We start from the raw sequence: 44,600 nt of genomic DNA, 5'->3' as shown, positions 1-44,600 counted from the left end.
ACTAATCTCTATTTCAGAAACTTATTCATTAGTACATTAATTCCTATTGAACCGCCGTGTACCGAACGGTACGCACGGTGGTGTGAGAGGTCGCTGAATAAAATAATTATTCAGCTCCTACTCGATTAATTGTAAAGGTGGAATTTAGTAGTACCTTTATTGTATGTTGTTAAAATATAAAAAATAGTATATACTGGTGTATATACATCAAATTGTAGTATAAAAATATTGGTATGGTATAAAAATATTAATATATTATCAAATAAAAATATTATTTTAGAGGTGTAATATGGATAAAACATTTTTAATAAATGAAATAAATAGGTTGAAAAAAGAAAAAAATGCTTGCATATTAGCGCATAATTATCAACTGCCAGAAGTTCAAGATATAGCAGATATTGTAGGGGATTCTTTTGCACTAAGTAGAGCTGCTGCTAAAATGGATAATGAAGTTATAGTATTTTGTGGGGTTAAATTTATGGCAGAAAGTGCAAAAATACTATCACCAAATAAAAGAGTTTTACTTCCTTCAAAATATGCAGGATGTCCTTTAGCAGAGTGTATAGACGAAGAACAACTTATGGAGGAAAAAGAAAAGCATCCAGAGGCAGCTGTAGTGTGTTATATAAACTCTTCTACTGAGGTTAAGGCTATAAGTGATATATGTTGTACTTCTTCTAATGCAGTTAAAGTTATAGAGAGCATAGATAAGGATGAGATATTATTTGTACCAGATGAAAATCTTGCCAGTTATGTAGCCGAAAAAGTTACAGATAAAAAGATTATACCTTGGTCAGGTGGTCACTGCATAACTCATGCTAGAATAACTATAGAAGATGTTAAAAAAATAAAAGAAGAGCATCCTGGAGCTGAAATGTTAGTACATCCTGAAGTTTCAAAAGAAATAAGGGATAGTGCTGAGTTTGTTGGAAGTACGTCACAGATAATTGACTATGCAAAGAAATCACCAAACAAGGAATTCATAATAGGTACTGAAATAGGGGTGCTTCATAAAATGAAAAATGATAATCCTGAGAAAAAATTCTATTTATTAAGTCCAAGACTTGTATGCCAAAATATGAAAATGACTACACTAAAAGATGTTCACAATTCTCTTTTAAATATGGAACATGAAATATTTATTCCTGAATCAATGAGAATAAAGGCATTAGGTTCCCTTGAGAAAATGTTACGTATTGAATAAATTCTATATAGGCTGGTGATGTAAAGTGGAAAGAAGATATTTAGCAAACTATAACATGAATTCCTGTGAAAGCAAGAGTTTTGATGCAGTTATAATTGGAGCAGGAATAGCAGGACTTTATACTGCTTTAATGCTTTCTAAAAATTTAAGAGTAGCGGTTTTGAGCAAAAAGGATTTATATGATTGTGATTCGTACCTGGCTCAGGGAGGAATTGCGGCAAGTATACAAAATGATGACAGACAGCTTCATATAAAGGATACTATAAATGCAGGATGCTATGTTAATGATTTGGAAGCTGTAAATGTACTTGTAAATGAATCTGAGAAAGCTATAAATGATTTGGTTCGTCTTGGAGTTGAATTTGATAAAAACTCCCAAGGTAACTTTTATAGGTCTTTTGAAGGAAATCATTCTATTCCAAGGATACTTCATGTAAATGGAGATTCTACAGGAAAAGCTATAATGGAGGTTCTTGTAAACCAGGCTAAAAATGCTTCCAATATAGAAATAATACCTAATATCTTCGCTCTGGATATTGTTGATAACAAAAACAAATGTTGTGGTATAATGACATTTTACAAAAATAAATTTGTTTATTTAAAGTCAAAGTGTTGTGTAATAGCCTCTGGTGGAATTGGACAGTTATTTTCTAAAACTACAAATGTAGATGTACTTACAGGAGATGGAATTGCCATGGCAATAAGGGCAAAGGTAACCTTAGAAGATATGGAATACATTCAATTTCATCCTACAGCTTTATACTCTAAAAATAATGAGGAAAAAATGTTTTTAATATCTGAAGCTGTAAGAGGGGAAGGTGCAGTACTTAAAAATAAATGTGGGAACAGGTTTATGAAAGAATATGATTCAAGGATGGAACTTGCTCCTAGGGACATTGTAGCTAGGGCAATTAGTGATCAAATGCAAAAAACTGATTCTAAATATGTCTATTTGGATGCTACTATGTACGAAAAAAATTTTTTGAAAAATAGATTTAATAAAATTTATAGTGAATGCGAAGACAATGGTATAGAAATATATAAGGATTACATACCTGTAACTCCAGCTGAACATTATTTTATGGGTGGTATTAAGGTGGATTTGTTTGGAAGAGCTAGTATGGAAAACCTTTATGCAGTTGGAGAATGCGCTTGTACTGGGGTTCATGGGGCAAATAGGCTTGCCAGTAATTCTTTAATGGAAGCTCTGGTTTTTGGGAAAAGGGCTGCAGAGGATATCTTAAATAAAGTGAAAGTTATAGATGAAGATAATTTTGAAGACAGTGTATTTATTCCTCAATGTAAAGAAAATCACATGGACTTTTCAAAACTTAAAGAAAATCTGAAGATATTAATGGAAAATAATTTGGGAATAGTTAGAAAAATTGATAACATTAAAAGTGCATTAAAGGTTGTAGATGAAGTTCTCCTTAAAATTCAATATATAAATTTTAAAAGTATTGAACAAGTAGAAGTTTATAATATGTATGAAGTTGCTAGAAGTATAATTATGGCTACTTTGGAAAGCAAGACTTCCATAGGAAGTAATTATATTGAAGATTATTCTAAAGATAACGTAGTTTTGAGGTGATTGAATTTGAATTACTTAATAGTTGATAAATTAATAAAAAATGCTCTTATAGAAGATATAAATTATGGTGATGTTACTACAGATAATTTGCTTTTGGAAAGTGAAGTTTCAAAAGGAAGATTTATTGCAAAGGAGTCAGGTGTTATTGCTGGAATTGATGTGGCTAAAAGAGTATTTGAAATTGTGGACAGCAGTATAAGATTCAACATCAAGGCAAAAGATAGTTCCAAAGTGGAGAAAGATGATGTTATTGTAGAATTAGAAGGAAATTCTAAATCTATATTAAAAGGAGAAAGGGTTGCCCTTAATATACTTCAAAGAATGTGTGGAATTGCAACTAAAACTAATAACATGGTTGATTTAGTAAAGGATTATGATGTGAAAATAGTAGATACAAGAAAAACTCTTCCTGGATTTAGAATTTTGGATAAATATTCTGTTACAGCAGGAGGAGGATACAATCATAGGCTGAATTTGTCTGATTTTGTAATGATTAAAGATAATCACATAAGGGCAGTAGGTTCTATAACGGAAGCTGTTAAAAGAATAAAAAATAAAATTCCATTTACAGCTAAAGTAGAAGTAGAAGTAGAAAATCTGGATCAGCTGAAAGAAGCAGTTAATACTGAAGTTGATGTAATTATGTTGGATAATATGGATGTAGATACTATGAGAAAGGCTGTGAAATTTGTAAATAAAAAGTTTATTTTAGAAGCTTCGGGAAATGTCACCGAAAATACTATAGTGGATATTGCTTCTACAGGTGTTGATATAATATCTATAGGTTCTCTTACACATTCTGTAAAAGCGATGGATATAAGTTTAAGATTTATATAGAGTTCCTAATTTTAAAGTCATGAATAGTATATTAAGAGGAACAAATGAGGTGATGACATTGGCTATAGAAAACTTGAAAGAGTTAAAAAGTCAATTGGAACTGGATGCAACTAGATTAAGAGAAAGTATATGTATAAAAGACAGTCTTTGTATAAAAGATAAGATATGGGATACTGATGAAATGTTTCAAGATATAAAACAAAGGGTTATACTTGAGTATATTGAAAAACTGCTGGATAAAATTGATGCAGAATAAATTTAAAGTGGGGCTGTTACACTAAGCTTGAATACTACAGTATGTTGTTCCAACATATTGTATGTAAATTACTTAGTGCAACAACCCCATAAATACTATAATGATAAAATCTTACATATGTAAAGTAAAAAAATAAAATAAAAATTAAAAATAATACTTGATAATATTTAAATTACGTAGTATCATAAATTTAAATTAAATCTTAGTAAATAACTATGAATTGCGATGATAAGAAGAGTAGGTTATAATTTGACTATTACAGAGAGGATTTCCCTTGGATGAAAGGAGATCTTAGTTGATGATAATTGAAGTGCATCTTGGAGCTCTGAATTGAAGTTTAGTAGACTTCAGCGTATATGCCCGTTAAAGCATTGAGGTATGATTGTACCAAAAATTAAGTTGTCCCATTATATGTATTTTTTATAGGATAAACAGAGTGGAACCGCGGAAGTAATCCTTCTGCCTCTGAATTGAGGCAGAAGGTTTTTTTGTTTTTGAGAATCCGGAACTCAAAAATATAACATTTGAAAATAATTGAAAATTTTTTATATTGAAATTATTTATAGGGAATCAAGAAAGGAGAATAAACAGATGAATATAGAATCATTATTAATACACGGTGGGGTTGATGGGGATAAAACTACAGGAGCAGTTAGTGTTCCAATATATCAGACGTCAACCTATAAGCAAAGTGGACTTGGAGAAAACAAAGGATATGAATATTCAAGAACGGGAAATCCAACTAGAGAGGCACTTGAAAAACTTATAGCACAACTTGAAGAAGGTAAAAATGGATTTGCATTTGCCTCAGGAATGGCAGCGATAACTGCCGTGCTGACACTTTTCAAAAGTGGAGACAAAATAATAATATCAGACAACGTATATGGTGGAACCTATAGGGTACTTGATAAAGTATTTAAAAATTTTGATTTAAACTACGAATTGATTGATACAAGTGACCTGGAAAAAGTTGAAAGTAGCATTACAAAAGAAGTAAAGGCAATATATATTGAATCCCCAACTAATCCACTTATGGATATAACAGATATAAAAAAGATATCTGAAATTGCAAAGAAAAATAACCTTTTGACTATTGTAGACAACACTTTTATGACACCTTATCTTCAAAATCCAATAGAACTCGGAGCAGATATAGTACTTCACAGTGCAACCAAGTATTTGGGGGGACACAGCGACTTAGTTGCAGGACTTGTTGTTGTAAATGATGAAAAGTTAGCTGAAAGACTGTATTTTATACAAAATTCAACAGGTGGAGTATTAGGACCTTTTGACAGTTGGCTCTTGATAAGGGGAATAAAAACATTGTCAGTTAGAATGGATAGACACCTTGAAAATGCAGCCTATATAGCTCAGTTTTTAAATGAAAGTCCTTTTGTAGAAAAAGTTTATTATCCGGGACTTGATAGCCATAAAGGCTATGAAATTCAGAAAAAACAGGCTAGAGGTTATGGAGCTATAATTTCCTTTGTACTGAAAAAGGATATAGATATAAAAAAATTTTTTAAGAATTTAAAACTTATAACTTTTGGAGAAAGTCTTGGTGGAGTGGAATCTTTAATGTGCCATCCTGCTACTATGACCCATGCAGCTATACCTTATGAAATAAGACAAAAAGTTGGAATTGTAGACAATTTGGCAAGACTTTCTGTTGGAATAGAAAATAAAGAAGATTTGGTAAAAGACTTAAAAAAGGCAATTGAGCTTTCAAAATAGAGTTTGATAAATAATTTGATTGGAGGATTTTTAAATGGAAGTTTTTGATGATATAAAGGAAATGATAGGAAAGACTCCTATATTAAAGATAAATGAATTTGATTTAAAAGATGGTGTGAATATATATGCTAAACTTGAGAATTTCAATCCAGGAGGAAGTGTAAAAGACAGAATTGGGGATTATATGATAAAGCAGGCAGAGAAAAGAGGAAAGTTAAAAAAAGGATATACTATAGTAGAAGCTACAGCAGGAAATACTGGACTTGGAATTGCACTTGGAGCACTCAATAGGGGATATAGAGTAGTATTTGCGGTCCCAGAGAAATTTTCCATAGAAAAGCAAGTGCTTATGAGGGCACTTGGTGCAGAAATAGTGCATACTCCTGAAAAAGACGGTATGCGAGGAGCTATAGAAAAGTCAAAAGAACTTTTAAGCAAAATTCCCAATTCTATATCATTTGGTCAATTTGAAAATGAAGACAATCCACAGACTCATTACCTTACAACAGGTCCTGAAATATATGAGCAGTTAAACGGTAAGATAGATTACTTTGTAGCTGGAGCTGGAAGTGGGGGAACTTTTACAGGAATAGCAAGATATTTGAAAGAAAAAGATAGTAATGTAAAAGCTGTATTAGCTGATCCGGAAGGATCTACTCTTGGCGGCGGCACTGAAGAACACGGTTATGCCATTGAAGGTATAGGAAATGACTTCCTGCCAGACACTATGGATTTGAAATTAGTGGATAAAGTCATAAAGATAAATGATGAGGAGGCCTTTTCACTAGTTAAAGAACTGGCTAAACGTGAGGGATTGATAGTGGGTTCATCTTCTGGAGCAGCAATTGCAGCTGCATTAAAGCTAGCTAAAATTATAGATAAAGGTAATATAGTTACAGTATTTCCGGATAGAGGAGACAGATATTTTAGCAAAAACTTATATGAATAAATTGCGAAGGTTTTAGATTAAAACAAGAGAGAAAACCATCAGCTAAACTAAGCTGATGGTTTTTTTTCATCTTCATTATACTCAAAGTTACATTCTTTGAGAGGTACTATCTTTGTCTTCTTAATAATCTTGTATCCAAGATACAAAGATATAAATATAGGAATGCACATATAATTTGTTACAAAATCAAACCAGCTAAATGTTTTAGCTTGAAATACCCATATGTTAGAGCCAAATATAACAATTATACAAAGTATTATAGATATAATGGGGGCAAATGGATATAACTTAGCTCTATATTTCAAATCCTTCAAATTTTTACCTTGTGCAGTGTATGCTTTCCTAAATCTATAATGGCAAATAGCTATACCTAACCATGCAAAGAAGGCTGTGATACCAGAAGCATTATAGAGTATGTAATATATTTTTCCATCTCCAATCAAAGAGGCGAAAAAAGCAAAACAAGCAATAACAGTTGTGGCGTATAAAGCAGTTGTAGGAACACCATGTTTGTTTACTTTTGATAAAAATTTAGGTGCTTTTCCTTCTTTGGATAGGGAATAAAGCATACGTGAAGCTACGTAAAGGCCTGAATTACCACATGATAGGACTGATGTCAAAATTACTGCATTCATAATACTTGCTGCAATTGCAAGACCAGATCTTTTAAATACCATGGTAAAAGGACTGTATGAAATATTATCTGCACCACTTTTTAATAAGTTTGGATCGGTGAAAGGAACTAAAAAACCAATTACTATAATTGCCCCCATATAAAATAGTAAAATACGCCAGAAAACATTTTTTATAGCTTTAGGAACATTTTCTTCAGGATTTTCCGATTCACCTGCGGCAAGGCCAACTATTTCTGTCCCGGAGAAAGAAAATCCTGCAACTAAAAATACATTAATAATAGCAGGTATTCCGCCAACAAAAGGCCCTTTCTTTCCAGAAGCATCTGATAGTACCCAATTACTTAATCCAGGTGATTTTCCACCTAAAATGCCAAATATCATGAGAACACCTACTATGAGGAATACTATAATCGTGACAACTTTAATACTTGCAAACCAATATTCACTTTCACCGTAAATTCTTGCTGAAAGAATATTTAAAATAAAAATTATTACTAAAAATAGCATACTCCATAAAGTAGTATTGGTATTCGGAAGCCAGAATTTAACAATCATTGAGCCTGCAACCAATTCAGCTGCAACGCATATTGCCCAGCAAAACCAGTAATTCCATCCAAGGGTAAAACCTAGTGCAGGGTCAATGAATCTTGTAGCATAAGTTTCAAAAGATCCTGATATAGGCAGCAGTGTTGCCATTTCACCGAGGGATGTCATTAAAAAATAAACTAAGATTCCCATAATTACATAAGCTAAAACAGCACCGCCAGGTCCAGCTGTGCTAACTGCACTTCCGCTAGCAAAAAATAAACCAGTTCCAATTGATCCTCCTATGGCAATCATGTTCATATGTCTGGCTTTTAGAGTCCTTTTAAGTTGACCTTGTTCATTTGATTTTGAATTTGTGTCCATTTTAAACTTCCTCCTTTTGTTTAGCAATAAAATATATAGTTATTTACCTATGGGACACGCATATTCACATATTCTACAATATTTTATAATATTAACGGGTTCTTCTGTGGAAACTTCAGGTATATTCATAGGCTTAATACTAGCTACATCTTCTTCCATTTGTATATTACACAAGGTCCTATCAAAATTTCCTACTCTTCCAGGCAGTTCACTTCTACCTAATTCTGAAGAAAAATATATTTCCTTAGCAAATGCACCTTTTTGACATTTTTGCCAGCACTTAATTTCGCAGCTTTTACATGGATCGTATCCAGAAGGTCCGGTTGATTGTAAATCTAAATTTAAACCAAGTGCTCGTAATCTTATGTGTGGACCATACTCAGGTGTCACCAATAAGTTATTTCTTCCTATACATCCTAATCCAGCCACTACTGCTGAATCTTTTAGGAATATTCCACCCTTTTCCACATGATAATTAAAAGAATAGGTTTCTATACCTTCATTTTCCAATATGCTTTTAACACTTTTGGTAATACTAATTAATTTTTTGTTGCCTATAGTATTGTGATCTTCAATCCAATAATCCACAGCAGGATTGTCTACAGGATGATGATAAGCTAAAATAAGTACACTTTTTATTCCCTGGGGCCATAGAACTTCTGTTAGAAATTTATCTTTTTCTCCACGCATATAAGTTCCAACACCGTTGTATTTAGGCATCTTAGGTACTACAGTGAAGGCAGGGGCTTTTTTTAGGTCCTCAACATTTGCAATGCCTGCTAGAGAAGCTCCAGTTTTTAGTCCAAGTTTTATAATTTCTTTTGATGTAAGTTTGTCCATAATTTGTACTAATGTATTTTAATATATAAAAATACATTATTCACTTCCTCTCTTTAAGTAATATATTTTAAATTCACAAATTTTTTACTGAAAAATAAAAAATCCTCTTCCCAAAAAGAAGAGGATAAATAGCATAGGTTATTACGAGAGTTTATTAAAAAAAACATCTCTCCCTCATCTTTCAGAATTATTATGATCTGCTGGAATTAGCACCTTTACATGTTTAAGCATGGGCAAAACATGAGGTTGCTGAAACTTCATAGGGCCAGTCCCTAAGTTTCTCTTGATAAGGATTTATTTAATTTTAATTTTTTGTAAAATTCTTATTAACTAATATGTATTATATATGTTATGTTTTTCAATGTCAATAAAAATCTAATTATGTCAGGACATGTTATCTGTTGATCAAAAATAATATATTAAATCAAAATGTTCGTACTATTTCAGTAATTTTGATAAGATACTTAAAGAAGTAGATCCTTATGGTGGTCGTAGATATAAAAGGAAATAAAATTATATTTATTTCCTTTTACTTTTAAATATGTAATTGACTCCAATTTTTAATTATTGTAATAATAAATATTACAATAATGATTAATAACCAAAACAAACGACTTTTTAATATTACTTTTATTTTATTTGTTTTTTCATTCATACTGTAATCTCCTCGTGAAATAAGTTTATAGCCAGTTAAATAATGGTTATATACTTATTTATTTTCATAGACATATTACCAAATTGCTTTATTTTTAAAATATATATTTATAATGTATCCTCAAATTAAATTTGTCAATAATTAATTATGAATAAAGTATCTCCGGGGAAACTCTAATTACAGTCCATTAGCCCAGTAGACTATTAGCAAGGTAAGTTGACAAAATTACAAGGGATGACTATAATTTAATAGTATAATTAACCGCTGATTCATTGCAAATAGATTTCTAAAAAAGGATGGTTTTAATGCAGGAAATAGTTCAATCTGTGGACAGATCTCTTTCTATTATAGAAGTTCTTTCTGACTATGAAAATGGATTAGGAATTACCGAAATTAGTGAAAAAGTAAACTTACACAAAAGTACAGTGTACAGACTATTAGCTACTTTAATATATAAAGGATATGTAAAGCAGAATCAAAATAATAGTAAATATAGTTTGACGTTGAAACTTTTTGAATTAGGTAATAAGAAAGTAGAAAATATGAGTTTAACAACAGTAGCTTTGCCATATTTACGAAATCTAATGGAAAAGACTAATGAAGTTGTGCATTTAGTAGTAAGAGATGGAATAGAAATGGTATATGTTTTTAAAGCAGAACCTCAAAAGACTATAAGAATGTATTCGAGTATAGGAAAGAGGATACCTATGTATTGTACTTCAGTAGGGAAAGCCATGATGTCTCAAATGACAGAAAAAGAAGTTGATATGATTTGGCAACAAAGTAATATTAAAAAATTGACAGACAAAACAATAACAGACATAGGTGATATGAAAAAAAATTTAAAAGAAATTAGAAGAAAAGGATATGCCATTGATGAACAAGAAAATGAGATTGGAATAAGGTGTATTGGGACTGTTATAAAAGATTATAAAGGTGAGTTGTGTGGTGCAATAAGTATATCAGGTTCCATACTTACTTTTACAACTAATAAAGTAAATGATTTTTCTAATTGGATTTTAGAATGTGCAAATACAATATCAAAAGAGCTTGGTTACAGAGATTAATAGTATCTAAGCTCTTTTTATTTGAGGATATAGATAAATTTTATAAAATAAATTTGATTTAGTTTTGTATAGTTGGAAATTTAAATTTTCAACTATATTTTTATGTGTGCCCAGCCCAAGGTGCGTACTAATGGGTGAAAGCTATGGGGGATGATAGCACTAAATATTTCTACTTTTTTAACACTTATCAATATAATTATATATATTTTTGGGAGATGCGGATGCATCTCCATTATTTTTGCTTATTTTTTCTGAAGCTAAATTAATGACAAATTACTTGAGATTATTTAATCGTTACTTTTTTTAAGAATTTTAAAGAATAATCTATTTAATACAAGCTTATTTAAAAAAATAGAGAAATATAAGTTTTGAATTATGAAATCACATTTCGTATAATGAAATATATAATATATTAATAAGTATATAGAAAGAGGGGAAGAAAATGATTTCTAAATTTGAAATATTAAAAGAAATTATAGATGTTGGTATTGTAGCTGTTGTTAGAGCTAAAGATGAAGATGAAGCACAAAAAATTTCACAAGCTTGTATTAATGGAGGAGTGAATGCTGTAGAAATTACATTTACTGTACCAAACGCAGATAAGGTCATTACGTTATTAAGAAAAAAATTTAATGTTAATGAATTGATGGTAGGAGCTGGCACTGTACTAGATAGTGAAACTGCTAGAATAGCAATTTTGGCTGGAGCTCAATTTATTGTAAGTCCGTCATTTGATATTGACACTTCAAAACTATGTAATAGATATCAAATCCCTTATATAGCAGGTTGTATGACTATGACAGAAATTGTTAAGGCATTGGAAGCTGGGGTAGATATAATAAAATTGTTTCCGGGAAGTGCTTTTGGGCCATCAATCATAAAGGAAATAAAAGGACCATTTCCATATGTACCACTAATGCCTACTGGGGGCATTAGTCTAGATAATGTTAAAGAATGGATTAAAAATGGATGTGTTGCTGTTGGTGTAGGTGGAAAATTAACAGGTGCAGCTAAAGATGGTAACTATGAAAAAATAACTGTAATAGCTAGGGAATTTGTAAAAAAGATAAGGGAAGCAAAAAATGAAATATAATTTTGGGGGTGAAATTTAGTGAGTAAAAAAGTTGTTACTTTAGGAGAATTATTATTGAGGTTATCTACTCAAGGATGCAAAAGATTTTGTCAAGCAAATACTTTTGATGCTATTTACGGAGGCTCAGAAGCAAATGTATCAGTTTCATTAGCAAATTTTGGAGTGAATTCATATTTTGTAAGTAAATTACCGAATAATCCTATAGGAAGATCAGCAGAGGCTTTTTTAAAGGAATATGGAGTAAATACAGATTACATAAAATTGGGTAAGGGTCGAATGGGGATATATTTTTATGAAAAAGGAACTTCTGTTAGATCTTCGAAAGTAGTTTATGATAGGGATAATTCAGCTATTACAAAGGCATCTGTAGATGAATTTGAATTTGATGAGATACTTAAAGATGCAGATTGGTTTCATGTTTCAGGTATAACACTAGCACTTGGTGAAAATTGTATTGAAATATGTAAAAAAGCTTTAAAGTCTGCTAAAAAATATAATATCCCAGTGAGTGTAGATTTAAATTATAGAAAACAATTGTGGCCATTTGACAAATTTGAGAATACAATGTCAGAAATTTTAAAAGATGCAGATTTATGTATAGGATGGTTAGATAGTAATAAGAATAAAGATTTTAGGTATAATACAGCCAATTTTGCACAAAAAGATTTTGATGAATCTAAATATATTAAAATTTTTAAAAATATGTGTAAAAGTTACAACTTAAAGTATGTAGTTACAACACTAAGAGAAAGCTATTTGGCTGATAATAATGGATTATCTGCTGTTGCTTATGATGGAAATGAACTATATCATTCAAAAAAGTATAATTTTAATATATTGGATAGAGTAGGAGCAGGTGATGCTTTTGCAGCGGGGCTTATTTATAAATTAGTAAGTGGTTCTAATTATAAAGACGCTTTAGAGTTTGCAGTTGCTGCTTCAGTTTTAAAGCATAGTATAGAAGGGGATTTTAATTTAGTTTCAGAAGAAGAAGTAAAGAATTTGCTATCTGGAAATATCTATGGTTCTTTGCAAAGATAAAATAAATCTATACTTGAATAATGAAATAATGTTTTGTATAATAAAACTGTGCAAATTATTATGAAACATTATTTCACAATACGAAATTTAATAAATGCAAAAATATATAGAAAGAAGAAGTGCAATTTTAGAATATAAATTAAAGAGGAGGGTTATTTCATGAAAATCATGAAAACGGTTCAAAAAGTTCCAGGAGGAATGATGGTTGTTCCTTTACTTATTGGTGCAATAATAAATACAGTTGCACCTCATGCGCTAAAAATAGGATCATTTACTACAGCAGTTTTTTCAAGTGCAGGTGTAGCAAGCTTTGTAGGATTACAGACGTTTTTTGTAGGTACAAATCTTAAATTTAAAGAAGCACCTGAAGCATTAAGAAGAGGTAGTGTGTTACTTGTAGCAAAGTATCTAGCCGGTCTTATTTTAGCAATAATTACAAATAAAATATTTGGACTATCAGGTTTCTTGGGAATATCTGTACTAGCAATTATATGTTCAGTTACCGGATCTAACGGAAGTTTGTATCTTTCTTTAATGGGAACGTATGGTGATAGTAAGGATACAGCAGCACAAGGTATTTTAAATATTCATGATGGACCATTTTTAGCACTTATAACTTTAGGAGCATCAGGACTTGCCAGTATTCCTTTATTGTCATTACTTGCAGCTATAGTACCATTATTAGTAGGATGCATTTTAGGCAATGCAGATAAGGATTTAAGAGATTTCTTTTCACCTGGAGCTAGTATTGTAATACCATTTGTAGGATTTACAATAGGTGCAGGCATAAATTTCAGCCTCATAATAAAAGCAGGACTTAGCGGAATATTGGTGGGATTATTAGTATTCTTTGTTGGTGGTGGATTGTCAATACTTGCTGATAGATATATTAATAAAAGACCTGGTTATGCAGGAGCAGCAATAGCAAGTGCAGCTGGAAATACAATAGCTAGCCCGGCAGCAATTGCGATTATAGACCCAAAGTATAAACCTTTTGTTGCATCAGCTACAACACAAATTGCAGCAGCAGTTGTTTTAACAGTTATAATAGTACCGCCCCTAGTAGCATGGATGGCAAAGAGATATGGTTGTCCTAAATTTGATGAACAAAAAGCAAAAAATGCTTCTTTGCAAGAATCATAAATATGGAATAATTTATTTATAGAAAGAGAGTGAACTATATGAAAAGATTTTTAAAAATAAGTGAAAATGATAATGTAGTTGTAGCTTTATCAGATATTGCAAAAGGTGAAATTATTTTAGTTGATGATAAGGAAATAACAATAAACAAAGATATTAAAAAGGGTCATAAAATAGCAATACATAAAATACAAGAAAATAACAATGTTATTAAATATGGATTTACTATTGGTAGAGCATTAAAAAATATTGAACCAGGAGACTGGGTTCATACTCATAATACTAAAACCAATTTATCAGGATTAAAAGAGTATACTTTTAATCAGAACCTAAATAGAAATCTATTTAGCAATAGAAATCTTACGTTTAATGGATATAGAAGAGAAGATGGGAAATCAGGAATACGTAATGAACTTTGGATAATTCCTACAGTTGGATGTGTAAATGGTATAGGAGATAAAATAATAGAAAGATTTAAGCAGAAATCTGGAACAATATGTGCAGATTCAGTGAATATATTTAAACATAATTATGGTTGTTCACAATTAGGGGATGATCATACAAATACCAAGACAATATTAGGAGATATAGTAAGACATCCTAATGCAGGAGGAGTACTTGTGCTCGGACTTGGATGTGAAAATAATGTTCTTGAGGATTTTAAAAAGTCTTTAGGAAAGTTTAACGAAAAAAGGGTAAGATTTTTAGTTGCACAGAAAGTACAGGATGAAGTTGAAGAGGGAGCAAAATTATTGTTTGAACTTCATGAAAATATGAAGAAAGATAAAAGGGAACCTATTAGTTTATCTGAACTTAAAATAGGACTTAAATGTGGTGGATCTGATGGCTTATCAGGAATCACAGCAAATCCACTTGTTGGGAGATTTTCTGATTTTCTTATAGCACAAGGAGGAACCACTGTACTAACAGAAGTTCCTGAGATGTTTGGAGCAGAGCATCTACTTATGAATAGGGCAAGGAATGAAGAAATTTTTGATAAATCAGTAAGTTTAATAAATGATTTTAAAAAGTATTTTATAAGTTATAATCAGCCTATATACGATAATCCTTCTCCAGGAAATAAAGCTGGTGGTATTACTACACTTGAAGAGAAATCATTAGGATGTGTACAAAAAGCTGGTATTGAAACAGTTATTGATGTTATAAAGTATGGAGAAATTTTAAAAAATAACGGTTTAAATCTTTTGAGTGCTCCTGGAAATGATTTAGTATCATCTACCGCTTTAGGTGCATCAGGATGTCAATTAGTTCTATTTACTACAGGAAGAGGAACGCCTTTTGGAAACTTTGTACCGACAATAAAAATATCTACAAATACAGAATTATATAAATTAAAGCCTAATTGGATTGATTTTAATGCAGGAGGATTAGTAAATGATAGTACAATGAATGATCTATTGGAGAAGTTTATAAAATATATAATTGACATAGCTAATGGACAGTTGGTAAACAATGAGAAAAACAATATTAGAGAAATATCTATATTTAAAAATGGTGTAACACTTTAATTAAAAGGTAAACTGTACCCTGTAAGATAGACACAGAAAAGAGGCTGTGATATATCTTATAGGGTACTTTTTATATTTATGATTAGATATAATTTAGATAATAGGAAGTGCATAAATGGGCAAAGCAAGAAATCGTAATTTTTCACAAGTTCAAATAAATATCCTATTTAAAAATAAAAATGTTTATTCAAAACAGAAGCTTGAAATTAGTTGGCTTAAATACTATAGAATTTTGTTAGATTGATATCACCTTAGTGAAAAATGTAAGATGGAGTTAAGTCTAGCATTATATGCAAATATTTTATGTATAAATTACAATAATATGCGATTACCATTGAACTTTGTAAAATTTTAGTGTAATATATTTTATATTACTACATTGATAATAGCACATTTATCGAAAGATAAAGTCGCAAAGCTATGGACCTAAAGGAGATTATTTCCTATGGCTGCCAGGTTACCAAATTATAGTTTTAATAATCAATATTTATACTCATATTCTGGTACCTATTTATATATTAATAGGTACATTTTTAATTTGTAAAAATTTTCAAATCTGTATTAGAAAAAGCAAATTTGAAATGAAGTGATATAGATGTATTAGTCTATCCTTCTATATTATCAAAATATGTATCACCAGCAGCATCAATTTTATCCGATGGCTACCAGCCGTAATACCCCCATCGCACACAGCGAAAGCGACTATCACCGAATCAAAGATTTGAGATATCTGATTTTCTTATAAAGTGGGGGATAACGGCTGATACGCCCCTGAATAACGATTTCTAAGTTTCAGATGGAGAAAAAACTCCACCTGAAACCAAGAACTCTGTTTATTGCATAGACAATTAAATTAATGATATTAGTATGTTTTGTTTATTTCAACTTGCACTTAAAAATATAAAAAAATTAATATATTTAGGGGGACATAAAATGAACACTAAAGAAGAGAGCTTTCAAATAACTTTTAATAAAAAATCACTTAAAGTTGTGCTAATAATTTATATGGTATGCTGTGTTCTATCATTCTTATTTTATTCTTCAATAAAATTACTTGGACTTAATGACAATATAAGTGTAATTTCTTTAATTATACTTGGAATATTTGTTCTAATGTATGGTATTATATTTTATAAATGTTATAAATGTACCATTACTCAAAATGGCTTTAATATAAAAGCATTTAATATAACAAAAATGCTGCTTTTAATAATAACTTATTTTCAGTATTTATATTTGAACTTTACAATGCACTTAAATTCCATATGGCTTATAGTTTTCTTTTTTGTTATTCTTGGAGCCTTGTTTTTTGATATAAAAATGATTATAGAGTCAATAGCTTTAAGCCTTTTATGTCAAATCATAGTATTTGTAAATAATCCTTCAATTTTTCAGGATAAACAATTGATTATTGCAGAAGCGACTATGAAAATCATCACTATTTTTATAACTTTGGCATTAATTTTCATAATTGTATACTTTGCATCTAATCTATTAAAGTCAATTGGTGATAAGGAAGTTGAGTTAAAAAAAGAAAAGCAAAAATTGTTGGATTTATTTGGAAATATAGCTCAAATTTCTGATACTGTTTTATCATCAAGTGAAAACTTAAGTGCAGCTATTGAAGAACAAACAAGTTCACTTTTGGAAGTTTCAGAAACAAGCCAATCTGTATCAAAAAGTTCTGGTGAAATGCTTGATAAATCAAATAAAAATAAAGAGATATTAAATACTTTATTAAATGCTAATGAAGTTGTTGCTAAAAAAACTAAGGATAGTGAAGGTAAAATAAATTACTTTATCAATGTTACAGATAAAAATCAGAAATCTTTAAATGATACTCTTTCAATTATTATGGATATAAAAAATAGTATAGAGGATACGTTTAAGTCTACAAAAGATTTGGAACAAAAATCAAGACAAGTAGATGAGATATTAAATATTATAGGAGATATATCGGAACAAACTAATCTTCTTGCTTTAAATGCATCAATTGAATCGGCAAGAGCAGGTGAACAGGGTAAAGGGTTTGCAGTAGTAGCAGATGAAATAAGAAAATTAGCTGAAGGAACAAAACAGTCACTTAATCAAGCAAGTACAATAGTGGATGAACTAAAAAATAAAATTAATGTAGTTCAAAAACAAATGACGTATAATAGCGAAAAGTCTCAGACAGGTAATAGTATTATTAATGAAACAGTCAGAGGAATAAATGATATGACTTCCAATTTGAAATTATTTAGTAATAATGTTCTGGATACAAATAATGCTTCTACTACGTTATTTACAAAAACTAAAAATGTAGTTAAATTTAATGAAGAAGTATCTAATATGACAAAAGATACAATATCAAAATATGAAATGATAACAGAAACAATATCTCAAAGTGCTGCTACAAGTGAAGAAATAGAAGCTAACATTAATGAACTTAGAAATATTGCTGAAGATATGAATAAACTTATTAAATAGATTTTGGTTATTTCGAATCTATTTATGAAATTAAAGTATCCTAGCAACTAAGTATGCTCCAAGTATTGAAATTAGTGGGATAGTTTTGGCGTAAATTAAATTTGCTCTAATGAAACGACATTGTTGACAAGTAACCCAAAAAAATATATACTAGGTACAATATTCAAAATAATAATATGTTATTAGAAACTATAAAATTTAAAATTAATTGTTTAATTTCTTATCTAGAGTGGCTAAGGGACTGGCCCTATGATGCCCGGCAACCTGAACGTTTATGTTCAACGGTGCTAATTCCAGCAGGTTATACCTGAAAGATGAGAAACATGAAGATAAAATCTTCTTGTAACTTGTCTTACAAGAAGATTTTTTTATTTATGATGTAAAGGTGATCGATTGTTAAGGAGGTACAAAGATTTGGAAGAAGATCGTTTAAAGAAAAATTTGAAGAACAGGCATATTCAGATGATTGCCATTGGAGGAGCTATTGGAGTAGGATTATTTTATGGATCGGCAGATGCCATAAAAATAGGTGGTCCATCAATTATTTTAGCATATTTACTGGGAGGTTTTTTTGTTTTCCTCATTATGAGAGCTCTTGGTGAACTTGCAGTTGACAACCCTAATTCAGGTTCTTTTAGTGCATATGCAACACATTATCTTGGACGTTTTGCAGGATTCTTTTCTGGTTGGACTTATTGGTTTCAATGTATATTAACTGTTATGGCAGAACTTACAGCAGTGGGAGTATATGTTCAATTTTGGTTTCCTGGGTTTCCTAAATGGATTACTGCTTTAGTATTTTTATCTATGCTAATAATAATTAATTTAATTGGAGTTAAGACTTATGGAGAATTTGAATTTTGGTTTGCACTTGTTAAGGTTGTAGCCATTATATGTATGATTGTATTTGGACTATTGATTATTGTATTTGGATTTTTTAATGAAGGACATGCTGTTGGGTTATCCAACCTTTGGACTAATGGAGGTTTTTTCGCCAATGGAATCAGTGGATTTTTGATGGCATTTACATATGTAACATTTGCCTTTGGTGGTGTGGAATTTATAGGCATAACTGCAGGAGAAGCGGAAAATCCTAAAAAATCTATACCTGAAGCAATTAACAATGTATTTTGGCGTATACTCATTTTTTATGTAGGGTCTATTTTTGTTATGCTGGCACTTTATCCTTGGAATAAGATAGGCGTAAATGGAAGTCCTTTTGTACTAGTATTTTCTAAAGTAGGAATTTCACAGGCGGCAGCAGTTATCAATTTTGTAATTTTAACAGCAGCACTTTCAGGTATGAATAGTGCACTATATGTAGATGGAAGGATGCTCTACAGTTTATCCTTAGATAATAATGCACCGAAAATATTCGCAAAAGTTAGTAAATCTGGTGTGCCTTATGTAGGAATACTATTTAGCAGTGTAGTGGCAGCAATTGCAGTAATTTTGAATTATTTTGTACCAGGTAAAGTTTTTACTTATATTTCATCGGTGACAACAATAGCTATATTGACTGCCTGGGGAACTATTTTACTTGTCCAGTTGAAATTTAGAAAAGAAAAACTTCAGTCTGGAGGAAAAATAGATTTTAAGATGCCATTTTATCCAGTGTCATCATACATTGCTATTATATATTTAGTGTTAATAGTTATCTCTTTGGGATTTTTGTCAGCTACCCGAGTAGCACTTTATGTAGCACCTGTATGGGTATTGTGTCTTATAGTTATGTATAGATTTCTTATAAGAGAAGAAGCAAAATCAAATTAATATTAATTTATGTTAATTATAATGTATAATAAAAAAGAAATGGAAATGATACTATTTTATTAAAAGGTCATTTCCATTTTTCTATGCTATTGAAGACTATCCAAATTATAAGGTGTTTCTTGATATACATAGTAATTCAGCCAGTTTAAAAATAAAAGGTTGGCATGACTTTTCCAGGTTGCCATAGGCTGTTTGGTTGTATCATTACCAGGAAAATAATTTCTTGGAATTTCTATGGGCAGATTAGCTGCTGTATCTCTATCATATTCTGATTTTAATGTTAAGGTATCATATTCAGGATGCCCTGTTACAAAAATTTGGCGGCCGCCTTTTGTTGACATTATATAGACTCCGGCATCTTTTGATTCTGAAAGTATTTCTAATTCAGGTACTTTTTCAATATCTTCTTTTTTTACACAGGTATGTCTTGAATGAGGTGCGTAAAATATATCGTCAAATCCTCTAAGTAACTGTGTATTTTTTTCATTTATTATATGTGGGAAAACACCAAACATTTTTTTATCTAAAATATATTTTGAAATACCAAAATGGTGGTAAAGTCCGGCCTGAGAACCCCAACATATGTGTAAAGTTGAATATACATTTTTTTTACTCCAGTCCATTATTTCAGTTAATTCATCCCAATAGTCAACATCTTCAAATTTCAGTTTTTCAACAGGTGCTCCTGTTATTATCATGCCATCAAATTTTCTGCCCTTTATTTCATCAAAAGTTTCATAATACTTGAGAAGATATTGTTCTGAAGTATTTTTTGATCTGTGAGATTTAGGATACATTAATGTTATATCAACTTGAATAGGGGAATTACTAAGTAACCTTAAAAGTTGCACTTCCGTAACGGTTTTAACTGGCATTAGATTCAATATTACTATATTAAGAGGTCTTATATCTTGCTTTAATGCGCGTTTTTCATTCATTACAAATATGTTTTCAGCCTTCAGTGTTTTAGAGGCTGGAAGATCGTTAGGTATATTTATTGGCATAAAAAATCCTCCTTTATATATAGGTAGCTTAGGCATTTTCAAAGAAATAACTAGTCAGTATGCTAGGATATTTTTTATCAAATGCCTTAATCAAATAAAAATCTTATTTTGGATATTTGAGTAGTGAATAACTATACAAAGGAATAGGTTAATTTAAATAATTTGTATAATAAAAAAGCTGTTTTCATAAGAAAAACAACTTTTAATACTAATTATAGAAACTATTTTCCTTATCTTTCAGAAATAATCTGCTGGAATTAACACCATACATTCAAATGAAAAATGTTGGTTGTCGGGTTTCATAGGGCCAGTCCCTCCGCCGCTCTTGATAAGATTTAAACTGATTTTATTTAGCTTATTATATAATATACTAAAATTAAATTTTTGTCAAATACAAGTGTCTCAATATCAATAAATAATTTGAAAATTCATAACAATGAAGAAAAAGAAGTGTTGGTAAATGCTTAATTCTGTGGTACAATAAAAATTAATATTTTATGCTGTTTGTAGTGTTTAGATAGCATGATGTATAAAAGCAATATTCATTACAATATTAATAAATCAAAGAGGGGGATATTTGATTATGGAATCAAAGTTAGAAAAAAGGTATGGCCTTATTACGGCTATAGCTATGGTTATTGGTATTGTTATAGGTAGTGGTGTCTTTTTTAAGGCAGAAAAAGTTTTAACTGCAACAGGTGGAAATCTTACACTTGGTATACTGGCTTGGGTTATAGGTGGTATTATTATGATTTCTTGTGCCTATACTTTTGCTGTAATGGCAACTAAGTATCAATATGTAAACGGTGTAGTAGATTATGCGGAAGCTACTTTGGGCAAAAAGTATGCATATTATGTTGGGTGGTTTATGGCACTCATTTACTATCCGACATTGACGTCAGTGTTAGCATGGGTTTCGGCTAGATATACTTGTGTATTACTTGGATTCTCAATTACAGGCGGAGAGTGTATGACTATTGCAGGCCTATATTTGATAGCAAGTTTTGCGTTAAATTCACTGTCACCAATTTTAGCAGGTAAATTTCAAGTTAGTACAACTATTATAAAACTTATTCCACTAGCTTTAATGGCTGTAATTGGAACAGTTGTAGGTGTGGGTAATGGTATGATTGCATATAATTTTACAACAGTGGTAAAAGAAGTTAATACTTCTAATGCGTTATTTACAGCTGTTGTTGCTACAGCTTTTGCTTATGAAGGATGGATCATTGCTACAAGTATTAATGCTGAGTTAAAAGATGCAAAGAAAAATCTTCCACTGGCGCTTGTTGGAGGAACTTTTGTAATTATGATTATTTACATACTCTACTATGTAGGACTAGCTGGAGCAGTAACAAATAAGGTTATGATGGCTGGCGGTGAAGCAGGAGCTAAATTAGCTTTTCAGACAGTTTTTTCATCAGTAGGTGGTTCACTGCTGTTTGTATTTGTTATCATTTCCTGCCTTGGAACTTTAAATGGATTAATGCTGGGATGTACTCGAGGTATTTATTCTTTAGCAGCAAGGAACATTGGACCAAAACCAGATGTATTTAAGCAAGTTGATAATGTAACAAATATGCCTACTAATTCATCTGTATTTGGACTGCTTCTTTGTGGTATATGGTTATTATACTTCTATGGTGCTAACTTAACAAAGCCTTGGTTTGGATTTTTCTCTTTTGATTCTTCCGAATTACCTATAGTTACTATTTATGCATTGTATATTCCTATTTTTATTATGATGATGAAAAAAGAAAAAGATTTAAATTCATTTAAGAGATTTATAGCACCTATTATTTCTCTAGCTGGATGTATTTTTATGATAATTGCTGCTTGCTTTTCTCATAAAATGGAAGTCGTTGCATACTTAATTGTCTTTGCAGTTGTAATGATTTTTGGGGCTATGTTTTCTAAAGAAAAGATTGCGGAATAAGGATAATAATAGAATTGAATGCATAAAGAAAAAATATCAATGAATCTTACTTAGTGGGAAAAGCAGAGAACTTAAATCTTTGATTTAAAGTGAATCGCTTTCTCTTTAGAGTTTTGCTTCTCCCACTAAGTTTAGATGAATTATATAGGGGCGTAGCTACTGTTATCTCCCACTTTGATAGAAGTAGGAGTGTTACAGTAGGTAGCCATCAGATAAAAACAAAGGGTTAAAGTATTTAGCCCTTTGTTTTTATATTTTTTGATATCTATATTAAAAAAGTATTGACATAAGGACACGTTAGTAATATTATGTTAATAACAAATAGTTAATAACAAATTTTAAATATGTAGGTGATAATATGGATAAAAAGCAATTTCAAAATGAAAAAGATTTTCTAAAAAAAGATGAAGGCCATAGATCATCTAAATTCTATAAATTTAATAATATTTTTTAGGAGGAGTAAAATTATGTTTGGATTTAAATTTATAAAATTTCAACCAAGTGAGTATGTGTTAAAGTATAGGAACGGTAAAATTGTAAGGGAAGGTGCTGGAATATCATTTTATTATTATGTTCCAACCACTTCAATTGTTCTTGTTCCTGTTGGAAGTGTGGATTCACCTTTTATTTTTGAAGAAGTTACTTCAGATTTTCAGACGGTTACAGTTCAAGGACAGGTTACTTTCAGAATTGTTGATCAAAAGAAAATTGCAGGAGTTTTAAATTATACATTTGATATGAAGAAAGGAAAGGGCTATGTTTCCGATGATCCTCAAAAACTTCCGCAAAGGGTAATAAATATTGTAAGGGTGCTAACTAAAAAGACAATCGAGAATTTGGAGCTCAAAGATGCTATTAAATCAAGTGAAGTACTTGCAAGTGAGATATTGAGTAAGATTAAAAAAAGTGAGGAGATAGAACTTCTTGGAATTGAGATACTTGGACTTTCAATATTAAATATCGTTCCAAATAAAGAAACCGCAAGGGCATTAGAAGCCCAGACAAGGGAGCAAATCTTGAAAAAAGCAGATGAAGCTATTTATGAGAGAAGAAATGCTTCAATTGAACAGGAAAGACGTGTAAAGGAAAATGAATATAATACGGAGATAGCAGTTGAAAATAAGAAAAAACAAGTTAGAGAAACCCAACTTGAAGCAGAGAGAACTTTCCAGCAAAAGCAAAATGAACTCAAACAAGAAAAGATGAATTTTGAAACTGCACTTGAAGAAAAAAAGAAATCACTTGTTGACATTTCTGTAAAAAATTCAAAAGTTAGAGCTGATGCAAAAGCTTATGAATTGTCAGCTGTTATGAAGTCGCTAGAAGGAATAGATTCTAATGTAATACAATCTCTTGCAAGCATTGGAATGCAGCCAAATAAATTAGCAGCACTTGCCCTTCAAGAACTAGCAGAGAATGCAGGAAAAATTGGACAGCTTAATATATCACCCGATCTTTTTCAAGAAATGCTTAAAGGGAGAAATTAGTTATGGTAAGATTAACTGAAAATAAGATAGTTATAATAAAGAGAAAGACAGGACTTGAAGAATTAATTGCAAGATATAATACAATTGAACAAGCAAAGTTTTATATCGAACATCTTGGAAGTGACTTTTCAGATTATATCACTGAAGATAAAATTTATAAACAAGCTGTATCTAAAGCTCAAAGTCAACTTGAAGAATTAGGTAGAACTCAAATTGTGGATAGGGATTTTGTACCTAACTTTATATTTGGGGGTAATGATTTAGTGGTAGTTATAGGACAAGATGGTCTTGTGGCAAATACTTTAAAGTATCTTTCAAATCAGCTTTTAATTGGTGTAAATCCTGATCCTTCAAGGTGGGATGGAGTGCTTCTTCCATTTAAAGTTGATGATCTTAAATTGGTTGTTAAAGATGTCTTTAATGTAAAAAGACAAGTTAAAGAAGTTTCCATGGCAAAAGCAGCTTTAAATGATGGACAGAGTATTTATGCTGTAAATGACTTGTTCATAGGACAAAAAAGTCATGTATCTGCTAGGTACAATATAAAGTTGGGAAAAGATGAAGAACATCAATCTTCAAGTGGAGTTATTGTATCTACTGGTCTTGGTTCAACAGGGTGGCTCAAAAGTATACTCACAGGTGCTACAAATATTATAAATAACACGTCCAATTTAGATCTTAAAATCAAGCAAAAAAATAATCCAGCTTGGGACATTGACTATTTGTACTTTTCTGTACGTGAGCCTTTCCCAAGTAGAACTACAAAAGCAGATATAGTTTTTGGAAAAGTTAAGAAAGGATCTCAACTAAAGATCTCATCTCAAATGCCTGAAAATGGAGTTATATTTAGTGATGGCATTGAAAGTGACTATCTCAAATTTAACTCTGGTATAGAAGCCACAATCACACTTGCTGAAAAAAAGGGCCATCTAGTTATATGATTTTATGAAACTCTAAGTAAAAATGATTTATTAACTTCCGGAAGTTTAATTTAGTCTTTAAAATTAAAGAGCATATTCTTTAGGTGGATTACCTGAAAAATCCGCTATTACAGCTTTTGCATCTTTAAGATAAAAAATTTCGAAAATTGGGTTTTCTGCTGACTTATAAAGTGATTTTACTAGACTACTGCTCTCTATAATAGCTTTTTTAGTTTCCATATCATTTGAAAACACAACTTTACCATTTAATCTTATCCATGCAAATTTTGGACTTGATGTTGAAATTTCAACATAGGGACATTTTTGAAGTTGGGCAAAAACGTCTTTTTTATTGTTTGTGCAGAAATATAGATTCCCATCTTTCTCAAGCATAAATTGGAAAGGACGTACTTTGGGTTTACCGTCTAATCCTACAGTTGCAAAATATTGCACTGGATTTTCTTTTAAAAATTTTACTACTTCGTTCATGTTAATGAACCTCCTTTAAAATTGAACTTGCAATTTGCTACTTACAAATTTATAATAATATTCATAATATCAAATGTAAAGTAAGCACTTAAAAGTACTGTAGTTACCTAAAGTATACTATTGTGTGTTTATAATACTTTTAAAGGAGAAACTTTTATGGATAAAAAAGATTTACCTGCATGTCCAGTTGAAACTACACTCTCACTCATAGGTGATAAGTGGAAAGTTTTAATCATTAGAGATTTGCTTACAGGTACCAAAAGATTTGGAGAATTAAAAAAGTCGGTTGGAAGTATTTCGCAAAAAGTTTTAACTCAAAATTTAAGACGAATGGAGCAAGATGGTCTTGTAAATAGAAAAGTATATGCCGAGGTTCCACCTAGAGTTGAGTATTCACTGACAAGCCTTGGATTCAGTTTAAAGCCAATACTAGATGTCATGTGGAGTTGGGGAGAAGAATATAAGAAATGCAGTGTAGGTAATCACTTATGCTAATTGAAAATATTATTTTACTTATGCTTATTTTGCTTTTATATATAATAGTATGGTATTACGTTGGAAGAAAAGTAAAAGGGGTATTTTTAAAGAAAAATAAAAATTTAAAAAAGAGACTGTACTGGATTGGATTTTGGTTCATAGCTTTTTCTTATATTATAAGTTCTATATTTAAAAGTGTTGTATCAGTAAACAACATATTAGCTTCACTATTAACACTAATAGGAGCAGTATCTCTAGGCATTTTGTATTACTTACTTATATTATTTCTGCTCACGGATGTGGTAAAATTTATTTTAAAAAAGGTAGGGTTTAAGGGGAAAATTAGAAATTGTATAAGTGTCATATATGATGATGGAATTTCAATTTTTATAATAGTTTTAATTATTTTTTCCTTTGGCATGTGGAATGCCCTTCATCCAGTCATAACAAATTATAGTATAGATATAAATAAAAGTGCAGGTAAAATAAATTCACTAAACGTGGTAATGGTGTCAGATGTACACATGGGTATAATGATTAAGGAAAAAGGCATAGATAAAATGGTGAATTCCATAAATAAATTAAAACCTGACATAGTTTTCTTTTGTGGAGATATGGTTGATGAAAGTACAACTACAAAGTTAAAGAAATATTATGGACAAGCTTTTAAAAAGATAAACTCAAAGTATGGTGTATATTACATTACAGGAAATCATGAATATGGAGAAAATTTATCTGAAACAATTAGTTATATGAATGAAGCAAAGGTTAAAGTACTGCAAGATAAAGCAGTTAAAATAGACAATAGTTTTTATGTGGTAGGTAGAAAGGATGCTGATAGCGGCGAAAAGATAAAACCGCTAAAGGAAATTTTGAAAAATACAGACAAATCCCTACCTATTATAGAATTAAATCATAGACCGGTGGGTCTTGAGGAGGCTCATAAGGAAGATGTGGATTTACAGCTTTCGGGACATACTCACAGGGGGCAAGTTTTCCCTAATAATCTTATGACAAAGCTTATTTATGAAGATGACTATGGATATCTTAAAAAGGACAATTTTAATTTAATAGTTACTTCTGGTTATGGGACCTGGGGACCTCCCATAAGAATTGGAACAAAAGGTGAAATAGTAAATATTAAAATTAAGTTTAAGCACTAGGCAATGAAATATGAATAAGAAAAATGAGGCGAGTGAAACATATATTTTACTTGCCTCATTTTTCTTTAGGGGATGATTAAACTAATTATGTGTAATCTATTGTGAACTTAAGGTAGAATGGCAAATGAACGAACAGGGAAACCGGGTGCTTTTTGAGCTTTGGGAACTATGCTGAAGATTATTGCTCCAGTTGGAGGTACTTTGTCCAAATTGGTCATAACTTCAATTTGATAATGGTCTTCTTTTAATACATAATATTCTCCCTGAAATCCAGTTGCTTTTTGTTCTATTGGTGCATCTGTATCAAAGGTTTCATGTCCATTTGCTGCTATTTTGCGAGTCTCATATAAGAATTTGAGTGCATCAAATGACCATCCAGGATAGTGTTCATCACCTTTTTCATCAAGGTTTAAAAATTTGTCTTGATCAGGCCATCTTTTACTCCAGTCGGACCTAAATGCTACAAAAGCACCTTCTGGTATTTTACCATATTTCTTTTCCCATTCTAAAATATCATCTACTGTAAGTACGTAATCATTATTTTCTTTTACTTTTTCTGAAAGATCTATAACTACAAGAGGTAAAACAAGTTCTTGAAGTTCTAATTCATCAATGTATCTTCCGCCTTCTGCAAAATGTATTGGAGGATCAAGATGAGTTCCGTATTGTCCTGCAAATGTATATTGTTTTACAAAGAACCCATCTTTGTGAGTGAAAATAGTCTCAAATTTTGCAGGATTAAAGCTTGCAAATCTTGGGGTGTCCGGTCCAAATTCATGGGTAAGATCTACCCATTGGTGTTTTTTTAAATCACCTAAAGTATTCCATAAACTATTAGTCATAATATATAATCTCCTTCCAAATTAAATAGTATATTAATTAGCAACCTTCTCTTTAGAAGCTGCAGGTAAAACTGATCTTTTTTTATAAATAGAGGTAATACTAAAACCTACTATTATCCATGCCAAAACTATATAAGGAAATATATTATTAGGAAAGGCTGGTATAGGATAAATATTTGAATAAAAGGTAAATGCTAAAACAAGTAGAGCTACAACTGGTATAATAAGCTGCCATGTCCATATTTTTTTCTTTCCAAAGTATATAAGTGAACCCAAGCTTGTTATGAAGTAAGCAATAAGTAATGCAAGTGCACCTATTGTTCCTATATATCCAAATACTTCTACTCCATCATGCCTAAAAAGTGCTAAAACTGGAACTATTATTATTGCAAGTATGATGTTTAAAGCTACATAAGGAGTATGGTGTTTAGAGTGTACGCCAGAAAAAATTTGTGGAACATTACCATCTTTACTCATTGAATATAAAAGCCTTGAACCTGCAGTCATAGATCCTAAAGCAGTTGAAAAAGCGGAAATGCTGATAGCCAGCGTAATTAATATAGTAAATACACTTCCTATATAATTTTTAGAAAGGTCTACTATAGTAGATGGTGACTTTGTTAGAGCACCTATTCCTGAAGGCGATACTCCAAATCCTATAACCTCAGCATAACTTACGAATACGAATATAAGTCCGGTTACAACAACTGTACTTGCAATTGCAAGAGGTATTGATTTCTTAGGATTTTTACTTTCTTCACCAAGACTTGATGCCCCCTCAAAACCGCCAAAGCATAGTATTGCATATACGATTCCAGCACCATAATTTGAAAATTTATTTCCATTTCCTTTAAAAGGAACTAAACTTAATCCTTTTGTTGAACCAACTTTTACAAGAATGACCACTGAAAGCAATATTACGAGGAGGATTGATACAGCTTCTATGACAAGCATAATGTTTGTACTTAATTTTACATCACTATAAGATACAAACCATATAAATACCTCACAAATTAGTGCAAATATAATCCAGGATATGCTTATTCCAGTTAATTCTTTAATAAAGCTAGAAAAAAGAGATCCAAAAGCAGAAGAACATCCAGCAGAAAATCCTATATAGGTAAGAAGAAGAGCCCATCCTGATATTGAAGCAGCTTTTTTACCCAAAGATCTTTCTGTAAATGTATAAACCGAACCTGCAGATGGAAAATATTCATTGAATTTTATAAAAGATACGGCTACAAAGCCCATTAGTATAGTTGATATAACAAATACTGCACTTACAGAGTAAGATACTGTTGATGCCATAAGTCCTACATTCATTGACATAGCAAAAGTAGGTGCTATTATTGCAACTGAAAGTGCAATAACTTCTACAAAATTAAGTTGATTTTTTTTAAGGGCATTAATGCCTTTAGAGTTTTCTTTGCTCATATTGTTCACTCCTTAGCGAATAGGTTTTTACTTATATTTTTATTAATTAAATGGAAATCTTATCGGAATATTTGATTTGCGCAAATCGAATGGTTTATCTTATAGAAAAATAAGGTCATTTTTCTATAAGATAAGAAAAATGACCTTTTAATATCATGATATTAAAAATCAATTATCTCATCTATCAGAAATAATCTGCAGGAATTAACACCAATACATTTAAATGAAAATGCTGGTTGTTGGGTTTCATAGGGCCAGTCCCTCAACCTCTCTTGATAAGATTTTATTTAATTTAGTTAGTAGTATACTACCAAGATTGTCCTGTTGTCAATAACTTTTTTTGAAAGATTAAAGTTGTAATTTATATAATTGAACTATAAATAAGTTCCTAAATTTCTTTATAAATATACAATTTAAATGCTAAATTTGTCACAAGAAAGCACTACTTGTTTTTTAATGTCTGCTATGATAAAATTTAAGTTAAATTTAGATGCAGGAGGGAAATTATGACACATTTACTTGAGCCACTAAACAGTGGTAAATTAGTTTTAAAAAATAGATTAATTATGCCGCCTATGGCTACAGAGAAATCTGAAGATGATGGAAAAGTAAGTAGTAAGCTCTTAGAACATTATGATGAAATATCTAGAGGAGGATATTTATCACTCATTATAGTTGAACACAGCTTTATTGAACAAGAAGGAAAAGCTAGTAAAAATCAGCTTTCTGTTGCAGATGACAGTACAATAGAAGGTTTAAGAAAAGTAGCTGATACTATTCATAAAAACGGTTGCAAGGCAGTTATGCAGCTTAATCATGCTGGGAGTGCAACCACGGTGGCAGTTACAGGAAGTGTTTTAGTTGCACCTTCAGCTGTGGAAAATCCTTTTATGAAATCGGGTATTCCAAGAGAGCTTACTTATGATGAAATTCAAGATATAGTTAAAAGCTTTAAGGATGCTGCTGTGCGTGTAAAGGCGGCGGGTTTTGATGGAGTAGAAATTCACTCTGCCCATGGATATCTCTTAAATCAATTCTATTCTCCCCTTACAAACAAGAGAACTGATGAATATGGTGGAGATGATGTAAAGAATAGAATTAAAATTCACCTTCAAGTTATAAAGGCTGTACGTGAAGCTGTAGGAAATGAATTTCCAATTTTTATGAGATTGGGAGCTTCTGATTACATGGAAGGTGGAACTACACTTGAAGATAGTAAAGCTGCAGTTTGTGAATTTGAAAAAGCGGGTCTGGATGTTTTAGATATTTCAGGAGGATTTTGCAGATTTACTGTACCGGGAAATAACTCTCAAGGATATTTCTCAGAACTCAGTGGAAGCTTGAAACAGTTTGTATCAATCCCTGTTATATTAACTGGAGGCATTACAAAAGCTGAAGCTGCAGAGGAACTGCTTGTAGATGTAAAAGCTGATCTCATAGGTGTAGGAAGAGCTATGTATAAAGATTCTAGTTGGGCCAAAAGAGCCGTTGAAAGTTTTGAACATAGTAAATGCTAGTATGTTTTATATATAAGTGACTCAACTTTTGCACATAAGAAATTAACTTAATATAAGAACTTTGCGAAGCAATTTTTTTAAAGAACAAATAACAAAGTTTAAATATCAAATAAGGATAATTTTCTTCCTAACGTCAGAAAATATTAAAATTGTAGATTTGCTGAGGTACGAGGAAAATCACCTTTATCTGTTCTTTGTTCTTTAAACTTTGTTATTTTCAAAAGCTTTGCTTCGCAATATTTTAACTCCTGTTTTTATTATTCTAAAATTGTATTTTTGCTAGAGAAAGTATTTTTGAGGCAGTGGCGTCATCGGTAATAAGTGTGTTTATATACTTCCCACGCAGGGCTCCTAAGATTGCCTTGGCTTTAAATTTCCCTGCAGCAATACCTATTACATGGTTTACCCGGCGAATAGATGAAGTATCTATACCTATCACTTTTTGATTTATATCAATATCAATTTCTTCCCCTAGCTCATTGTAAACACGGCCATAAATACATCCTACAGCTTTAAGATCATCTAAACTGTATTGTTTGACTCTTTCCAAATAATTTGCCCAAAGTGAGGAAGAGAACATGGCATCTGTTGTACCTATTCCTGTGAGAATTATGTCCGATTTATTTGCAAGAAATAGAGTATCACTTAATACAGGTTCCCGCATAAGTGCCTTTCTAGCATAATCATTATCTATATAAAGAGGTGCATACAAGTATTTGCATTTACCTCCATATGTATTTGCTAAATTTCTCATAAGTTCCTGAGAATCCACAATAGTTACATCCTTAGCCGCCGCCCCCACTATCTGGACAGCAGTTATAGGAAGTTTCTTTTTTGGCTTTAGATTTTTTATTAAATTTAAAAGAGTTTTTCCCCAAAGTACACCTATAATAGAATTTTCACTAATTAAATTGTCTACATATTGAGCACCCAATTTTCCCAGTGTATTTAAAGTTTCTTCATAAGCAAACACCTTATTGTCCAGTACCAGTGCATCTTTTAAGTCAAAGTTTTCTTTTAAAACATTTTCTAATTTAGGAACTCTACTGTGAGGTTTGCTTATAGTAATTTCCACTACATGTTTGTCACGCGCCTCTTGAAGCAGTTTAGAAACTTTAAATCTAGTAGTAGATAACTTGGCTGCTATTTCACTTTGAGTCATATTTAATTCATAATACATATCAGATATTTCAGCAAGAAAATTTAATCTTTCAGTTTCATTTATTTTTTCAAATTCATCTATCATGTCTACCCTCTCAAATAATTTTATATTTAACGTACTAATTTAAAGTGATTTAGAAATAGCATTGAAGGAAGCTAATAACCCAATTATACAAAATAATTATAATGTAACTCATTTGTTTTTTCAATATAATAAGCAGTAATTTACAGTTTTATGCAAATACTAATGATACATAAATTTAAAAATGTAACGATAAATCTTATATAGCATTTATTTTATAAGATAATTTAAAAACATTTGTGCAAAATATTAACTAATGTTGACTTTGAAAAATGAATTTGCTATCATTAAATCATATTTACGATGATTAGAAAATTAGGATATCCATAAGCTAGTAAGGAGGAAGTTATGATTAAATTACATGGTGAAGGTGCATATTTATTACATGGAGACGAATTATACTTTGATAATAAAGAATCTAATGAAGAACTTAAGGCAAAATTAGGAAAAGAGCATATTGACAAGGAAGAAGCTAAAAAACAAACTATAGCTTATTCTATTTTGCAGAATCATAATAAATCAAAAGATAGTGAAAACTTAAACATTAAATTTGATGCTCTTGCTTCTCATGATATTACTTTTGTAGGAATTATACAGACAGCTCGTGCCAGCGGACTAACAAAATTCCCAATACCCTATGTGCTTACTAATTGCCACAATAGTCTTTGTGCTGTTGGTGGAACAATTAATGAGGATGACCATTTATTTGGATTGTCTGCAGCAAAGAAGTATGGAGGAATATATGTTCCACCTCATTTAGCAGTTATCCATCAGTATATGCGTGAAATGATGGCAGGCTGTGGAAAGATGATTTTAGGATCAGACAGTCATACCCGTTACGGAGCACTTGGTACAATGGCAATAGGTGAAGGTGGCGGAGAACTTGTTAAACAGCTGCTATCACAGACATATGATATATCTTACCCTGGGGTTATAGGAATTTATTTAACTGGAAAACCACAAAAGGGCATAGGACCGCAGGATGTTGCCTTAGCTATAATTGGTGAAGTGTTTAAAAATGGCTTTGTTAAAAACAAGGTAATGGAATTTGTTGGACCTGGAATAGAAAACTTATCTGTAGAATACAGAACTGGCATTGATGTAATGACCACTGAAACTACATGCTTGACTTCCATATGGAAGACTGACAGCAAAGTTTGTGACTATCTTGAATTACATGGAAGAAAAGATGACTATAAAGAATTAAATCCTGGGAGTGTTGCATATTATGATGGAATTGTATATGTGGATCTGTCAAAAATAAAATCTATGATAGCAATGCCTTTTCACCCAAGTAATGTATATACTATTGAAGAACTTAACACAAACCTTTATGATATATTGGATAAAGTAGAAAGAGATGCACAAAAGAGAATGTCTAACAAAAATCTTAACTTCTCCTTAAAAGATAAGATTAGAGATAATAGATTATATGTAGAACAAGGATGCATAGCTGGATGTGCTGGAGGTAACTATGAAAATATTTGTGAGGCTTCCAGTATATTAAAAGGAAAATCTATTGGAAATGATGAATTTACGTTAAATGTCTATCCTTCCAGTCAGCCTGTTTATTACAGCTTAGCTCAAAATGGAATTGCTGGAGAACTGATGCAGACAGGAGCAATAGTCAAGACAGCTTTCTGTGGACCATGTTTTGGAGGAGGAGATACGCCTGCAAACAATTCACTCAGCATAAGGCATACAACTAGAAACTTCCCTAATCGTGAAGGTTCAAAACCTAATGATGATCAGCTTTCTTATGTAGCACTTATGGATGCACGTTCAATAGCAGCAACAGCTGCTAACAAAGGATTTGTTACAGCAGCTACAGATTTAGATGTAAACTACAATATACCTAAATATTATTTTAACAAGACAATTTATGATAACCGTGTTTATAGTGCCTTTGACAAAGGAAATAGTGATGAAGAATTGAGATTTGGACCTAATATAAAGAACTGGCCGGATATGCCTGAGCTTGCAGACAATTTAATATTAAAAGTATGTTCTTTAATTAAAGATCCTGTAACTACAACAGATGAACTTATACCTTCAGGAGATGCATCTTCTTATAGATCTAATCCATTAAAGCTTTCAGAGTTTACGCTGTCACGTAAAGATCCTGAATATGTTGGAAGATCAAAACAAATTCAAAAATCGGAAAAAGATAGACTTGTAGGAAAATCTCCTTTTGATGCAAATAGGGATCTAGAAAAAGTATTCAATGTAGTAAAAGAAGAGTTTGGCAGCATAAATACAAGTAATACAGGTATAGGAAGCATGATATATGCGGTAAAGCCTGGAGATGGTTCTGCTAGAGAACAGGCAGCCAGCTGTCAAAAAGTTTTAGGTGGATATGCTAATATTGCAAGAGAATATGCTACTAAAAGATATCGTTCAAATTTGATTAATTGGGGTGTACTTCCTTTTGTTATGGAAGATGAACCACAGTTTGAATGTGATGACTATATATTTATACCTAATGTAAGGAAGGCTGTTACTGAAAGACCAGCTGAAATAGATGCTTATGTAGTAAAGGGTAGTCTCAAAAAGTTCAGTGTAAAAATTGACAAACTTACTGAGAAGGAAGTAAATATCTTGTTAGACGGATGTTTGATAAATTATAATAAAACAGATAAATGATCTAGTGTAATAAATTTAATTAATAGTAAAAATTTTAGCAGAAATAGTGTTTGTGAATGCTAAATGTATGGTTAATATTTAGAACATCATTGAAAAGCTGCATTAGATGGAGGATTAACTTCAAGCTAATGCAGCTTTTTATTTAAAATACAACAAATTATTATTCTATGATTAAATTATTTTACGTAAGTACTGTTACTAATTATTTTTAAACAATTTTACAAAAGTCAGGAAGAAAACAGGAGCGTTCGTTGTATATGATAATTATTATAAATCTTATGAAATCTTAAGCATTTTTAAGATGGATTAAGAGATACAGAAGATAATTAACATAGATACAGATAATAAATATTGAGAATTTACATTATATATGATTATATATATGTAATATAAATATTAGTACATCATATTGATGAAAATAGTACAGATGGTAAATAAAACATTATAAAGTTTATTTACACAAGGGAGGAAAAAGGATTGGATAAAGTTGTTTTTGGTGAAGCTAATAGATGTCTCGGATGCAAAGTACCTCAATGTAAAAAAGGATGCCCTGTAAATACCCCTATAAATGAAGTAATAAAATTTTTTAAAGAGAATAAAATAAAGGAAGCTGGGAAACTTCTTTTTGAAAATAACCCCATGTCAGCTATTTGTTCACAAGTTTGTCCGCATGAAAAGTTTTGTGAAGGCCATTGTGTGCTTGGCAAAAAAGGAACTTCTATAAAGTTTGGACTTATCGAAAAATATATATCGGACTTTTACCTTAATTTTATAACGTCAGCTGATATAAAAAAGTTGAATAAAAAAATTGCAGTAGTAGGATCAGGTCCAGCAGGATTGAGTATTGCTTTTATAATGGCAAGAAAGGGATATGATGTAACTATATTTGAATCCCACGAAGATATAGGAGGAGTTTTGAGATACGGCATACCTGCATTTAGACTGCCTAAAGATATTTTGGACAGGCTTAAGGATAAACTTTTCCATATGGGAGTTAAGATAAGGCCTAATACCCTTATAGGACCTGTGATAACTGTTGAAGATTTGTTTAGAGATGGATACAGGGCAGTTTATATAGGAACAGGAGTATGGAGCCCGAGGAGCTTGGGACTTAAAGGAGAAACTTATGGTAATGTGAATTATGCCATAGATTATCTTAAAAACCCTGAGTCTTATAATTTGGGAGATAAAGTTGCAATTATAGGCGCAGGAAATGTTGCTATGGATGCTGCAAGGACCATAATTAGAAATGGATCAAATGACGTAACTATCATTGCAAGGAGTGATGAAGAACATGCAGGAGCAGATAACATAGAAATTGATTATGCCAAACTTGATGGAGTGAAATTTCTCTATAAAATGGCACCAGTTGAAATAACAGATGATGGAATAAAGATAGTTCCAACTGAGGTATCTTTTGATGAAAATACCGGAAAAAAGAAAGTAATGCTAAAGGATGAGGAAGCAAAGCTTTTTAATGCAGATTCTATAATAATTGCTGTAGGCCAGGGACCTAAGGCAAATATAGTAAACAATTCTGAAGGAATAGAAGTGAATTTCAGAGGACTTATACAGACAGATGATTCAGGAAGAACTACAAGGTCTGGAGTTTTTGCATCAGGTGATGTGGTGACAGGTGCCAAAACTGTTGTTGAAGCAGTAGAGGTTTCAAAACACCTTGTAAATGCTATGGAAGAATATATAAAGAGTATGGATAAGAAATATGAAGATTCAGATAAAAATTAAAAAATATTTTATAATCCAGATATAACTGTGTATTTTCTTGATAGACAGCCTAACCAATGGATTTAATATTTAAAACATCATTGAAAAGCTGCATTAGATGGAGGATTAACTTCAAGCTAATGTAGCTTTTTATTTAAAATACAACAAATTGTTATTTGGCACCTGACTCAATATTACTAGCTGTAGATTTTGACATAACCCCTGTCCCTCCTAAAATAAACCCCTTAGTCTTCCTATTTTGGCTTATGTGGCTATAAGGGATGACTGCGGAGTTATTAGTATTGGATAGCCCTTATATGCTGCAATTGAGGATATAGACAGAGCATCTGGGAAATTCTTTTCGGATGCTATTATAACTGGAGTACCTTAAGGTGCTTGGACGGCAGTGGATATCTGGCTTGCTGTTCCCTCTCTAGTCTGTCCCCAATATCTAGCAATGTTGTTTGTATTGAATCCTTGCAAATAAACCAGTCTTTAAGGGTGTGTGAAACTGCCACATTGCCATCTAAAATGTAGATATGTCCATCTTTGTCTAAATTGGATGCTATATAGTTTAAGGTATCTGATCTGTCATCCAGATTATCAACTAAAAGAATCTGGTAGTTTAACTTTTGTGCCAAGGTGGAACCTGCAAGAGCATCTGCAAATCCTTCACCAGAGGATATGATTACATTCTTCATAGTTGCACCATTATTATACTGCTTGGCATGATAAATTTTACCGTTCAAGTTTAGCTTAGCTGGGTGGAGTCTAGGATTTCCTCCTATATTTTGAAACAAATCTGGGTTACTTTCTGGAGTAACTGTCACAGTATGCCTACCGTTCACTAAATTGTCATAGGACATATTAGCGAGCAAATAGTTTTGTTCAATCATCGTTGAACATACAAATCCTGTTGGTGTTAATAGTGTGCCTTTATAATCATAAATTTGATTTAGTTCTGCTGTCTTTACAGTATTATAAGAAGTATGTGTACCAAAAGCTGGTGCAACCAATAAACCACAAACTATGCCAAAAGCTAGTAAATTTTTTATAATTATATATCAAAAAGGATTTTTTACATATATTTTCATAATAATAAAGTATTTTAATATAATGTAAATAAAAAGAGGAATTTTTAAGTTTTTGTAGAATGCTTAAAAATGAATTTTTTATTAAATATATCAGCTCTAGTTTTTTATAATGAAGGAAGGTAATTAATGTGATAGATGGAATTAAACATTTATCTACTAAAACAATTTTAATTATAATTTTAGTTGTAATTGTTGCAGGGTGTTCTGGATTTTATTATTTCAACAAGGTTAAGCCATATAATGATCTTTTGACGGCTGCAAATAAAGCTGTAACTACAGAAGATTACGATAATGCAATAAAGTTTTATACAGAAGCAGAGACTTATAAGAAAACTTCTGATGTTGATAAAAAGATACAACTTATGAGCGTTTTAAAGAAGTCAAAAGAAAATTATGAAGGTGCTGTGCAAAAAATGAAGAGCAAGGATTACCTAAGTGCAATTAATATTTTCAAGAAGGTAGATAAACAAGACCCTAAAAGATATAGTGATTCTCAAAATAAAATCAATGAGTGTAAAAAACTATATGTATCTGATAATTTAGCTAAGGCCAAAGATGATACAAAAAATAATAAGTTTGATGAAGCAAGTATTTGTTTAAATAACATATTTAAGCTTGATGCTAATAATTCTGATGCGAAAAAACTTGAGGGTGATATTGCGGATGGTCAAAAAAAGAAAGATCAAACTGAAGCAGCTGAAGCTTCTACAGGAGTTCCTTCAGCAAGTGGATCAGTAACCTTTGATCAGGCATTGTCTATGGTCTTGAAAGCTGAATTTCCTGATGGCAAATACGCAGTAATTAAGAATGATGATGGAACGAATTTGTATGCAAGTCTTGATTCTACTGCAGTAATTAAAAATGAGGTTAAGTGTATGGCAGATTATCGCGGTAAAACAATTTCTTATGATAGTAAAGAATCTAAACCTATAGAAGCATATTTTAATAGTAATTCATCTACTACAAAGAATGGCTATGAATTTTATCTTACTTTAGGAGGTCATACGAGAGATGGATATTATGTTGAGGCTTCTACAGGCAAACTATATAAACATGATATGGGAAATGTACACAGTATCAACTAGAACTTTTAGATATAGGTGAGTATAATTTAACTACCACCTGATTGAATCAGGTGGGGAAAAGTCAGTTAGTAATAGTGTTATTAAAGATATAGAAAACAAGTTTAACAAATAGACAGACGTTAATACAGATAAAGTTAGTTTATTTGTTGCATTTGCTAGGTCAGCTTTACATTGTAAATTGATCAACTTTGTTATTTAAATAACAAAAGATATTTTTATTGAAATTCCATATTCTAAGGTGTATATTAATAATGTAGTAAAAAGTATATAAATTGGATGAATATAGTGCGAGATAACATCTAGTTGTTAACCGAAGAAGCAATGATATACCGCCACGGCTATATCAAAAACTCTCAGGTAGAAGGAGCGCTGTAGGACAAAACTCTGAAAAATCTGCTATAAAAGCAGTACCAAAGGTGAAAGATATTTAATATCGAAACTCTCAGGTAAAAAAACAGAGGATATGTGGACTATTAGGTAAATAGTCTCCATATCCTTTTTTAATGCATAAAAATATGAAGGAGGTCTTATGTTATGGAAGAATTAAAGAAAACTCCGCTGTTTGATTCTTATGAGAAATACGGTGCAAAAATAATAGATTTTGCAGGATGGGATATGCCAGTACAATTTGAAGGCATAACAGCTGAGCACCAAGCAGTACGTAAAAAAGCAGGATTGTTTGATGTCTCACATATGGGAGAAGCAGATATAACAGGAAAAGATGCACTAGAATTTGTTCAAAATTTAATAACAAATGATGCATCTAAGATTAAAGAAAACCAAATATTATATACACCTATGTGCTATCCAGAAGGTGGAATAGTGGATGATATACTTGTTTATAAATTTACAAATGAGCACTTTTTTCTCGTAATAAATGCTGCAAATACGGATAAAGATATTGATTGGATGATGAAAAATAAGGGAAATTTTCAGGTAGATATAAAAAATATATCTCCTTCAATTATACAGCTTGCAATTCAGGGGCCAAATGCGCAAAAAGTACTTCAAAAATTAACGGATACAGACTTAGATAACATCAAGTTCTATTTCTTCAAAAAAGATGTACTAGTTGCAGGAAAAAAATGCTTGGTTTCAAGAACAGGATATACAGGAGAAGATGGATTTGAAATTTATTCAGGAACTGAAAATGCAGAGTATCTGTGGGATAAAATACTTGAAACAGGTAAGGAAGATGGCATAAAACCAGTAGGACTTGGTGCAAGGGACACTTTGAGATTTGAAGTTAGCTTGCCCCTTTATGGAAATGAATTGTCTAAATCAATTACACCTCTTGAAGCAGGTATAGGAATTTTTGTCAAATTAGATAAAGACAATTTCATAGGTAAGGATGCTCTTGTAAAGCAGAAAAAAGAAGGACTAAAGAGAAAAATAGTGGGTTTTGAAATGAAGGAAAGAGGAATTTCAAGGCACGGATACGAAGTTTTTGCAGAGGATAAGAAAATAGGAGAAGTAACCACTGGATATCGCTCGCCTTCTTTAAATAAAAATATAGGTTTTGCTTTAATTGATTCTAAATATGCATCCATTGGAACTTCTATTTCTATAAAGGTGAGAAATAAGTTTTTAAAGGCGGAAGTAGTTAGTAAAAAATTTTATAATAAAAATTATAACAAATAGCGGGGAGGATTTATAAATGAAAACTTTAAAGGAGTTATTGTATTCAGAAGATCATGAATGGATAAAAGTTGATGGGGACAAAGCCTGTGTAGGTATTACAGATTTTGCCCAGGATTCTTTGGGAGAAATTGTTTTTGTTGAACTTCCTGAAGTGGATTCAGAATTCTCAAAAGGTGATGTATTTGGAACAGTTGAATCTGTAAAAGCAGCCTCAGATTTGTGTATACCAGTTTCAGGTAAGGTGTTAGAGGTAAATGAGGAACTTGTAGATAGCCCTGAAGGTCTAAATGAAGATCCTTACAAAAATTGGATAATTTCAATTCAAGTATCAGATGAAGCTGAATTGAAAGACTTACTTGATGCAGCAAACTATGAAAAAATATGTGATAAGGAGTGATTTATATGCATCCTTATTTACCGCTTACAGAAGAAGACAAGAAAATTATGCTGGAGAAAATAGGAGTAAGCAGCATAGATGATCTGTTTTCCGATATACCAGAAAGCGTTCGTTTAAATAGAAAATTGAATATAAATGATGGAATGTCTGAGCTTGAAGTGGAGTCTTACATTAAGGACATTGCAAAATCAAATAAAAGCTGTGATGATCTAACATGCTTTTTAGGTGCAGGAGTTTATGACCACTATATACCTTCTGTGATAAAACACATAACGTCAAGGTCTGAGTTTTATACCGCCTATACTCCTTATCAAGCTGAAATAAGCCAGGGTACACTTCAGACTATATTTGAGTACCAGACGGTTATGGCTAATTTAACAGGTATGGAAGTTTCAAATGCTTCAATGTATGATGGAGCTACAGCTTGTGTGGAAGCAGCACAAATGGCTGCAAATGTAACAAGACGTAAAAATATAGTTGTCTCAAAAACTTTAAATCCTGAAGTTAGAAAGGTACTTAAAACCTATTTGAGATTTAAAGATTTAAATCTAATAGAAATAGATGAAGCAGGTGGAGTTACTGATATAGACAAACTTAAAGGTGAGATTAATAAGGATACAGCAGCAGTTATAGTTCAAACACCAAATTTTTTAGGACTAATAGAAGAGCTGCAGGATGTGGAGAAGTATGTTCATGATAATAAATCCCTTTTAATAGTATTTTGTGATCCTATTTCCCTTGGAATATTAAAGAGTCCTGGAGAATATGGAGCAGATGTAGTTGTAGGTGAAGGACAATCTCTTGGAAACAGCATGAATTATGGTGGTCCTTATCTTGGATTTTTAACTACTACTAAAAAGTATTTAAGAAAGATTCCAGGAAGAATTGTAGGAGAAACTACGGATTCAGAAGGCAAGAGAGGCTATGTGCTAACACTTCAGGCAAGAGAGCAACATATAAGACGTGAAAAGGCTTCTTCAAATATATGCTCAAATGAAGCACTAAATGCACTGACAGCACTTATATATTTAACTACCTTAGGTAAAAAGGGAATTAGAGAAGTGGCTTATCAGAATGTTCAAAAATCTCATTATGCATTTAAAAAGCTTACTGAAAGCAGAAAATACAAAGCTGTATTTGACAAGCCATTTTTCAATGAATTTGTAGTTGCTTCCCAAAATTCAGTAGGAGATATAAATAAGAAACTACTTGAAAATAAAATATTAGGTGGATATGATCTGGAAAAACAATATCCTTCTTATAAAAATTCCATGCTTTTATGTGTCACTGAAAAGAGGACAAAGAATGAAATTGATAAATTAACTTCTGTATTGGAGGGAATTGAGTAATGAAAGAGCATAACAAACTTATTTTTGAACTTTCCAAAGAAGGCAGAAAGGCCTACTCCCTTCCTAAATGTGACGTACCAGAAGAAGGTATTGAAAAATTGCTGCCTGAAGAATTTATAGGCAAAGAGGAGCCTGAGCTTCCAGAAGTAAGTGAAATAGATGTAATAAGACATTTTACACTGCTTTCCAATAAAAACTTTGGTGTGGATACAGGATTTTATCCTCTTGGTTCTTGTACTATGAAGTATAATCCTAAAATAAATGAGGATATGGCAGATTTTAAGGAGTTTACGCAGCTTCATCCTTATCAGCCAGAAGAGACTAGCCAGGGAGCTTTAAGACTTATGTATGAATTAGGTCAAAAACTTGCTGAAATAACAGGCTTTGAAACTGTATCCCTCCAGCCAGCAGCAGGAGCTCATGGAGAACTTTCAGGACTTATGATTATAAAAGCTTACCATGAAAAAAAGGGAGATTTTAAGAGAAAAAAGATTATAGTTCCTGATTCAGCTCACGGTACAAATCCGGCTTCAGCTTCTTGCACAGGGTTTGAAATAATAGAAGTGAAATCGGATGAAGATGGAACAGTGGACATTGAATCTCTGAAATCTATATTGAGTGATGAAGTAGCAGGACTTATGCTTACAAATCCTAATACACTTGGACTTTTTGAAAAAAATATTATGGAAATAGCCAAACTTGTTCATGAAGCAGGGGGACTTCTTTACTATGATGGTGCTAACATGAATGCCAATATGGGAAAGACAAGGCCTGGAGATATGGGATTTGATGTATGTCATATGAACCTTCACAAGACTTTTTCAACACCTCACGGCGGCGGCGGCCCAGGAAGCGGGCCTATAGGAGTCAAAGAAGAACTTATGGAATTTTTACCTGTTCCTGTAGTTTCTAAAGATAAAGACAAATATTATTTAGACTATGACAGGCCTTATTCTATAGGAAAAGTAAGAAGTTTTTATGGAAACTTTGGAGTTATGGTAAAGGCATTTTCCTATATCTTGAGTATGGGAGCAGATGGCTTAAGGGAAGTTAGTGAAGATGCAGTCTTAAATGCCAATTATATAAAGGAAAGACTTAAGGATTATTATAATATACCTATAGATACAGTTTGTAAACATGAATGTGTACTTGGCGGCTTGAAAGAAGATGAAAACGGAGTTACAACTTTGGATGTGGCAAAAAGACTTTTGGATTATGGATACCATCCTCCAACTATATATTTTCCATTAATCGTAAAAGAAGCAATGATGATAGAACCTACGGAAAATGAAAAGTTAGAAACACTAGATGAATTCATAGATGATATGATAAGTATTGCAAAAGAGGCTAAGGAAAATCCTGATATAGTAAAATCAGCACCAAATACGACAATAATTAAAAGATTAGACGAAGTAAAGGCAGCAAGAAAGCCTGTAGTTAAGTGGAATAAAGGCAAGTAGAGTTTCTAAACTAAAAATAAACTTATACTCCGAATATTTTTTACAATCACAAGCACTGTTAAATATTTTGATAAATCTAAGCAGAAAATTCATAAAAACCTAAGGATTTTTGAAAACTCGTACCTCAGACAATTCAAAAAACCTAAGCTTTTTCATGAATTTTCAACTAAGATTTATATGCAAAATATTTAAATGTGATTGTTTATTGTAAAAATATTTCTACGTATAAGTTTATTTTTTTAGTTAGAAAACTTGTATATTTAGTTCCATATAGAGTGGAGATGAAGATTGTAAAAATATCTGGAGAATAATTCAATTTCTAGCTTAGAAGTCTTTTATTAATTCCATTGATTTTTCCCTGAGCTATAAGCAAATATCCTAAAAATGGAGCTCCTATAAAAGAAGTTATAATGCTAATGGGTAGTTTAATATCCTTTAAATTTTGAGCAACATTAATGCGAAATAAATGACAATATTTAAAATATGTTCAAAAAACGAACTGTAGTCAAAAAACGAACACCGTTTTTTTAATTGATTTGATCAAAAAAAGAACATACATAATAAAAAATATAAAGAAACTACCTAATTTGGACATTTTAAACAATGGCATATATATTGCTTATAAATAAATAATGACTCTAAATTTAAATATCTAACTATTATTAAGGTGTTTAGTTTTTGCGGTAATTATATATAATGTTAATGAACTTTACTATAATAATGCAAAGTTAAATTAGAAATTGTTATTATGACGGGGGGATTATAATGAATGCAGCTATTTGCAAATTGGACAATGCAGTTGTATCTAAGCCGTATATAGAACTTTCACATATAAGATGTAAAAGGTTCAGTATTGATTCACACCAGGTCTTTAGTAAAAAAATAATACACGATGCTGAATTACAGAAAAGATTTGCAGCTAACAGAAATTTAATATTGACTGCAGCACCTTATATGGAGCAGCTAATTAAT

The 44,600-nt window shown here is 31.4% G+C and carries 35 protein-coding genes, 1 pseudogene and 6 riboswitches; of the genes and pseudogenes, 27 read left to right on the top strand and 9 right to left on the bottom strand.

Annotated features, from left to right (window positions below):
• The first annotated feature begins 289 nt into the window (after nucleotides 1-289).
• The 6 genes from nadA to CLRAG_RS12410 all read left to right on the top strand — a co-directional run bounded on the left by nadA (nucleotide 290) and on the right by CLRAG_RS12410 (nucleotide 6,571).
• Nucleotides 290-1,204 (top strand): quinolinate synthase NadA, encoded by a 915-nt coding sequence (gene nadA, locus CLRAG_RS12435; RefSeq protein ID WP_065078726.1) that lies wholly within the window; start codon nucleotides 290-292, stop codon nucleotides 1,202-1,204.
• A gap of 25 nt (nucleotides 1,205-1,229) precedes the next feature.
• Nucleotides 1,230-2,795: an L-aspartate oxidase gene (locus CLRAG_RS12430; RefSeq protein ID WP_242872142.1), complete on the top strand. Its 1,566-nt coding sequence runs from the start codon at nucleotides 1,230-1,232 to the stop codon at nucleotides 2,793-2,795.
• A gap of 6 nt (nucleotides 2,796-2,801) precedes the next feature.
• On the top strand, nucleotides 2,802-3,632 hold the full coding sequence (gene nadC, locus CLRAG_RS12425; protein WP_065078725.1) for a carboxylating nicotinate-nucleotide diphosphorylase: 831 nt from the start codon (nucleotides 2,802-2,804) through the stop codon (nucleotides 3,630-3,632).
• 58 nt (nucleotides 3,633-3,690) lie between these two features.
• Nucleotides 3,691-3,888, top strand: coding sequence for a hypothetical protein (locus tag CLRAG_RS12420; RefSeq protein ID WP_167351573.1), 198 nt, complete (start codon nucleotides 3,691-3,693; stop codon nucleotides 3,886-3,888).
• A 591-nt stretch (nucleotides 3,889-4,479) separates the two neighbouring features.
• A complete protein-coding gene (locus CLRAG_RS12415) occupies nucleotides 4,480-5,622 on the top strand; it encodes a bifunctional cystathionine gamma-lyase/homocysteine desulfhydrase (protein ID WP_065078723.1) in 1,143 nt (380 codons plus the stop codon).
• A gap of 34 nt (nucleotides 5,623-5,656) precedes the next feature.
• Nucleotides 5,657-6,571 (top strand): PLP-dependent cysteine synthase family protein, encoded by a 915-nt coding sequence (locus CLRAG_RS12410; RefSeq protein WP_065078722.1) that lies wholly within the window; start codon nucleotides 5,657-5,659, stop codon nucleotides 6,569-6,571.
• A 47-nt stretch (nucleotides 6,572-6,618) separates the two neighbouring features.
• Here the strand turns inward: CLRAG_RS12410 and CLRAG_RS12405 are convergent, their stop codons facing one another.
• Together CLRAG_RS12405 and CLRAG_RS12400 are read right to left on the bottom strand one after the other, a co-directional pair.
• Entirely contained in the window at nucleotides 6,619-8,115 is a 1,497-nt protein-coding gene (locus CLRAG_RS12405; protein ID WP_065078721.1) for an amino acid permease, read from the bottom strand.
• A gap of 39 nt (nucleotides 8,116-8,154) precedes the next feature.
• The gene (locus CLRAG_RS12400; protein ID WP_065078720.1) at nucleotides 8,155-8,955 is read right to left on the bottom strand and encodes a hypothetical protein; all 801 of its coding nucleotides are present in this window, start codon (nucleotides 8,953-8,955) and stop codon (nucleotides 8,155-8,157) included.
• Between the two features lie 171 nt (nucleotides 8,956-9,126).
• Nucleotides 9,127-9,248: riboswitch (SAM riboswitch) on the bottom strand.
• 667 nt (nucleotides 9,249-9,915) lie between these two features.
• Between CLRAG_RS12400 and CLRAG_RS12395 the strand changes: the two genes are divergently transcribed.
• From CLRAG_RS12395 to CLRAG_RS12365, 7 genes are all read left to right on the top strand, one after another.
• On the top strand, nucleotides 9,916-10,677 hold the full coding sequence (locus CLRAG_RS12395) for an IclR family transcriptional regulator (RefSeq protein ID WP_065078719.1): 762 nt from the start codon (nucleotides 9,916-9,918) through the stop codon (nucleotides 10,675-10,677).
• A gap of 442 nt (nucleotides 10,678-11,119) precedes the next feature.
• The gene (locus tag CLRAG_RS12390) at nucleotides 11,120-11,770 is read left to right on the top strand and encodes a bifunctional 2-keto-4-hydroxyglutarate aldolase/2-keto-3-deoxy-6-phosphogluconate aldolase (RefSeq protein WP_065078718.1); all 651 of its coding nucleotides are present in this window, start codon (nucleotides 11,120-11,122) and stop codon (nucleotides 11,768-11,770) included.
• 18 nt (nucleotides 11,771-11,788) lie between these two features.
• Nucleotides 11,789-12,811 (top strand): sugar kinase, encoded by a 1,023-nt coding sequence (locus CLRAG_RS12385; RefSeq protein ID WP_065078717.1) that lies wholly within the window; start codon nucleotides 11,789-11,791, stop codon nucleotides 12,809-12,811.
• A 159-nt stretch (nucleotides 12,812-12,970) separates the two neighbouring features.
• Nucleotides 12,971-13,954: a 2-keto-3-deoxygluconate permease gene (locus CLRAG_RS12380; RefSeq protein ID WP_065078716.1), complete on the top strand. Its 984-nt coding sequence runs from the start codon at nucleotides 12,971-12,973 to the stop codon at nucleotides 13,952-13,954.
• 38 nt (nucleotides 13,955-13,992) lie between these two features.
• A complete protein-coding gene (locus tag CLRAG_RS12375; protein WP_065078715.1) occupies nucleotides 13,993-15,480 on the top strand; it encodes a UxaA family hydrolase in 1,488 nt (495 codons plus the stop codon).
• A 377-nt stretch (nucleotides 15,481-15,857) separates the two neighbouring features.
• Nucleotides 15,858-15,945: riboswitch (cyclic di-GMP riboswitch) on the top strand.
• A gap of 468 nt (nucleotides 15,946-16,413) precedes the next feature.
• Complete coding sequence (locus tag CLRAG_RS12370) at nucleotides 16,414-17,949, top strand: methyl-accepting chemotaxis protein (RefSeq protein ID WP_065078714.1); 1,536 nt, start codon at nucleotides 16,414-16,416, stop codon at nucleotides 17,947-17,949.
• A gap of 217 nt (nucleotides 17,950-18,166) precedes the next feature.
• Nucleotides 18,167-18,270, top strand: a riboswitch (SAM riboswitch).
• 141 nt (nucleotides 18,271-18,411) lie between these two features.
• Nucleotides 18,412-19,722 (top strand): amino acid permease, encoded by a 1,311-nt coding sequence (locus tag CLRAG_RS12365; protein WP_065078727.1) that lies wholly within the window; start codon nucleotides 18,412-18,414, stop codon nucleotides 19,720-19,722.
• A gap of 86 nt (nucleotides 19,723-19,808) precedes the next feature.
• On the opposite strand, the gene metA is transcribed toward CLRAG_RS12365, so the two are convergent.
• A complete protein-coding gene (metA, locus tag CLRAG_RS12360; protein ID WP_065078713.1) occupies nucleotides 19,809-20,726 on the bottom strand; it encodes a homoserine O-acetyltransferase MetA in 918 nt (305 codons plus the stop codon).
• A 227-nt stretch (nucleotides 20,727-20,953) separates the two neighbouring features.
• Nucleotides 20,954-21,061, bottom strand: a riboswitch (SAM riboswitch).
• 248 nt (nucleotides 21,062-21,309) lie between these two features.
• Between metA and CLRAG_RS12355 the strand changes: the two genes are divergently transcribed.
• From CLRAG_RS12355 to CLRAG_RS12345, 3 genes are all read left to right on the top strand, one after another.
• Complete coding sequence (locus CLRAG_RS12355; protein ID WP_065078712.1) at nucleotides 21,310-22,662, top strand: APC family permease; 1,353 nt, start codon at nucleotides 21,310-21,312, stop codon at nucleotides 22,660-22,662.
• A gap of 467 nt (nucleotides 22,663-23,129) precedes the next feature.
• Nucleotides 23,130-24,149 (top strand): SPFH domain-containing protein, encoded by a 1,020-nt coding sequence (locus CLRAG_RS12350; protein WP_065078711.1) that lies wholly within the window; start codon nucleotides 23,130-23,132, stop codon nucleotides 24,147-24,149.
• A gap of 2 nt (nucleotides 24,150-24,151) precedes the next feature.
• Complete coding sequence (locus CLRAG_RS12345) at nucleotides 24,152-25,090, top strand: diacylglycerol kinase catalytic domain-containing protein (RefSeq protein ID WP_065078710.1); 939 nt, start codon at nucleotides 24,152-24,154, stop codon at nucleotides 25,088-25,090.
• Nucleotides 25,091-25,153: 63 nt separating this feature from the next.
• On the opposite strand, the gene CLRAG_RS12340 is transcribed toward CLRAG_RS12345, so the two are convergent.
• Nucleotides 25,154-25,558: a pyridoxamine 5'-phosphate oxidase family protein gene (locus CLRAG_RS12340; protein ID WP_065078709.1), complete on the bottom strand. Its 405-nt coding sequence runs from the start codon at nucleotides 25,556-25,558 to the stop codon at nucleotides 25,154-25,156.
• Nucleotides 25,559-25,714: 156 nt separating this feature from the next.
• Between CLRAG_RS12340 and CLRAG_RS12335 the strand changes: the two genes are divergently transcribed.
• On the top strand, nucleotides 25,715-26,053 hold the full coding sequence (locus tag CLRAG_RS12335) for a winged helix-turn-helix transcriptional regulator (protein ID WP_065078708.1): 339 nt from the start codon (nucleotides 25,715-25,717) through the stop codon (nucleotides 26,051-26,053).
• Nucleotides 26,047-27,198, top strand: coding sequence for a metallophosphoesterase (locus CLRAG_RS12330; RefSeq protein ID WP_065078707.1), 1,152 nt, complete (start codon nucleotides 26,047-26,049; stop codon nucleotides 27,196-27,198). The genes CLRAG_RS12335 and CLRAG_RS12330 overlap by 7 nt, the downstream gene beginning before the upstream one ends.
• A 107-nt stretch (nucleotides 27,199-27,305) precedes the next feature.
• Here the strand turns inward: CLRAG_RS12330 and CLRAG_RS12325 are convergent, their stop codons facing one another.
• Nucleotides 27,306-28,040 (bottom strand): cyclase family protein, encoded by a 735-nt coding sequence (locus CLRAG_RS12325; protein ID WP_065078706.1) that lies wholly within the window; start codon nucleotides 28,038-28,040, stop codon nucleotides 27,306-27,308.
• Nucleotides 28,041-28,073: 33 nt separating this feature from the next.
• Nucleotides 28,074-29,474 carry an APC family permease gene (locus tag CLRAG_RS12320; protein ID WP_065078705.1) on the bottom strand — a complete coding sequence of 467 codons (1,401 nt, stop codon included), beginning with the start codon at nucleotides 29,472-29,474 and terminating at the stop codon, nucleotides 28,074-28,076.
• Between the two features lie 174 nt (nucleotides 29,475-29,648).
• Nucleotides 29,649-29,756, bottom strand: a riboswitch (SAM riboswitch).
• A 224-nt stretch (nucleotides 29,757-29,980) separates the two neighbouring features.
• Here CLRAG_RS12320 and CLRAG_RS12315 point away from each other — a divergent pair.
• Nucleotides 29,981-30,991, top strand: coding sequence for an NADH:flavin oxidoreductase (locus tag CLRAG_RS12315; RefSeq protein ID WP_065078704.1), 1,011 nt, complete (start codon nucleotides 29,981-29,983; stop codon nucleotides 30,989-30,991).
• 262 nt (nucleotides 30,992-31,253) lie between these two features.
• Here the strand turns inward: CLRAG_RS12315 and CLRAG_RS12310 are convergent, their stop codons facing one another.
• The gene (locus tag CLRAG_RS12310; protein ID WP_065078703.1) at nucleotides 31,254-32,237 is read right to left on the bottom strand and encodes a sugar-binding transcriptional regulator; all 984 of its coding nucleotides are present in this window, start codon (nucleotides 32,235-32,237) and stop codon (nucleotides 31,254-31,256) included.
• A gap of 345 nt (nucleotides 32,238-32,582) precedes the next feature.
• Here CLRAG_RS12310 and CLRAG_RS12305 point away from each other — a divergent pair, with 345 nt between their 5' ends.
• Nucleotides 32,583-34,877 (top strand): hydratase, encoded by a 2,295-nt coding sequence (locus tag CLRAG_RS12305; protein WP_065078702.1) that lies wholly within the window; start codon nucleotides 32,583-32,585, stop codon nucleotides 34,875-34,877.
• 477 nt (nucleotides 34,878-35,354) lie between these two features.
• Complete coding sequence (locus CLRAG_RS12300) at nucleotides 35,355-36,623, top strand: NAD(P)-dependent oxidoreductase (RefSeq protein ID WP_065078701.1); 1,269 nt, start codon at nucleotides 35,355-35,357, stop codon at nucleotides 36,621-36,623.
• Nucleotides 36,624-36,866: 243 nt separating this feature from the next.
• Here CLRAG_RS12300 and CLRAG_RS21410 read toward each other — a convergent pair whose 3' ends face one another.
• Entirely contained in the window at nucleotides 36,867-36,974 is a 108-nt protein-coding gene (locus CLRAG_RS21410) for a cell wall-binding repeat-containing protein (RefSeq protein WP_275507581.1), read from the bottom strand.
• Nucleotides 36,974-37,618, bottom strand: coding sequence for a cell wall-binding repeat-containing protein (locus tag CLRAG_RS12295; RefSeq protein WP_065078700.1), 645 nt, complete (start codon nucleotides 37,616-37,618; stop codon nucleotides 36,974-36,976). The genes CLRAG_RS21410 and CLRAG_RS12295 overlap by 1 nt, the downstream gene beginning before the upstream one ends.
• A gap of 206 nt (nucleotides 37,619-37,824) precedes the next feature.
• Here CLRAG_RS12295 and CLRAG_RS12290 point away from each other — a divergent pair, with 206 nt between their 5' ends.
• The 6 genes and pseudogenes from CLRAG_RS12290 to CLRAG_RS12265 all read left to right on the top strand — a co-directional run.
• Nucleotides 37,825-38,781, top strand: a complete 957-nt coding sequence (locus CLRAG_RS12290; RefSeq protein WP_065078699.1) for a tetratricopeptide repeat protein — start codon at nucleotides 37,825-37,827, stop codon at nucleotides 38,779-38,781.
• 374 nt (nucleotides 38,782-39,155) lie between these two features.
• A riboswitch (glycine riboswitch) is annotated at nucleotides 39,156-39,249 on the top strand.
• A gap of 66 nt (nucleotides 39,250-39,315) precedes the next feature.
• On the top strand, nucleotides 39,316-40,422 hold the full coding sequence (gene gcvT / locus CLRAG_RS12285) for a glycine cleavage system aminomethyltransferase GcvT (protein WP_065078698.1): 1,107 nt from the start codon (nucleotides 39,316-39,318) through the stop codon (nucleotides 40,420-40,422).
• A 16-nt stretch (nucleotides 40,423-40,438) separates the two neighbouring features.
• Complete coding sequence (gene gcvH / locus CLRAG_RS12280; RefSeq protein ID WP_065078697.1) at nucleotides 40,439-40,819, top strand: glycine cleavage system protein GcvH; 381 nt, start codon at nucleotides 40,439-40,441, stop codon at nucleotides 40,817-40,819.
• A 5-nt stretch (nucleotides 40,820-40,824) separates the two neighbouring features.
• Nucleotides 40,825-42,168: an aminomethyl-transferring glycine dehydrogenase subunit GcvPA gene (gene gcvPA, locus CLRAG_RS12275; RefSeq protein ID WP_065078696.1), complete on the top strand. Its 1,344-nt coding sequence runs from the start codon at nucleotides 40,825-40,827 to the stop codon at nucleotides 42,166-42,168.
• Nucleotides 42,168-43,628 carry an aminomethyl-transferring glycine dehydrogenase subunit GcvPB gene (gcvPB, locus tag CLRAG_RS12270; protein WP_065078695.1) on the top strand — a complete coding sequence of 487 codons (1,461 nt, stop codon included), beginning with the start codon at nucleotides 42,168-42,170 and terminating at the stop codon, nucleotides 43,626-43,628. The genes gcvPA and gcvPB overlap by 1 nt, the downstream gene beginning before the upstream one ends.
• A gap of 765 nt (nucleotides 43,629-44,393) precedes the next feature.
• A pseudogene (locus tag CLRAG_RS12265) lies at nucleotides 44,394-44,600 on the top strand (AAA family ATPase); the annotation flags it as partial.

It is taken from the genome of Clostridium ragsdalei P11 (assembly GCF_001675165.1).
GTDB lineage: Bacteria > Bacillota > Clostridia > Clostridiales > Clostridiaceae > Clostridium_B > Clostridium_B ragsdalei.
Note: the sequence above shows the minus strand (reverse complement) of the source record. Positions and strands in the feature narration are given on the sequence as shown.

What these genes read in the sequence shown, in the direction of transcription:
- CLRAG_RS12325 (WP_065078706.1), bottom strand. Translation starts at nt 28,040, where the DNA reads ATGACTAATAGTTTATGGAATACTTTAGGTGATTTAAAAAAACACCAA.
- CLRAG_RS12330 (WP_065078707.1), top strand. Translation starts at nt 26,047, where the DNA reads ATGCTAATTGAAAATATTATTTTACTTATGCTTATTTTGCTTTTATAT.
- CLRAG_RS12320 (WP_065078705.1), bottom strand. Translation starts at nt 29,474, where the DNA reads ATGAGCAAAGAAAACTCTAAAGGCATTAATGCCCTTAAAAAAAATCAA.
- CLRAG_RS12415 (WP_065078723.1), top strand. Translation starts at nt 4,480, where the DNA reads ATGAATATAGAATCATTATTAATACACGGTGGGGTTGATGGGGATAAA.
- CLRAG_RS12345 (WP_065078710.1), top strand. Translation starts at nt 24,152, where the DNA reads ATGGTAAGATTAACTGAAAATAAGATAGTTATAATAAAGAGAAAGACA.
- metA (WP_065078713.1), bottom strand. Translation starts at nt 20,726, where the DNA reads ATGCCAATAAATATACCTAACGATCTTCCAGCCTCTAAAACACTGAAG.
- gcvPB (WP_065078695.1), top strand. Translation starts at nt 42,168, where the DNA reads ATGAAAGAGCATAACAAACTTATTTTTGAACTTTCCAAAGAAGGCAGA.
- CLRAG_RS12405 (WP_065078721.1), bottom strand. Translation starts at nt 8,115, where the DNA reads ATGGACACAAATTCAAAATCAAATGAACAAGGTCAACTTAAAAGGACT.
- CLRAG_RS12375 (WP_065078715.1), top strand. Translation starts at nt 13,993, where the DNA reads ATGAAAAGATTTTTAAAAATAAGTGAAAATGATAATGTAGTTGTAGCT.
- CLRAG_RS12395 (WP_065078719.1), top strand. Translation starts at nt 9,916, where the DNA reads ATGCAGGAAATAGTTCAATCTGTGGACAGATCTCTTTCTATTATAGAA.
- nadA (WP_065078726.1), top strand. Translation starts at nt 290, where the DNA reads ATGGATAAAACATTTTTAATAAATGAAATAAATAGGTTGAAAAAAGAA.
- CLRAG_RS12310 (WP_065078703.1), bottom strand. Translation starts at nt 32,237, where the DNA reads ATGATAGATGAATTTGAAAAAATAAATGAAACTGAAAGATTAAATTTT.
- CLRAG_RS12400 (WP_065078720.1), bottom strand. Translation starts at nt 8,955, where the DNA reads ATGGACAAACTTACATCAAAAGAAATTATAAAACTTGGACTAAAAACT.
- CLRAG_RS12355 (WP_065078712.1), top strand. Translation starts at nt 21,310, where the DNA reads ATGGAATCAAAGTTAGAAAAAAGGTATGGCCTTATTACGGCTATAGCT.
- CLRAG_RS12335 (WP_065078708.1), top strand. Translation starts at nt 25,715, where the DNA reads ATGGATAAAAAAGATTTACCTGCATGTCCAGTTGAAACTACACTCTCA.
- CLRAG_RS12365 (WP_065078727.1), top strand. Translation starts at nt 18,412, where the DNA reads ATGATTGCCATTGGAGGAGCTATTGGAGTAGGATTATTTTATGGATCG.
- CLRAG_RS12315 (WP_065078704.1), top strand. Translation starts at nt 29,981, where the DNA reads ATGACACATTTACTTGAGCCACTAAACAGTGGTAAATTAGTTTTAAAA.
- CLRAG_RS12305 (WP_065078702.1), top strand. Translation starts at nt 32,583, where the DNA reads ATGATTAAATTACATGGTGAAGGTGCATATTTATTACATGGAGACGAA.
- gcvT (WP_065078698.1), top strand. Translation starts at nt 39,316, where the DNA reads ATGGAAGAATTAAAGAAAACTCCGCTGTTTGATTCTTATGAGAAATAC.
- gcvPA (WP_065078696.1), top strand. Translation starts at nt 40,825, where the DNA reads ATGCATCCTTATTTACCGCTTACAGAAGAAGACAAGAAAATTATGCTG.
- CLRAG_RS12410 (WP_065078722.1), top strand. Translation starts at nt 5,657, where the DNA reads ATGGAAGTTTTTGATGATATAAAGGAAATGATAGGAAAGACTCCTATA.
- CLRAG_RS12340 (WP_065078709.1), bottom strand. Translation starts at nt 25,558, where the DNA reads ATGAACGAAGTAGTAAAATTTTTAAAAGAAAATCCAGTGCAATATTTT.
- CLRAG_RS12390 (WP_065078718.1), top strand. Translation starts at nt 11,120, where the DNA reads ATGATTTCTAAATTTGAAATATTAAAAGAAATTATAGATGTTGGTATT.
- CLRAG_RS12380 (WP_065078716.1), top strand. Translation starts at nt 12,971, where the DNA reads ATGAAAATCATGAAAACGGTTCAAAAAGTTCCAGGAGGAATGATGGTT.
- CLRAG_RS12370 (WP_065078714.1), top strand. Translation starts at nt 16,414, where the DNA reads ATGAACACTAAAGAAGAGAGCTTTCAAATAACTTTTAATAAAAAATCA.
- CLRAG_RS12350 (WP_065078711.1), top strand. Translation starts at nt 23,130, where the DNA reads ATGTTTGGATTTAAATTTATAAAATTTCAACCAAGTGAGTATGTGTTA.
- gcvH (WP_065078697.1), top strand. Translation starts at nt 40,439, where the DNA reads ATGAAAACTTTAAAGGAGTTATTGTATTCAGAAGATCATGAATGGATA.